Raw genomic sequence first — 46,348 nt, 5'->3', positions numbered from 1 at the left:
CCACCTGCCGATATGCCATCCCCAGATCCTCTTCAGATGTCTCTTAGAGAATCGCAGATTCGCGATTTACGCAAAGCCCTCGCTTGCGGGAGAGGTCGGCGCGTCCGGGCGATGCGAAGCATCGTCCCGCGCGCCGGGTGAGGGCTTTCTCCTCTTGGGGGTTCTCGGTTGCGGATGCACCCTCTCCCCAACCCTCCCCCGCAAGCGGGGGAGGGAGCGCACCTCTCCCTTCGGTGCGATAAACGCCGACGCTCCCTCAAGCGGGCAACTGCCCTGCCCGAGTCACCTCACCGCGCCGCGCCTTCCGTAAACGCCGTCTCGATCACCTCGCCGAACGGTTGCCAGGAGCGGCCGTCGAACTGAACCAGCCGCATCTGCCTGATCGGCAGGTAGCTGTTCGGCGAGGTGTTCATCCTGATGTTGGGCAGGGCGACCGAGGGCTGATAATTCTTCAGCGATGCCGCCTGACGCATGATGTTCTGGCGCGACAGGTCGTCGCCACACTGCTTCAGCACCTGCGTCAGCGCCTCGGCTGCGGCATAGCCATAAAGCGCCGCGCTGCTGTTGGTGCTTTCGTCGTGATGGTATTTGTCCATGAAGGCGAACCAGTCCTTCATGGCGGGATCGTCTTTCCACGCGGGATCGCTCGGGTCCTTCAGGAAAGCCGCCGAGATCACGCCGGAGGAATTTTCCAGGCCCGCGGGCGCCATCGCGTTGGCGATCGATGCCGAGGCGTCGTTGACGATAAAGACCGGGCGCCATTTCAGTGACGCCGCCAGCTTGATCACCTTCGACGCCGTCGACGGCACGCCGAGAAAGACGAAAATATCGGCGCCGGCCCGCTTGAGGATCGAGACGTGTCCGTCGAGATGCTCGTCATTGATGTCGAAGGCGATGTCGACGAGAACGAGACGGTTCAGATCGCCGAGACCTTCCTCCATGCCCTTGAGAAGCGCACGCCCGAACTGGTCGTTCTGCCAGAGCACCACGATCTTCTTCCTGGGATAATAGGCCTGGAGATAGTTGGCGTAGATGCGTCCCTCCGACCGGAACGACGGCTGCCAGCCCATGGTCCAGGGAAACGCCTGGGCCCGGCTCAGCTCCTCGTCGCCGGAGGCGACGAACAGCTGCGGAATCTTCTTCTCGTTCAGATACCAGCGCGCGGCGATATTGCCCGGCGTGCCGAACGAGCCGAACATCAAATGCACGTCGTCTTTCTCGACGAGATTGCGCGTCAGCTCCAGCGCGCTGTTCGGATCAGAATTGTCATCGCGGGTGATAAAGCGGATCTTGCGGCCGTTGATGCCGCCGCGCGCGTTGACCATGTCGAAATAGGCAGCTTCCGCCTGGCCGATAGCGCCGAACTCCGAGAGCGGTCCCGAATACGGCATGACATTGCCGATGCGGATTTCGTTGTCGGCGGTGGGTTGATCAGCGCGCTCCTGCGACATCGCCCCGAGCGAGGCCAAGGCGATCATCGAGATGAACAGCATCCTGCCGGTGACGCGCATGCTCGACACCTTGTCGTTGGCCCCCAACGAGGTCGGCTCACTCCGCAGCAAGACGAGTTGATCTACGTCAAGCGTTTGTCAAAGCTGTGGCTGGTTGGCGGGCTTCAGAGCCGCGCCTGCTAATTCCGAACGAAAGCGGCAGGCGTGCTGACGCGCCGACAATCGAGAGAGTCCCCGTGTGGCACCCCTCTCCCTAACCCTCCCCCACAAGGGGGGAGGGAACGCACCTTACTTGTGGCGAGGGCACTCTGACTCATTGGCTTCATAACGACGAGCGCACAAAGAAGCCACGCGCTCCACTGCGCTCCCTCCCCCCTTGTGGGGGAGGGCGGGGGAGAGGGGTAGCCCAGCAAATGGTGTGTGTCGTTAGCGTATCGCTGGCAAACCCCTACGGCAGCCCCCGCGCCTCGAGCTGATGCACCAGCAGCAGGGTCGGCTCGGCGAGGCTGTCGCCGGAGCCGTCGAGGCCGAAGGCGCTCGCGATGCCGTCGCGGCTGCGCAGCAGTGCGCTACGCGGACAATGGCCGGCGCCGCAGAGCGTCTTCTTCAGGGTCTCGCCCTGAGCCGTGATGCCGGCGGAATCATCCCCGGCCCAGGCCAGCACGATCGGGACATCGACATTGAGGATGCCAGGGAAGACCGAGCGCTTGTTGTATTGACTGGCGTCGCTGCCGAGATAGGCCTTCTCGCTGTCGCTCGCGTCCTTGCCGGCGCGGTAGACCCCGGACACCAGCACGACCGCCGCGACATCGGCGCGGTCGGTCTGGAGTTCGGGATGGGCCAGCAGGGTGGCGACATGGAAGGCGCCGGCGCCGTAGCCGACCGCGACGATCTCGCGGGCATCGCCGTTGAACAGGTCGATATTGCCGTGGACCCAGGACAGCGCCGCCGCCACGTCGGTCGCACCCGCCGGCCACGTCGCCGAGGGCGCCAGCCGATAGTTGACGCGCACGCCGATCATGTCGTTGCGGGCGGCAAAGCACATGGCCTGGTCCTGGATCTGACGCGACAACTCCGGCGCGGCGCGGTCGCCGGTGAAGGTGTCGCCGGTCACGAACAGCAGCACCGGCCGCGGCGTATCCGCCTTGGTCGTGGCGGTGGCGACATCGAGCACATTGGCTTCGCTCTCGCCGTAGCGCAGGCCGCGCGAGAAGGTGACCTGCTCGCACAGCCGCGCGGTGCCGCCCGCGGTGGTGTCGTTGTCGGTGAGGCCCACCCGGACGAGATCGGACGGCGCGGCCGGCCGCATCGGTAGGGGACCTTGTGCGGAGGCTGCCGTCACGCCCAGGATCAGAAAAAATGCGAGAAAATTCTTCATGTCGGTGTTGGCCCTGCGTGCCCGATATGGGCTCGCGCGTTTGGCCCGTCTTTTCAATTCGCCTTATTAGTTAGCTGGTCATGAGGCGATTTCACGGCACCCACGGTTCTCTCGGCTCGTCCTCCGCGCGTGGTTCAATTCCCCGGCTGAAACGTGCACTCCGCCCCGCTGCCGTCCTTCCGGCGGATTGCGTTGGGGTCGATCGTGCAGCTCAGCTTGGTCAGGCTCTCGAAATTCGATCCCGCGGCGCCGTCGGACGGAATGCCGGCCAGTGCTTCGGTGGCGAAGATCTCGCTGGCCGTGGAGCCGTTCACCGTCCTGGTCTTCTTGCCGAAGGTGACCTCGCAGTTCCGCACGGTGATGTCGACATTGCCGGCGCGACAGACGATTCGATCGGCGGTCACCACGATCGGCTTCTTGTAGGGAATGTCGCTGTTGGCGGCGAACAGCATCGCCATTGCCTTCTTCTCGGCGCCGGACAGGACCGACGACAGCGGCGCGATCACCCCCGCGAGCGCCAGCGCCGTCGAGCCCGAGACTTTTACGGGCGTCGCGTCGGAGGCATCGGCGACGCCGGAGGCGGTAGCGACAACGAGGGTGCAGGCGAGGATCAATCGACCGGGCTTCATCTTGCCTCCCTGGACCTGCTATCGCGGCTTCCCTCCCGGGCGGCGCGTGGAACCAGTTTAGCATGTAAACGCGAATTGGAAGGCAAGTTCGCCGGGCCTTGCGCCTTTGCGCGGTGCGGCTGTTTTGCCCGAGGTGTCAAACGGTTACGCCGCTGGGCCGAGCCTCGCGCCGACACGGCCGTTCTACTGTGCATGGGGTTGTTTTCGCGTTTTTTGTTTTGGTCGGCCGGTCAGGCCTGCTTCATCGTCCGGAAGGTGATGGAATAGCGGCGCGCTTCGACCGGCGGGATGCTGTGCTCCCATTGCGACCGCGCCTCGCCGTCCATCATGTAAAGCGAGCGCGGCAGGGCTTCGAGCGTGTGGCGCTCCCATTTGTCGCCGCTGCGGCGGCGGAAGCGGAATTTGCAGGACGAGCCCAGCGACAGGCCGAGGATTTTGTCGAAGTGCGGCTTGTCGCGGTGCCAGCCGATGCCGACGCCGGCGTCGTATTCGGTGCAGAGTACTTGCCGGACGCTGCCGCCGGCGAGGCCCGCCCATGCCTCGACCCGCCGCGCGATGGGGAGGACCCAATCCGGGATCGGCTCGGCCTCGGCCAGCCGCTGCAGCGAATAGTCATAGCGATAGCCGAAGGATGCCACCCGGCGGTTGCCCTCGAAGGCGCCGAACTGGAAGCGCTGGAGCGGCAATGCTGCGATGCGGCCGATGAGCGCCTGCTCGGCGGCGGCCTCGACGAAGTCATCGGTGTAGCGAAGGCCGGCAGGCCCTGCTTGCGGATCGGCGAACAAACCAAGCTGCGTCATTCCTCGCATTTCCGTGATGGAACCTAATGGTGGCTGATGCGACTTACATATGACGCGGAAAGTAACGTGCGAGGCTGTCATGGCAGAGAAGCATACCGCCGATCCGGCAGAGATCATGCGGGCGACCGGTCATCCTGAGCTGGAATACGCCGCCGGCTGGACCATCGCCGGTCTGGTCACCATCGGCACCATCGTCGCCGCCTGGGTGTTCGCGATCTAGCCCATTGGAAACTGGAGCTCGAATGCCGCGCCGTCCTCGGTCGGCTTGAGCCTGATCGAGCCGCCATGGCTCGCCATCACCGCGCGCGCGATCGCGAGCCCCATCCCGGTGCCGCCCTGGTCGCGGCGGGTGGTGAAGAACGCGTCGAAGATCCTGTCGCGGTTCGGCGCCGAGATCGGATCGCCGTCATTGCTCACGGTCAGACGCAGGGTCGTGCGCTCGTCGATCGCCTCCAGCCTGATTGTCCCGGCGTTGTGCCGCATCGCATTGTCCGCGAGGTGCGACAGCACGATCAGCGCCTTCTCAGCCGACATGCCGATCATCAGGTCAAGGCTGCCGCTGGCCTCGATTGAGCTCGCTGGAAACCGGCTCCTGAGGTCGGCAATCACGGGCGCCAATTCGGTGCGCTCGTTTTGCGGCAGGCTTTCGGCACGCGCGAGTTCGCGCAGCCGCTGCGCCATCGCTTCCAGCCGCTTTGTGTCGGACAGGATATTGGCGATGAACGTCTCCTGCTCGGTGGGCGTCAGGCTACCCGCTTTGCCCTGAACCGAATCCTGCAACAGCTCGGCGGCGCCCTTGATCGAGGTCAGCGGCGATTTTAGTTCGTGGGTGAGGTGGGCCGAGAAGGTCGCGATATAGTCCGAGCGCCTTGCGAGCTGCTCGGCCATGCCGAGAAAGCTGTGCGAGAGTTGCGCGAACTCGCGTGTGCCGTAATGTCGGAGCGGCCTGAACGCCTCGCGGTCGCCGCGGCCTATTCTGGTGGCGCGATCGATCAGCTCGCGCATCGGCAGCGTGATGGTGCGCGAGAATACGAGGCCGATCGCGATGGTGCCGAGAATCACGGCAAGCCCCGCCAGCACGAACTTGGCCCGCTCCTGGTAGAGATGGTCGAAGATGTTGCTTGGGGTCCGCGTCGTGTAGATCACCCCCGCGACGCGGTTGTTGACGATGACAGGCATCGCCGAAAACACGTGGACGCCGAGGCCGCGGCTGAAGGAATAGATCGACGGCGGCGGCTTGTCCGGCACGCGGTTGCGCAAGGTGGCGCGGTATTGGCCGTGCAGCGCGTCGGCGACCTCCTCGATATGGGCGAGCGATTGCCCGACCTCCTGCCGCCCGGCGATCACCACGCCTTGGGGATCGAGGATGCGAAAGCCCGCCAGCGTCACCTTCTGGGTCTCGCGGATGATCGGCGTCAGTTTTGCGCCGATCTCGACATAGGCGGGTTGCGCCGGCTGGGCCGCCGCCAGCGCCTCGGGTCGCCGCCGCAGCAGGTCGTTGCCGGTGAGATCGAGCGCGGGGCGGATCGGGGTGACCTGGTCGCCGGGGTCGGGCAGCACGTTCGGTGGCACCTCGGCGCCGAGCGTGAGGCCGCTGTCGAGCCGCGCCGTGACCTCCTGCGCATAGATCGTCGCGAGCACGCGGCTCTGCGCGATCAGCTCGGCCTGGGTCTGGCGGATCAGCTGGTTGTCGTAGAGACGGAAGAAGAACAGGCCGACCAGCGGCAGCACGCCGACGGTCGCCAGCACCGTGAAGATCACGAGGGTAAGCGACGGCCGCCATTTGTCTGGCGCCGCGCTCATGCGTCCTTCTCGCAGCGGCCGAGCTTGAAGCCGACGCCGTGGATGGTCTCGATGACATTGTCGCAGGCTAGCGCCGCGAGCTTGGCGCGGATGTTGCGAATGTGGCTGTCGATGGTGCGGTCGGAGACCTGGATGTTGAGCTGGTAGGCGGCCCGCATCAGCTGCTCGCGATTGAAGACCGAGGTCGGCCGGGTCAGGAACGCGCGCAAGATGCCGAATTCGATCGCGGTCAGCTTCAGCGGCGTGCCGGCGAAGGACGCGACATGCTGCTCGGGATCGACCAGGAGGCCGCCTTGCGCAAGTGCTGACGGCCCGGCCTTGGCCTCGCCATTGCGGGGGCTGAGGCGGCGCAGGATGACGTTGACCCGCGCCACCAGCTCGGGCGGACTGAAAGGCTTCGTCACGTAGTCGTCGCCGCCGATCTCGAGGCCGAGGATGCGGTCGATCTCCTCGTCGCGCGCCGACAGGAACAGGATCGGCACGTCGGAGCCTTTGCGCACCTCGCGGCAGACGTCGAGGCCGTCGAACTCGGGCATGCCGATGTCGAGTACGATCAGGTCGGGCTTGTCGGCGGCAAAGCGGCTCAGCGCCTCCTTGCCGTCGCGCGCCTCGATCACGTCCATGCCGGCTTTCTTCAAGGCAACGCGGATGACCTCGCGGATGTGACCCTCGTCGTCGACGATGAGAATGCGGTGCGCCAAGAATCTCTCCGCTGCCTCGTTAGCCCGTCGGCCGAGCTTTCGCCAGCGCGTCCAGCCTGCGCTGGAGTCGCCAATTCCGGAAGCCCCAGCTCCGCCAGGCCAGATCCTGAAGCTGGACTTCTACAAGCCGATCGCGCCGCGACACAAGGCAGTTGTCGTCCGACCGATGAGCGATGACCTTGTCGAGGGCAGGCAGCGCCTGCGGTCCAAGTGTGAAGAGGTAGTTGGCATCGATGTTCAAGCCCTTACCCGACATTTCGTTGCTGTGGCTCAGATTATAGTCGGCGATGAACGCATCGAAGTTCACCAGCGAGCAGCCATACAGCGTGATCGTTAACGCGATCAGATTGGCGCCGACGAGCCATTGGTTTGACCTGTCGAGCACGATGCGGGCGACGATCAGGATCAGTCCGAGCGCCACCAGCCCCATCCAGATGAAGGCCGCGATGCGCCAATAGGTCAGCATGTAGATGTCGACGTACAGATCGAGGCGAAGGATGGAGGAGGCGACGAGAAGAACGTTCTGCCCCACCCAGAGATAAACCAGCGGCCGCATGATCTTCGATTTCTCCGCCGGCCCGCCCGGACGCATCGCGACCAGCACAAAGGCGGCGGCAAGCAGCGCGGTGGCGATCAGCGGGTAGGCGCCGCGATGGGCGTAGGCCGCATAAGTCATGTTGGCCGGCAGCGCGACATGGCCCCAGAGGTAGATGCCGTCGAGAATGGACTGTGCCGCGAACAGCAGATTGAACAGGATCAGCGAGCGCAGAATGGTGGAGGGGCCCAGGAACTCAGCCGAGGCTTGGGACGGCAGCGGCGGCGGCACGGGGCCATCGCCAACGATCGTGGTGGCAATCGTCCTGCGCCGCCAGCGCACATGGATGAACGGCCAGACCAGCGCCAGCATCATGGTCCAGAACAGCACGCGCGGGATGCTGACATAGTCGAGGATGAGCTTTGGATTGAGCAGAGACACCCACTGCTCGATCAGCGGATTGGCTGCGGCGAACAATGCGGTGAAGACCGCGCCCAGCGCTGCAGGCAGAAGCCAGAGTGCGATGCTCCGAGTGAGTGCCGACATGTTGAAGATTTGAAGTGCATCGGGGAAGACCCTGAAGGGATTGATCAGGACAAAGTTTCGCAGCGCGCGGGTGCGGTCGGCGAGCCCGGTCGTCTCCGGATTGGTCGCGAGCAGGAGGGCGATGACCAGCGCTGCTACGAGGATTGGAAACGAGAGCGTGTTGAGCTCTTCCGCGGCCGGAACGAGACCAAGCGCAACGATCGCGCCGCCAATCGCAGCACGCCGATGATCCAGCGTCGCGTGGTTGGCGAGCAGCGAGGCGCAGGCGATCGCGATGGCCATGATCACCAGTGACAGCCCCAATCGCTGCCCGTAGAGCAGAAAGTCGGCGAGCGCGGCGAGCACCAATGCCAACGCGAGCTTTGCCGACAGCGCCGAAGGCCTGATCGGTTTGATTTCCGTCGTCGACGTCGAAGCCAGGCTCGTCATGTCCAGATGACCTTTCGTGAATGGTGGCATCACGAAGTCTGAACGTCGTTTGTGCAGAAGGCGGGATCGTCGTCTCATGGCTTCAGGAGTCTTTTGCAGATTTCGTGCAGGCGCGGTTTTGGTCCTCGCGCGGCGCAAATCGCTTTGATAGGTGCGATGCGTTCATCACTTTGGGCGTGACGCAATCATGCAGCTCCTCAATCGCATCGGTCTCATCCTGCTCTGGCTCGCCGCGCCTCTCGTCGCATTCATGGCCGCGAACAAGAATGATCCTTATCTGCTCGTGCTGCGGGGCGCCGGAAACATCGCGCTTGTCCTCACAAGCATCGTGATTGTGCTCATCCTGCTGCGTAGCGGGCGTTGGCGCACGATCGCCGGCCGGCTCCTTGTCATAGTCTGGTGCGTTCCGCCGCTCCTGATGTCGGCGGCGCACCTGAAATTCGAACTGCGCAAGCACGATGTTCTTGCCGCCAGTGCGGCCGAGGCGCGTCAGTTCGGACCTCACTTCGTGGTCGGTTATTCCTCCTTCCCGGAGATCGCGCGCCTTGCCGAGCAAGGATTGATCGGCGGCATCTACGTCACCCGGCACAACATCCGGGGTCGGACCGTGGAGGCGCTGCGTGCCGAGATCGCGGCGCTCCAGGACAAGCGGCGAGCCGCCGGCCTGCCGGCGCTGGTCGTCGCCGCGGACCAGGAGGGCGGCATCGTCGGGCATCTTGCGCCGCCGTTGACGAAGCTGCCGGCGCTGGCGACGCTTGCCGGGCTTGCCCCCGATGACCAGCAGGCCAAAGCGGCAGGGTTCGGCCGCATCCACGGACGTGAACTCGCCGGGTTCGGCGTCAACCTCAATCTTGCACCAGTGCTCGATCTCAAACCGCCGGTCCGGCGCAATCGCCTCGACTTTCACACACTCATCGGTCAGCGCGCGATTGCGACCGATCCGTCCGTCGTCGGCGCGATCGCGAGCGCTTATGTGCGTGGGCTGGAAGAATCCGGCGTCGGTGCCACGCTCAAGCATTTTCCCGGCATCGGCCGCGTTCGCACCGACACGCATCATTTCAGCGCCAATCTCGACACGCCGGTGAAGGAGTTGGAAGCAACCGACTGGCTTCCGTTCCGCGAGGTGCTGTCGCATTCGCGCAGCGCGCTCATGGTCGGGCACGTCACGCTCACGGCCGTCGATCCCGATCGCGCCGCCTCGCATTCGAAGCGCGTCGTCGAGGGGATCATTCGCGACAAATGGGGCTATCAGGGCGTCGTCATGACCGACGATCTCGTGATGGGGGCGATCTACCAGCACGACGTCTGCCGGGCCGTTGTCGAGGCTATCAACGCGGGCGTCGATCTGCTGCTGGTCGCCTATGACGGCGCGCAATTCTACCGGATTTTCGCTTGCGCCCTGGATGGATCACGGCAAGGCAAGCTCGATATGGCGATGCTGCGCGCGAGCCAAGCGCGGCTCGCGCGGGGTTTCCCGTCCGAGCAGGCGCGAGCCGCCTCACGCCCCGTGAGCGTCGCCCGCCAAAACTAGCCCTTCGCGAACTGACGGTAGTCCGGCTCGCGATGAAACCAGAACTCGTAACCGGTGATGGCCTTCTGCATGGCGACATCGTGGATCGGCTGGTTGAGCGGGACGACGGGAACATCGCGCATGCAGAGCGCGATGAAATCCTTCACGGCCTTGTCGTACTCGGCAGCATCCGTGGTGAACCGTGCCTTGTCGATCAGCGCGTCCATTTCCTTGTTCTGGTAGGAGGAGATGTTGAAGATCGAATTGTTGCCGTGGAAATTCCAGTAGAAGTAGTATTCGGGATAATCGAGCCAGCCGCTGAAGCGGTTGAGCGCCAGAGGCAGCTCTTTCTTGTTCAGCGTCGTGCGCCAGTTCGCGCCGGGGATCTTCTCGATCGCCGCCTTGATGCCGATCTTGGCGAGACTTTCCTGGATCAGGATCGCGGTCGGCTCGCCGACCGTGGCGGTGCCGGTGTCGAGCGACAACGTTGTCTCCAAGCCGCTTTCGAATCCCGCCTCCTTCATCAACGCTTTGGCCTTGTCGAGATCGGTGACGTAGGGAAACGCCTGCGGCCAGACCGGCTTTGAGACGTCTGCCGCTCCGCCATACATGGGAACGGCACGCCCGAAGAACGCGCTGTTCTGGATCTGCTCATACGGCATCGCCCAGGCGACGGCTTGGCGCAGCTTCACATTGTCGAACGGCGGCTTTGCCGTGTTGAGCGCGACGGACCAGAGCGCGTTCGGGATCGGCACGCCCGAAACCTTGACCTTACCCTCCTTGATGATCTGCTCGAAGTCACGCGGTGCAAAGCCGCTGGAAATGTCCGCATCACCCCGCTCCAGCATGGCGCGGCGGGTGCCGGCGGAAGGGACGTCGCGCGCGATCACGCGCCGGAGCTTCGGGAGAGGTCCGCTCTTCCAATCGTCGAAGCGCGCCAGCACGGTCTCGCTACCCGGCTTCCAGCTTTCGATCCTGTAAGCGCCGCTGCCGGCCTCGTTATTCCTGAGCCACGCCAGCGCCCAGGGGTCTTCCGCCGTCGCGTTCTTTTTCGCAAGCTCCGAGTTGATGATGAAGGGCACGACCACCGCGACGTTGAACAGCAGCATCTTGTCCTTGCGCACATAGTCGATGCGGAAGGTGTGATCGTCGACCACGACAAACTGCTCGGGTTTTTCCAGCGATCCCGCCGACATCTGGAAGGTCGGAAAGCCGCCGACCTTCACCGCGCGGTCGAACGACCATTTGACGTCTTTCGCGGTGACCGCCGTGCCGTCGTGGAATTTCGCGTCCTTTCGCAATTTGAAAGTGCAGGACATGCCGTCGGCCGCAACCTCGAAGCTCTCGGCGAGTTCAGGCGCGAGCGTTTCGCGGTCATAGGACAGCGTGCCGTCGGGGAGCGTCTTGGAGGCGTAGCTCAGCAGGCGATCGTAGCAATTCCAGGACAGCCCGTTCACGGTTTGGTTGGAGCCGACGCCCTGCATGTCGAGCGAGTTCGGCCCGAGTTCCTGCACCACCAGCAGCGTCTCGCTGCGCCCTTGCGCCGTGGCAAAGCGCGGAGCGAGGGCGGTCATTCCGGCGAGGCCGAGGCCGCCGAGCACGCCGCGACGGTTTAGTTCGAATGATGATGCGCTCATGGGTGCCCCACTCTTGAGAAATTTGCACCATAAAGAGGCAAGGCGCATGCCATCGGCCGCGCTTCACGGCGTCGCATCCCGTGCGGATCTCAGTCCTACGGCGTCACCGCTCCGCGGCGCACGGCGCGCGGGGCGGTCAGCTCTTTCCAAGTGGAATTGGCGACATGCACCGGCGAGAACGCCGGGCGCTCGACATAATGGCCGTCACCGGCCTCGGCGCGCAGATCGCCATCCTTCCAGACGATTCGGCCGCGCGACAGCGTCGCCGCCGGTCCGCCGGTGCAGGAAAAGCCCTCGAACACGTTGTAGTCGATCCGGCTCATCTGCCGCTTCGCGCTGATGGTCCTGCTCGCCTTGGGGTCCCAAACCACGACATCCGCGTCCGATCCGACGGCGACCGCGCCTTTGCGCGGATAGATGTTGAGGATGCGGGCGATGTTCGCCGAGGTCACCGCGACGAACTCTTCCTTGGTCAGCCGTCCTGTTGCAACGCCCGCTGTCCACAGCAGCGCAAGACGATCTTCGAGGCCGCCGGTGCCGTTCGGGATCTTTCTGAAATCGCCGAGCCCGAATCGTTTCTGCTCGGTAGTGAAGGCGCAGTGGTCGGTCGCGACCACTTGCAGCGAGCCGGCTTGGAGACCGGCCCAAAGACTATCCTGATGCGACCTGTCGCGGAACGGCGGCGACATCACGCGCTGCGCGGAATGATCCCAATCCTTGTTCTGATATTCACCGGCGTCCAGCAGCAAGTGCTGGATCAGCGGCTCGCCATAGACGCGCTTGCCAGCTGCGCGTGCCCGCGCGATCGCCTCATGCGCTTCGCGGCAGCTCGTGTGTACGATGTAGACTGGCGTCCCCGTCATGTCGGCGATCATGATGGCGCGGTTGGTGGCTTCGCCCTCGACCTCCGGTGGCCGTGAATACGCGTGTCCCTCGGGCCCGGTGACACCGCGCGCGATCAGCGCCTCCTGCATCAGGGCGACGACGTCGCCGTTCTCCGCATGCACCACCGGCATGGCGCCGAGATGGGCGCAGCGGGCGAACGAGTTGTAGAGCTCGTCGTCGTTCACCATCAGCGCGCCTTTGTAGGCCATGAAGTGCTTGAAGGTGTTGATGCCGTAGGTTTTGACCACGGTCTCCATCTCGTCATGGATCTGCTTCGACCAGGATGTTACGGCCATGTGGAAGCCGTAGTCGGAGGCCGCCTTCTCGGATTTGTGCCGCCACTCCTGATAGGCCGCGAGCATCGACTGGCCTGGATCGGGCAGGCAGAAATCCACCACCATGGTGGTGCCACCGGCCAGCGCCGCCTTGGTGCCCGATTCGAAATCGTCCGCAGTGACGGTGCCCATGAACGGCATTTCGAGATGGGTGTGCGGATCGATGCCGCCCGGGATGACGTAGGCGCCGCCGGCATCGATGATCTCGCTGCCGGTGGGCGCGTCGAGCGATTGCCCGACCGCGACGATGGTCTCGCCGTCGATCAGCACGTCCGCGCGGCGCGAATGATCATGATTAACGACGGTGCCGCCGCGGATGAGGAGGGGCATGGGAGGCTCCGGATAGAGAAGATGAACCTCGCGAAGCTAAGCGCGCTGCATGGGATGTGACAGGTGAAATTTTAGCCAGTCGCCGCCGACAGTTGAGCTGTGCGCTCTCGGCCTCTACGCCGCCCGCGCGATCAGCCCGTCGATCATCGCGCGCACCAAGCCCGCGATTTCCTTCCGGAGCGCCGGTAGCGGTACCGCGACCAGCTTCTGCTCCAGCCCCAGCGCCACCATGCCATGCACCGCCGAGAACAGGCTGCGCGCAGTGATGCCGAGTTCCTCCCGACCGCGTTTTGGAAACAGCGCGGCCAGCGGCTCGTGGACGTGGCGGAACAGCTGCATCTGGTCGTCGATGGACCAATCAGGGAGGGGCTTGTCGGCGTCCATGCGGTGCTCGAACAGAGCGCGCCACAGTTCGAGATTTTCCGCGGCGAAATCGCAATAGGCGAGGGCGATGCGGACCAGCCTCTCCTGCGGCGACGGCTCGCCCACGCTTTCCGCCGCGCTCAGGGCCTCGTCGAGCCGGTGCAACGTGCGCGAGCCGACTCGCAGGATCAGCTCGTCCACATCGGCGACGAGATTGTAGACCGCGCCGTTGGCGCAGCCGATCTCGCGGGCGAGATCGCGGGTTTTCAAGCCCGCCAATCCCCTCTCGGCGATCATTCGTTCCGCGGCCAGGATCAGATCGGATCGAAGTTTCTCTCTGCGTTTCAATGCCTTAGCCATTTGCAATCAAATTTCTGAGCGCTGCTCAAACACTTCTTGAACGAAGTTCAAGTTTCTTGCTACAAACCAACCGTGAGCAACGCTCATAACAGGGAGCCAACAATGTTCAAGACCTTAGTGACACTTTTCCGCGGCAGCGTGGCCGCCGCCGGCGAGGAGCTGGAAGACCGGACGGCCCTTCTGATCCTCGATCAACAGATGCGCGACGCGGCAGCCGCCCTCGAGCGTGGCAAACGGACCCTGGCGCTGGCGATCGCGCAGGACCAGCAAGAAGGTCGCAAGCTCGAGGCGACCGTCGCCCGCATCGCCGATCTCGAGACGCGGGCGGTCGCGGCGCTCGATGGCGGCCGTGAAGATCTCGCCAACGATGCCGCTGAAGCCATCGCGGGCCTGGAGGCCGATCGCGATGCCGCGCTGACGGCACGCGCCTTGTTCGCAACCGAGATCGCCCGGTTGAAGCGGCACGTCGCAAGCGCGCAAGCCCGCATCACCGAGCTCGATCGCGGCCGCCGCGTCGCCCGTGCCTCGGAAGCGGTGCGCTCGCTTCGCCGCAGCGGCATCGAGGCGGCACGCCCCTACGAATCCACGCTGCCGGAGGCGGAGAGCACTTTGAGGCGTCTTCGTGAGCGGCAGATGGAAGCCCAGGCCGCTGACGACGCGTTGGTCGAGCTCGACGCGGCCACCGGCCCGCGCGCCACTGCCGAAAAACTCGCCGAGCAGGGTTTTGGCCCCCGGCTCAAGACGACCGCGGACGATGTGCTGGCGCGGTTGAAGTCCAAGCGCACGCCGACTGTCTGATCCCGAACCCATCGTCATTCGAACCAACAGGAGACCATCATGAACCAGAATGGCCAGCCCCACAGCGGCGCCTGGGTGACCTTCACTTACGTGTCCTTCGCAGCCTCCGCCTTTCTCGTCGCCATCGGCATCTTCTTCCTGCCGATCGATTTCTGGATGAAGGGCTATCTCACCATGGGTGTTGTGATGCTGATCCAGACCTGCGTCACCCTGACCAAGACCATCCGCGACAATCACGAAAGCAGCCGGATGGTAAACCGCATCGAGGATGCCAAGGCGGAACGTCTGCTGATGGAAGTCTCCAAGGCTGCTTGACGGGCATAGACAATCCGCAAGGAAGCAGCGGAGCAATGCGCTCCGCTGCTTCGCGCCGGAACGCAGTTCGCGACACCTCATATCGCGCCTGCGAAATGCAACAGAGCCATGACGATCGCGCGGGCGTGCGCTCTTGCGCAACCGCACGGGCAGGGGCAGTCTTCACAGGCGGCGCACAAGAACGCCGCCAATAAGATGTGCTTACAAGATCTCGGCGAGGAACCTCATGGCAGCGACGCGGATCGACTGCGACATCCACCCGGCGGTTGGTGGCACGCGCACGACGCTACTGCCCTATCTCAGCGATCACTGGAAAGAGCAGGTCGTGAGCCGCGCCATCGACGGGCTCGATCTCACCTCCTATCCGCCCAGCATGCCGCTAAGCGGCCGCGCCGACTGGCGTCCGGCGAACGGCACAAAGCCCGGTTCCGATCTCGCGATGGTGCAGAAGGGCGCGTTCGAGCAGTTGGGTGCCAGTCACGCGATCATCAACGTGCTCTATGGCGCGCAGGCCGTGTTCGACCCCTACATGGCGGCCGACTTCTGCAAGGCGATCAACGACTGGATCGCCACTGAGTGGCTGTCGCGCGATCCGCGCTTGCGTGCGTCGATCGTGGTGCCGATGCAGGACCCGGATCTGGCGGTCGAGGAGATCGAGCGCCGCGCCGGCGATCACCGCTTCGTCTCTATCCTCGTGCTGGCGCAGGGTGAGACGCTCTTGGGACGGCGGCATTTCTGGCCGGTCTATCGGCTCGCGGAAAAGTACAAGCTGCCGCTCGCGATCCACGCCGGCACGCAATATCGGCAGGCGCCGAGCTCGGCCGGATGGCCGTCGCACCGCTACGAATATTACTTCGTCGAGGCGCAGGCGTTTCAGGCGCAGATCTTGAGCCTGATCTATGAGGGCGTGTTCGGCAAGTTTCCGAATCTCAAAGTCGTGCTGATGGAATCCGGCGTGAGCTGGCTGCCGGCCTTTATGTGGCGCGCCAATAAGACTTGGCGCGGGGTGCGCGTCGAAGTGCCATGGGTCGAGCGCGAGCCGGCCGCGATCATCCGCGACAATTTTCGCGTCACCATACAGCCGTTCGACGCGCCGGGCGACGCGAAAAGTGTGGAGGACATCATCGACCAGATCGGATCCGAAAAGATGTTCCTGTTCGCATCCGACTATCCGCATTGGCAGTTCGACGGTGACGATCCGATCCCGCCGAACCTGCCGAACAGCATCATCTCGAAGATGTGCGTGGACAACCCGCTGGAGACGTTTCCGCGGCTGTCGCTCGCTAACTGACCTTGGAGGTTTGCATGAGTGAGGTCATCGACCGCCCGCTGCGGGAAGACGAGAAGCCCGCCGCTTCGCGGCTGCGCATCGTCGATTGCGACGTCCATCCGAGCCTGCATTCGTTCGACGATCTCAACGAGTTCCTGCCAAAGCGCTGGCAGCAGCATCTGAAGGAATATGGCAGCCATTTGCGCACGCCCTATCTGTTCACCACGCCCTATCCGCGCTCTTCGCCGCTGATCGCGCGCCGCGATGCGTGGCCGCCGACGGGCGGGCCGCCCGGTTCGGATCTCGCCTTCATGCAGAAGCAGCATCTCGATCCGCTCGACGTCGAGTTCGGGATTTTGCAGGTGCTCGATCTCTTCATCTTCTCGCAGCAGAACCTCGAATTCGGCGCCGCAATCCAGCGTGCCATCAACGATTGGCAGCTGGCGTTCTGGTCGCATCGCGACCCGCGCCTGAAGGCTTCGATCCTGGTCGGGCAGGACGGTGTTGATCTCGCCATCGCCGAGATCGAACGCTGCGCGAAAATCGGCGAATACGTCCAGATCAACGTCTCGCCGCGCGCCAACGAGCCGCTGGGCCGCCGCCGCTACTGGCCGATCTACGAGCGTGCCCAAGAACTGGACCTGCCGCTCGGCATCCATGTCGGCGGCTATGGCGGGCACGCGCCGACCGGTGGCGGCTGGCCGTCCTATTATGTCGAGGAGCACCAGTCCAACGCGCACACGATTGCGGCGCAGCTTGCCAGCCTCGTGATCGAGGGCGTGCCGGAGCGCTTTCCAAAATTGAAGTTCGTCTTCATCGAGGGCGGCTTTGGCTGGATCCCATCCGCGGTGTGGCGGATGGACCAGCATTTCGAGCGCTTCCGCAGCGAGGTGCCGCATCTCAAGCGCAAGCCGTCGGAATATGTCCGCGAGCATTTCTGGTTCACGACGCAACCGATCGACGAACCTGACGAAGCCCGGCACCTGCGCTCGCTGATCGAATGGGTCGGCATCGATCGTCTCTTGTTCTCGGCGGACTATCCGCACTGGGATTTCGACGATCCGCGCTTCGCCTTCAAGACGCCGCTGACAGAAGCCGAGCGGACCAAGATCTTCAGCACCAATGCCCGCGCGGTCTACAAATTCTGAGAAGGTCTGCACGGTATGGCCCGTCACATCGTCGCGTCCACCTCGGAGATCCCACCCGGTGGCAACAAGGTGGTCGATGTCGCCGGCCGCGACATCGTCGTGTTCCACGTCAATGGCGAGTTCTTCGCGCTGCTGAACCGCTGCCCGCACGAAGGCGCGCCGCTGGAGAAAGCGGCGTGCGTGGCGCGGCTGACCTCGCCCGAGCCCGGCATCTATCAGCGCTCGCGCGTCGGCGAGATGCTGCGTTGTCCCTGGCATGGCTGGGAGTTCGACATGCGCAACGGCCAATCCTGGTTCGACCCGAAGCGCGTCAAGATAAGGTCATATCCGGTCGCTGTGGAGCGCGGCGAGGAACTCCAGAAAGGCCCGTATGTTGCCGAGACCTTTCCGGTGCATGTCGAGGACAGCTACGTGATTGTGGAGGTCTGAGCAGCCGGTTGGGATTGTGATTTTGCCGCAGGTGGGATAAGCCTCGCCCGCATTTATGGCGGAGACGAGCTTTGTCGAAACAATCCCTGCGTGAGGAGGCCGAGCGCCTGATCCGCGAATCGATGGAAAAGAAAACCGTCGTCGTCAAGCAGGGTGATACCCGCATCGAGGCCGTCTGCGGTAAATGCGGCGCCCCGAACCGTGTGCAGGCGCCAAAGGGCCAGACCCGCATCAAGTTCGCCTGCAAGAATTGCGGGCATCAGCAAGAGACGCTGTAGAGCGCCCCCTGTGTAAACCCTCATCCTGAGGAGCCCGCCGGAAGCGGGCGTCTCGAAGGATCGAGGCCCAACCGGGCCTGCATGGTTCGAGACGCGCGTTCCGCGCTCCTCACCATGAGGATCAAACAGCCTAATCCCCCTTCACGAATTTCGCGAATGCATCCGCATGGTCCGGATGCCAGCGTGACAGCGGCGGGCGGTTCTCCACGATGTCGCCGGCGGCCCACAGCATGCGCTTTTCGTCGAGCGCGCGCGGGACGTCGTTGTCGGGGCAGAGGATGTAGAAATCGCCGGCCTCCATCCGCGCCAACATGAAATCCACGGTCTGCTCGGCCGTCCAGGCGCCGGCCAGCTTCTCCGTCCGGCCTTTCGCGGTAAGGTTCGTGAAGACGAAGCCGGGAATCAGCAGATGCGCGGTGATGCGGCAACCCGCAGTGTTGCGCAGCTCGTGCTGGAGCGCTTCCGTAAAAGCCTTCACGCCGGCCTTGGAGACGTTGTAAGCGGGATCGCCGGGCGGGGTGGTGATGCCCTGCTTCGAGCCGGTGTTGATGATGAGCCCCGCCCTGCCGCGCGCGATCATGTTGGGCGCGAAGATGCGCGAGCCAGTGATGATGCCCCACATGTTGACGCCGATAATGCGCTGCCAATTGTCGGGTTCGCCGAACAACGTGCTGCCGGGCTGGATGCCCGCATTGTTCATGAGGATGTCGGTGCCGCCGAAGCGCTCGCGCACGGCGCGCTCGAGTTCCGCCACGCTCTCGGCCTTGCTGACGTCGATCGCGAAGGTCATCACATGTGTGGCGGACGTCAGCGATGAGAGCCTTGTTGCGGCATCCGCCAGCCGCGCCTGATCCACATCGGCGATACACACCTTCATGCCGTCGCGCGCGAACGCCAAAGCCGCGGCGAATCCGATCCCGGACGCGCCGCCGGTGATCACGGCAACATTGTCTTTGACGATGGCGGGATGCGGCATGGATCGGTGTCCGGGGGAGGGGCTCGGTCGTGCTATATCATGGCACTCGCGCGACCCTGCACAAGTCGGCATGGGAGGTCTTCGTTCCGCGCCGACTTTACGCCTCTCCTTTACGCCTGTCCGGCACCGCAGTATTCTATCGACCTAACGATCCCGCCCAGATCGAACCAATCAATCATTGACAGGGAGTTCAGCCATGGCTGTGTCGCAGGCTATTCCAATCACGCGCCACCCGTTCGCCAACGGGTCCTACAAGCAGATGCTGATCGACGGGAAGTGGGTCGATGCTGCCTCCGGCAAGCGCTTCGAGACCCATAACCCCGCGACCGGCGAACTGCTCGCAACCGTTGCCGAGGGCGACAAGGAAGATATCGACCGTGCGGTCGCTGCCGCTCGCCGCGCCTTCGAAGGGCCCTGGAGCAAGGTCAAGCCGTTCGAGCGGCAGAATCTGCTGCTGAAGCTTGCCGACCTCGTCGAGAAGAATTTCGACGAATTGTCGCAGCTCGACACGCTCGACATGGGCGCGCCGCTCAGCCGTACCCGCGCCTATCGTCTGCGCGCCGTCGGCATGTTGCGCTATTATGCCGGCCAGACCACAGCGATCCATGGCGAGACCATCGAGAACTCGCTGCCCGGCGAAATCTTCTCCTACACACTGAAGGAGCCGATCGGCGTCGTCGGCGCCATCATTCCCTGGAATGGTCCGCTGACCGCGACGATCTGGAAGATCGGCCCGGCGATCGCGACCGGCTGCACCGTCGTGCTCAAGCCCGCCGAAGAAGCGCCGCTGACGTCGCTGCGCATCGCCGAGCTCGCGATGGAAGCGGGCGTCCCGCCCGGCGTCATCAATGTCGTGCCTGGCTTCGGCGAGACCGCGGGCGCGGCGCTTGCCGCACATCACGACGTCGACAAGGTTGCCTTCACCGGCTCGCATGTCACGGGCCAGTCGATCATCCGCGCCTCGGCCGGCAACCTCAAGCGTGTCTCGCTCGAGCTCGGTGGCAAGTCGCCGGACATCGTGTTCGCGGACGCCGATCTCGATGCGGCCGTGCCGGGCGCCGCGATGGCGGTGTTCGCCAATTCGGGGCAAATCTGCAGCGCCGGCACCCGGCTGTTCGTCGAGCAGTCGATCTACGAGGAGTTCGTCGGCCGCGTCGCCGAGTTCGGCAAGAAGCTGCAAGTGGGCAACGGTCTCGACCCCAACACCCAGATCGGACCGCTGGTGTCCGAGCAGCAGCTCGAGCGCGTCACCAGCTATCTCGACATCGGCCAGAAGGAAGGCGCCAAGGCGCTCGCCGGCGGTGGCCGCGTCACCGAAGGCGCGCTTTCAAAAGGCTTCTTCGTCTCGCCGACGGTGTTCGCGGGCGTCCAGGACAATATGCGGATCGCGCAGGAGGAGATCTTTGGACCCGTCATCTCCGCGATCGCATTCAAGGACATGGACGAGCTGGTCAAGCGCGCCAACGCCACCACGTTCGGTCTCGGCTCGGGCCTGTGGACACGGGACGTCAGCAAGGCGCATGCGGTTGCGAAGCGCCTGCGCGCCGGCTCGGTGTGGGTGAATTGCTACCAGGCGATGGACCCTGCAGTCCCCTTCGGCGGCTACAAGATGAGCGGCTACGGCCGCGAATCCGGCAAGCAGCACGTCGAGGAATATCTCAACGTGAAGGCGGTGTGGATCAAGACGGCGTAAGACCTGTTCTCTCCAGCGTTCCGCGGCAGGGCATATCTGCTTTTGCAGGGGCGGCGCCTTTCCCGGTGGCCGCCCCCTCGCTATATGATGCGCATCCTTCCTTAGCCATTCTGGGGCCGGCATGAAATTCGAGGCGTTGTTTCAACCGTTGCAGATCGGTCCGTACAAGCTCGCGCATCGCGTCGCGATGGCGCCATTGACGCGCATGCGGGCCGAGCGCGAGAGCTTTTCGCCGCGGCCGCTCAACGCCGAATATTACGGTCAGCGCGCCACTCAAGGCGGCCTGATCATCGCCGAGGCCTCGCCCGTGCTCTCGCACGGCCGCGGCAATCCGGCGACGCCTGGCATCTATTCGGAGACGCAGATCGCGGGCTGGCGCAAGGTGGTCGACACCGTGCACGCCAAGGGCGGCATCATCTTTCTCCAGCTCTGGCATGTCGGCCGCGTCTCGCATTCCTCCTTCCACGGCGGGGAGCTGCCGGTCTCGGCCTCGGCGATCCCGATCAGGGCCGAAGGCATGAAGGCAATGACCGCCGACGGCAAGATCTCCGACTACGAGACGCCGCACGCGCTGGACACGGACGAGGTCAAGGGCATCGTCGAGGCGTTCAGGCAGGGCGCGAAGAACGCGTTGGCCGCCGGGTTCGACGGTGTCGAGATCCACGGCGCCAACGGCTATCTGCTCGAGCAATTCCTGCAATCACGCAGCAACCAGCGCACCGATCAATATGGCGGTTCGATCGAGAACCGCGCGCGGCTTCTGCTCGAAGTGACCGAGGCCGCGATCGGGGTCTGGGGCGCGGGCCGCGTCGGCGTGCGGCTGTCGCCCCACGGCATTGCCAATGATTCCGGCGAGCCCGATCCGATGCCGCTCTACACGCACGTGGTGAAGGCGCTCGACAAGCTCGGTCTAGCCTATCTGCATTTCATCGAACCGCGCTCCAGCGGCTCGGGGCGCGCAGAAGTCAATTGGCAGAACGTGCCCTCGGCGATGCTGCTGTTCCGCCCGCTCTACGGCGGCGTGCTGATGACCGCCGGCGGGTTTACCGGCGAGACGGCGAACGCCGCCATCGCCGACGGCCATGCCGACCTCATCGCCTTCGGCCGCATCTTCATCTCCAACCCCGATCTGCCGCGCCGCCTGCAGCACGATTACCCTCTCACGCCGTATAACCGTGCGACGTTCTACGGTGGCGAGGAGAAGGGCTATACGGACTATCCGGTGTATGACGAGCTGACGCCGGTCTGACACTGCTGTAGCCCGGATGAGCAAAGCGATATCCGGGGTCTTCACCCAAGCTCTGGTCTTCCCGGATGTCGCTTCGCTCATCCGGGCTACGGAGTTATTGTGTTGCCGCGACGGACACCACGAATTCCGTCATTGCGAGCGATGGGGGAAACATCATGGCTAAAGCCGCAGCCGCCGCAGGAGTTGCCCCCGGGCAATGCCTCTGCGGCAAGGTTACCTTCGAGATCGACGTGCCCGCACGCTGGGCCTGGCACGATCACTCCGCCGCCAGCCGTCGCGCCCACGGCGCCGCCTATGCAACCTATGTCGGAAGCTGGAAGAAGCGGTTTCGCATCACCGCAGGCAAGACGGCGCTGACCCGCTACGAGGACAAGGCAACGAAGACCGCGCGCAGCTTCTGCGCGCATTGCGGCACGCCGATCACGTACGAGCGCCCGCGCGGGCCGCATATGGTCAACATCCCCCGTGCGCTGTTCAGGGAACGCACCGGCCGCCAGCCGCTCTATCACATCGCGATCGAAGAGCTGCAGGAATGGGCCTATACCGGCGAGCCGCTGGTGCCGTTGAAAGGTTTTCCCGGTGTGGTCTGGCAGCGCTCGAAAAAGAAGAAGCGGGCGGGCGGGGAGGATCCGTTCGAGCTGGGGCGCGAGGAGATGTAGCGCCCGCCCACGCAACGCAGCCATGACTGCGCTTCCTTGCGCGCCTCCCGCGATTTCGGCCATCATGCGCCCGTCCTTGCGGCAACGTCCGCCTCTGGAGGAAGCATGAAGAACAAGATCACCGGCCGCTCCGCCTTTCTCGCGTTGCTCAAGGACGAGGGCATCACGCATCTGTTCGGCAATCCCGGCACCACCGAGCTACCGATCATGCATGCGCTGAAGGACCATCCTGATCTCACCTATGTGATGGCGATGCAGGAGAGTCTGGTGGTGGCGATCGCGGATGGCTACAGCCGCGCCTCCGGAAAGCTCGTCGCCTGCAACGTCCATGTTGCGCCCGGCCTCGGCAACGCGATGGGCTCGCTCTACAACGCCCAGTTCACGGGCACGCCGATGATCCTGACCGCGGGTCAGCAGGAGCAGGGCCACGGCCTGATGGAGCCGGTGCTCTACGGGCCGCTGGTGCGCATGGCGGAGCCGCTGGTGAAATGGGCGGTCGAGGTGACGCGCCTCGAGGATCTGCCGCGCATCGTGCGCCGCGCCGCAAAAGTCGCGACCACGCCGCCGACCGGGCCGGTGTTCATTTCGTTGCCCGGCGATATCCTCAACAGCGAGGCCGGGATCGATCTCGGCCGCTCCACCCGCATCGATGCCCGCACACGGCCATCGGATGAGGCGCTCAAGGCGTTCGCCGCGCTGCTACTCAAGGCCGAGCGCCCCGTGATCGTCACCATGGACGAGGTGGTGAAGAGCGATGCGCTCAAGGAGGCCGCCGAACTCGCCGAGGTGCTGGGTGCGGCTGCCTACCAATCCTCGACACCCTACGGCTCGCACTTCCTCTCGGAGAGCCCGAGCTTCGTCGGCACGTTGGCGCGTGTCCAGAAGGTCGCGCGCGACACGCTTGCGCCGTACGACCTCCTGATCGCGCTCGGCGGCGATCCTCTGCGGATGTCGGTCTACAGCGAGGTCGATGCGCTGCCGGAGGGCCTTGGCATCGTGCAGATCGGTCTCGGCGACTGGGAGATCGCCAAGAACTACGGTGCCGAGATCGCGCTGAAGGCGGATTTGAAGGAAACGCTGCGTGCGCTGATCCCGGTGCTGAAGGAGATGGGCGGCGCTGCCCTGGCGCAACGTGCGAAGCAACGTCTCGCCGAGCTTGCGCCGAAGAACTGGACCGCGCGGCGCACCGCGCTGGTCGAGCAGATCGGCAAGGCCGCGGACCGCAGCCCCATCGATCCGGACTGGCTGGTGCTGCAAATGGTCGAGGCCATGCCCGCCAATGCCATCCTCGTCGACGAAGGCCTCACCTCCAGCCGCCAGATCACGGCGCTCCGCGCGCACCGCGATCGCTTCGACTATCACGGCCTTGCTTCCGGCGGCATCGGCTGGGGCCTGCCGGCTTCCGTCGGTGCCAGTATCGCCAATCCCGATCGCCCCGTGGTCTGCTTCTCCGGCGACGGCAGCGCGATGTATTCGATCCAGTCGCTGTGGACGGCGGCGCATCACAAGCTGCCGCTCAATGTGGTCATTGCCAACAATGGCGGCTACCGCATCATCAAGCAGCGTCTGCTCGCCTTCCATGGCGACGACAATTACGTCGGCATGGATTTTGTCGATCCGCCGGTGGATTTCGCGGGTGTAGCGAAGGCGCTGGGATGCGAGGCGATCAAGGTCAGCGATCCCCGCGAGTTGAAGGCGACGCTGGCGTCGGCGTTTGGCCGGCCGGGGACGAAACTGATCGAGGTGATGGTGGACGGGAAGGTGTGAGGCAGCGTCACTTGCGGCGCTGATGCCCGCCACGTTCTCAGTCGTCATCACCCGCGAAGGCGGGTGATCCAGTATTCCAGAGGCGGCGGTGATTGAGTCGAGACGCTGCGGCGTACTGGATGCTCCGGTCAAGCCGGGGCATGACAGCGTACCTTAAGACGCTAGCCCTTCCTCCCGACCCTGAACCCCGCCGCCGGATGCGGCGCCCCCAGCCTTGCCCGCCCGTCACCGAACAGCTTCTCGCGCAGCGTGCCCTGCGCGTACTCCGCCTTGTACCGCCCACGGCGCGTCAGCTCCGGCACCAGCATATCGGCGATGTCCTCGAAATCGCCGGGTGAGATCGCGAAGGCGACGTTGAGACCGTCGACATCGGTCGCCTCGAACCACGCCTCGATCTTGTCCGCGACCATCTCCGGCGTGCCGACCACGACGGGGCCGGCGCCGCCGATGCCGACATGCTCGATGACGTCGCGCACGGTCCAGACGCGATCGGGATCGGCGCGGGTGACGTTATCGAGTGCGCTGCGACCGGCGTCGTTCTGGACATGACGCACCTGCTGGTCGAGCTCGTAGCCGGAGAAGTCGATTCCGGTCCATCCCGACATCAGCGCCAGCGCGCCCTCCGGGCTGATGCGGCGGCGATAGTCGGCATATTTTTCGTTCGCCTCGGCCTCCGTCCGCCCGAGGATGATCGTCATCATCGAGAACATCAGGATTTCCGCCGGATTGCGGCCGAACGCGGCGGCCTCCTGACGGATCGCCGACACGCGCGGCGCGATCACCTTGGCCGACGGTCCCGACATGAACACGCATTCGGCGTGCTGTGCTGCGAACTTCCGTCCGCGCGGCGAGGTGCCGGCCTGGTACAGCACCGGCGTGCGCTGCGGCGACGGTTCGCTGAGATGAATGGTGTTGTTGATGCGCCAGTTCGCGCCCTCGTGGTTGACGCGATGAACTTTTGAGGGATCGGTGAAGATGCCGCGCGTGCGGTCGCGCAGCACGGCGTCGTCTTCCCAGCTCCCTTCCCAGAGCTTGTAGACGACCTCCATATATTCGTCCGCGATCTCGTAGCGGTCGTCGTGCCCGATCTGCTTGTCCTTGCCGGCGCCGCGCGCGGCGCTGTCGAGATAGCCGGTGACGACATTCCAGCCGATACGTCCCTCGGTGAGATGATCGAGCGTCGACATCCGCCGCGCGAACGGATAGGGCGGCTCGAAGGAGAGATTGCTGGTGACGCCGAAGCCGAGATTCTGCGTGACCGCCGCCATTGCCGACAGCAGCAGCAGCGGATCGTTCGACGGCGACTGGGCTGCGTTGCGCAAGGCTGCGTCAGGGCTGTTGCCGTAGACGTCATACACGCCGAGCACGTCGGCCAGGAACAGTCCGTCGAAACGGCCGCGCTCCAGCGTTTTGGCAAGGTCGATCCAGTAGGGCAGGCGGTTATATTCGGCAGTGCGGTCGCGCGGATGGGTCCACAGGCCCGGTGATTGGTGCGCGACGCAATTCATCGCAAATGCATTGAGCCTGATCTGCTTGGCCATGATGGTCCCCCGGCGCCCTGTACCGGGCGCTCTTCGAATGATAGAGCTGCGCCCGAACTTGGCGAAGTTCTTGCATATAGCGCGACGTTGGCAAGGCCCAAATCAGCGGCGCTGCCGCGCTTGGCAAGCCAATCTCAAGAGAGCAAGAACGAAATCCCAAGACTATCGAAGTCCCCGCCACTTTCGGAGGCCTGCCCGTATCGGGTATGCTCCTTCGCCTCGCAACCTAAAAAAGAAAATAATGACCAGAGCCGATGCCATCGCCCGCGCCCGTGACGATTTCAAATCCGGCGCGTTCCTCGCTGAACTCGACCGCCGCGTCGCCTATCGGACCGAGAGCCAGAATCCGAACCGGAGCGTCGAGCTGCGCGCCTATCTGGAACAGGAGATGGTGCCCGCTTTCGCCGCGCTCGATTTCGAAAGCCGGATGATCGAATCTCCTAGTAGCGGCAAGGCGCCGTTCCTGTTCGCCGAACACCACGAGAGCGAGACGGCGCCGACCGTGCTGATCTACGGCCATGGCGACGTCGTCGACGGCATGGAAGGCGAGTGGCGCGACGGCCGCGATCCGTGGCGCACCACGGTTGCGGGCACGCGTCTCTACGGCCGCGGCACCGCCGACAACAAGGGCCAGCACAGCATCAACATGGCCGCACTCCGCGCGGTGCGCGAGGCCCGCGGCGGCAAGCTCGGCTTCAACGCCAAGTTCATCCTTGAGATGGGCGAGGAGATCGGCTCGCCGGATCTTGGCAAGGTCTGCGATCTCAATCGCGACGCGCTCAAGGCCGATCTGTTCATGGCCTCCGACGGGCCGCGCCTGTCCGCCGACCGTCCGACCCTGTTCCTCGGCTGCCGTGGCGGCATCCGCATTCATCTCGATGTAAACCTTCGCGACGGCGGCCATCACTCCGGCAATTGGGGCGGCGTGCTCGCCAACCCCGCGACCATTCTGGTCAACGCGATCTCGGCGCTGGTCGACGGCCGCGGCCGCCTTCAGCTGGACGCACTGAAGCCGCCGCGTCTGACCAACCAGATCCGCAGTTATCTTGCCGACGTGCAGGTGGTGCCGACCGAGGACGAGCCGGCGTTGGCCGAGAACTGGGGCGAGGAGGGTCTTTCGGCGGCCGAGCGGCTCTATGCCTGGAACACGCTCGAAGTGCTGGCGATGTCGTCGGGTAATATCGAGAAGCCGGCCAACGCCATTCCCGGCCACGCCAATGCCGTGCTGCAACTGCGTTTCGTGGTCGGCACCAAGATCGATGGGCTGATCGAGGCGGTTCGCGCGCATCTCGTCGCAAAGGGCTATCCGATGGTCGAGGTCCGGGCGGCGCAGAGCTTTGCCGCCTCGCGCACGGATTTCGACAGCCCTTGGATCACATGGGCGGCGGATTCGGTGCGCCAGACCACCGGCAAAGTGCCGGCGGTGCTGCCGAATTTCGGCGGCTCGTTGCCCAACGACGTGTTCTCCGAGATATTGGGCCTGCCGACGATCTGGGTGCCGCACTCCTATCCCGGCTGCTCCCAGCATGCGCCCAATGAGCACATCCTGCTGCCATTGACCGAAGAGGCCTTGACGGTGATGGCCGGCCTGTTCTGGGATCTCGGGGAATTGCCAGGCGCGCTAACAAGACCGCTAACGCGCCCGCCGGCCTGAGCCGTTAACCGGAGCCGCGATCCAGCCAAAAGTCACATTCTATTCCAACCCAATTTGTGCTTGCATCCCGCCGGCATCATCCTGAAAGGGGACCAAAAAGTGAAACATTTCCGTAGCATCGGCCTCGCGCTCGCCGCGACCTTCGCTGTCAGCCAGGCCGGGGCCGAGGAGCTCACCGGCACGCTCAAGAACATCAAGGACACCGGCGCCATTACGCTCGGCTTCCGCGACTCCTCGATCCCGTTCTCCTATCTCGACGACAACCAGAAGCCCATCGGGTTCGCGATGGACATCTGCTACAAGATCGTCGACGCCGTGAAGAAGGAGCTCAAGCTCGACAAGCTCGAGGTCAAGCTCAACCCGGTGACTTCGGCGACCCGTATTCCGCTGATGGCGAACGGCACCATCGACCTCGAATGCGGTTCGACCACCAACAACGCCGAGCGCCAGAAGCAGGTCGCCTTCACCAACACCCATTATTTGACCGCCAGCCGCTACGTCTTCAAGAAGTCGAGCGGCCTGAAGTCGATCGACGATCTCAAGGGCAAGACCGTGGTCTCGACCGCCGGCACCACCAACATCAAGCAGCTCACCGAAGCCAATGTTGCGAAAGGCCTCGGCGCCAACATCATCCCGGCCAAGGACCACGCCGAATCCTTCCTGATGGTCGAGACCGATCGTGCCGTCGCCTTCGTGATGGACGACATCCTGCTCGCGAGCCTCGTAGCCGGCTCGAAGTCGCCCGACGACTACGTCATCTCCAAGGACGCGTTCTCCAAGCCTGAGCCCTACGGCATCATGCTGCGCAAGGACGACGCGCCGTTCAAGAAGGTGGTCGATGCGGCGACCGCCGCGCTCTACACCTCTGGCGAAGGCCAGAAGATCTACGACAAGTGGTTTACCCAGAAGATCCCGCCGAAGGGTCTGAATCTCAACACCCCGATCTCGGCCGAGCTGAAGAACGAGTTCGCCAAGCCAACCGACTCGCCGAACCCGGACGATTATAAGTAAGCTATAACCGCGATCTTTCGATCCGGATCGTGTCCGGCCATCTTGACTCCAAGGTGGCCGGACATTTGCATAGGCGCCGGGACATCCATGACTGGCGCGTTCGCGCGGGGGACACGTGAACTACCACTGGAACTGGGGAATTTTCTTCGAGCCGAACCCGATGGGGACCGGCACCTATCTCGACATGCTGTTGTCGGGCCTGGTGCTGACCCTCAAGACGGGTGCGCTCGCATGGATCATCGCGCTGATCATGGGCTCGATCGTCGGCGTGATGCGCACGCTGCCGTCGAAGGGAGCGTACTGGTTCGGCTTTGCTTATGTCGAATTCTTCCGCAACATGCCGCTGCTGGTGCAGCTCTTCCTGTGGTTCTTCGTGCTGCCGGAACTGCTGCCGAGATCTGCCGGCCTCTGGCTGAAGCAGCTGCCCAATGCGCCGTTCTGGACGGCGGCGATCGGCATCGGCTTCTTCATGTCGGCGCGCGTCGCCGTGCAGTTGCAGGCCGGCATCGGATCGCTCCCGCGCGGCCAGAAGATGGCGGCGACCGCGCTCGGCCTGACGACCTTGCAGGCTTATCGCTACATTTTGCTGCCGATGGCGTTCCGCATCATCCTGCCGCCGCTGACGTCCGAGTTCCTCAACACCATCAAGAACACGGCTGTGGCCATCACCATCGGCTTGCTTGAGTTGACCGGGCAGGCGCGCTCCATGCAGGAATTCTCGTTCCAGGTATTCGAGGCCTTCACCGCCGCGACCCTTCTCTATCTCCTCGTCAACGCCGTCGTCGTGACCGCAATGCGCTTCCTCGAGCGCTACGTCGCGATCCCCGGCTACATCACGGGGAAATAGCATCATGTTCAGCAATTTCGATTTCGAGGTCATCCGTCGCGCACTGCCCTATCTGTTCTACGAGGGCATGACGTTCACGCTGATGCTCACGGGGCTTGCGGCGCTCGGCGGCCTGATCTTTGGCACGGCCATCGCGCTGATGCGGCTGTCTGGCTTCAAGATCCTGGGCCGCATCGCCGGGGTCTATGTCGACTTCATGCGATCGCTGCCGCTGGTGCTGGTGATCTTCTGGTTCTACTTCCTGGTGCCCTATATCGGGCAGTGGGTAACCGGCGCCTCGCGCCCGATCAGCGTCGGCGCGTTTGCATCCTCGCTCATCACCTTCATCATGTTTGAGGCCGCGTACTTCTCCGAGATCATGCGTGCCGGCATCCAGTCGATCTCGCGCGGCCAGCCGGCCGCAGCCAACGCCCTTGGCCTGACTTACGCCCAGACCATGCGCTACGTCGTGCTGCCGCAGGCCTTCCGTAACATGCTGCCGGTGCTGATCACGCAGACCATAGTGCTGTTCCAGGACACCTCCCTGGTCTACGTGCTGTCGATCACCGATTTCCTCGGTGCGGCAAGCAAGGTCGCGCAGCGCGACGGCCGTCTGGTCGAAATGTATCTGTTCGCAGCAATCGTCTACTTCACCATTTCCTGTGTTGCGTCCTTCGGCGTCCGCCGCCTGCAGGCGCGCATCGCCATCATTCGATAGAGTCTGTCATGATCGAGATCAGCCACGTCGACAAATGGTACAGCCCGAGCTTCCAGGTGCTGACCGACTGCACCACCAGCGTCACCAAGGGCGAGGTGGTCGTGGTCTGCGGCCCGTCGGGATCAGGTAAGTCGACGCTGATCAAATGCGTCAACGCGCTGGAGCCATTCCAGAAGGGCGACATCAGCGTCGATGGCACCAAGGTCAACGATCCCAAGACCAATCTGCCCAAGCTGCGCTCACGGGTCGGCATGGTGTTTCAGCATTTCGAGCTGTTCCCGCATCTGAAGATCATCGACAATCTCTGCCTCGCACAGCAGAAGGTGCTCGACCGGTCGCGCGACAAGGCGATGGCGAAAGGCATGCAGCTGCTGGAGCGCGTCGGCCTGAAGGAACAGGCGCAAAAGTATCCCGCGAACCTGTCCGGTGGCCAGCAGCAGCGGGTGGCGATCGCTCGCGCGCTCGCGATGGATCCCATTGTCATGCTGTTCGACGAGCCGACCTCGGCGCTCGACCCCGAAATGGTGAGCGAGGTGCTCGACGTCATGGTGGACCTCGCCCATGAGGGCATGACCATGATGGTCGTGACGCACGAGATGGGCTTTGCCCGCAAGGTTGCCAACCGCGTGATCTTCATGGATCGCGGCGAGATCGTCGAGGACGCCCCGAAGGACGATTTCTTCGGCAAGCCCCGCAGCGACCGCGCGCAGAAGTTCTTGTCGAAGATTCTCTCCCACTAACTCCGCCGTCATTCCGGGGCGCGACGTAGTCGCGAGCCCGGAATCCATCGGGCGGCATTGTACGAGGCGAAATGGATTCCGGGCTCATTCGCTGCGCGAATGCCCCGGAATGACGAATAGAGGGGTGATCGCCGCCCCCATTTCACGTATAAGCGCGCCAAATCCCTTCCTCCCCAGGAGACCTGCCTTGGATCCGATCGCCTATGTCAACGGCTCATTCGTCCCGCTCTCGGACGCCAAAATTTCGGTCCTCGATCGCGGCTTCCTGTTCGCCGACGGCATCTATGAGGTCTCGGCCGTGCTCGACGGCAAGCTGATCGACAATGCCTCGCATCTGGCGCGGCTGGAGCGCTCGGTCGGCGAGATCCAGCTGAAGCTGCCCGAGACGGTCGAGCGTATCACCGAGCTCCAGAAAGAGCTGATCGCGCGCAACCAGGTCGAGAACGGTCTCGTCTATCTCCAGGTCACCCGCGGCGCCGACAAGGGCCGCGATTTCGCCTTCCCCAAGGGCGACGTCAAGTCGAGCCTGGTGATGTTCACGTCGGAGAAGGACATCATCAACGCCGCCTCGGCCAAGACCGGCATCAACGTGATCACCGTGCCTGACATCCGCTGGGAGCGGCGCGACATCAAGAGCGTCGCGCTGCTGGCGCAGGTGCTGGCGAAGCAGGCCGCGGCCGAAGCCGGTGCGGGCGAGGCCTGGATGCTGGAAGACGGCTACGTCACCGAAGGCGGCTCGTCCTCGGCGTTCATCCTCACCCAGGACGACGTCATCGTAACTCGCAAGAACTCCAACGCGATCCTGCCGGGCTGCACCCGCAAGGCGGTGGTGGCGCTGGCGGAAGAGCGCCAGCTCCGCGTCGAGGAGCGTTCCTTCACGGTCGCCGAGGCGCTCGCCGCCAAGGAAGCCTTTGCCACCTCGGCGTCGCTGTTCGTCCAGCCGGTGGTTGCGATCGACGGCAAGAAGGTCGGCGACGGCAAGCCCGGCCCGCTTGCCGCGCGGCTGCGCGAGATCTACGTGGAGTTCGCCAAGGCGACGGCGGTTTAGTCACCCACCGCCGTCATCGCCCGGCTTGACCGGGCGATCCTGTACGCCGTGACGGGAGTGCTGGTCTCGAGAAGCCGCGGCGTACTGGATGCCCCGGTCAAGCCGGGGCAGGACAGTCGAATGTATTGAGGCAGTTTGGTCTCACGCGTCAGCACCTCACGCCACCGACGCCTTCACCTTCACCGGGTGCACCGCACGGAACGCGATTGCGATTCTGTTCCAGGTATTGATGGCGCCGATCAGCATGGTCAGGTTCACCGTCTCCGCATCGGAGAATTGCGCGCGGACCTGCTCGTAGACATCGTCCGGCGCGTGCGTCTCGGAGATCAGCGTCACTGATTCGGTCCAGGCCAGCGCGGCGCGCTCGCGGTCGGTGTAGAGCGGGGATTCACGCCAGGCATTGAGCAGATAGATGCGCTGCTCGGTCTCGCCGCGCTTGCGGGCGTCCTCGGTGTGCATGTTGATGCAGAAGGCGCAGCCGTTGATCTGCGACGCGCGGATCTTGACGAGCTCGATCAGCGATTTCTCCAGGCCGGTTGACTGGATCTGCTCTTCCAGTGCCATCAGCGCCTTCATCGTGTCGGGTGCGGCCTGGTAGAAATTCATGCGGGGTTTCATGGTCGTTCTCCTTGCTTGCTGGGTTGAGGTCAGTGGGCGCCGCCGGCCGAGGCATGGCCGGCCTTCTTCAGGAACAGGGTGGCGATCAGCGCGACGATCAGTGCCACGCCGAGCAGATAGAAAGTGTCGCTGAAGGCGAGGATATAGGCCTGCTTCTGCACGATGTGTCCGATCGCGACATAGGCGCGATGCGAGGCGTCCGCCCGGTCGAGAATGCCGTGATTGACGAAATATTGCGTGAGCTGTTCCAGTCGCGTCCGCGTCGCCTGCTCGAACAGCGAGACCGACTGCATCAGCACGTTGGAGTGATACTGCTCGCGCTTGGTCAGCAGGGTCTGCAACAACGCGATGCCGACGGCGCCGCCGAGATTGCGCATCATGTTGAACAGGCCGGAGGCCGAGCCCGCGTTCTCCGGTTCGATGCCCGAGGTCGCCACCGCAGACAGCGGCGCCATCACCAGCGCCTGGCCGATCGCACGAACCACATTGGGCCAGAGCAATTGATCGGCGGCATAGTTGCCGGTCATGTAGATGTTCATGAAGTTGGAGGCCGCGAACAGGACGAAGCCGATTCCGATGATGAGCCGCGCATCGAGCTTCTGCATCAGGCGCGGCACCAGCGGGATCAGCACGAGCTGCGGCAGGCCGGTCCATGCCAGCACCATGCCGATCTGCTCGGCATTGTAGCCCTGGATGCGGGCCAGGTATTGCGGCAGGATGAACACCGAGCCGTAGAGCGCGATTCCCAGCAGAAAGTTCGCGAGCATGCCGAAGCCGAAATTGCGGCGTACCAGCAGACGCAGGTTGAGGAGCGGCTTCTTCACGGTGAGCTCGATGATCAGGAAGGCGGTCAGCGCCACGGCCGCGATGACGGATAGCTTGACGATGAAGGGCGAGCCGAACCAGTCGTCCTTGTTGCCTTCCTCGAGCACGGTCTGCAACGCCGACAATCCGATCGCCATGGTGATGATGCCGGCCCAGTCGCCGTCGCGCAGCAACGACAGCTTCATGGGCTTTGCGTCCAGCGCGTACCAGAGCATGCCGACCATGATCGTGCCGGGGACAACGTTGACGTAGAAGATGTATTGCCAGCCAAAGTTCTCGGTGAGATAGCCGCCGATAGTCGGGCCGATCGCGGGCGCGAACGTCGCCGACAGCGCGAACAGCGCAAGGCCCACGGGTTGCTTGGCGCGCGGCAAGAGCGTGATAATCAGCGTGAACGCCATCGGAATCAGCACGCCGCCGGTAAAACCTTGCACTGCGCGCAGCACGATCATCTGCGGCAGGTCCTGCGCCAACGCACAGGCGGCCGACAGGACCAGGAACAGGATCGCGTTGGTGAGGAGATAGATACGGATCGAGAATACCTGCGCCAGCCAGCCCGAGAGCGGGATCACCACGATCTCCGCAATCAGATAGGAGGTCGAGATCCAGCCGCCGTCATCGATGCCGGCGCCGATCGCGCCCTGGATATCGGCGAGCGAGGCATTGACGATCTGGATGTTCAGCACCGCCATGAAGGCGCCGAGCGTCGCGCCGATCACGGCAATCCAGGTCTTGGTCGACACGGCAGGCGTTATGGGGGCCGCGACTGAAGCGGGGATATTGGCGGCGGAGGCGGCGTTGACGGTCATTTGGAGCGTGCTCATCGAAGCCTCGTCTCGGTTACGGAGACAGGATGGATCAGGCAGTTGGTTTCGATAATCGGAGAAGCGCAGGACGGATCATCCGGCAGGATTTGAAAATCCCACGGGACCCTCCCGGCTTCAGCCGCCGTTAGGATGGGCCGCGTTGTCGGCGAGATGCTTTGCCGTCTCGCGCTCGGCCATGACGGCCTGTTTGGTGTCGACGGTCGGCACTGCGGACATGCCTGGGCGCAGCAGGCCGGTCAGGCCGTGGTCGTCGAGCACGATCTTCACGGGCACCCGTTGCACGATCTTGGTGAAATTGCCGGTGGCGTTGTCGGGCGGCAGCAGTGCGAATTCAAGGCCGCTCGCAGGCGACAGGCTGTCGACATGGCCGCGCAGGGTTTGGTTGCGGAAGCTGTCGACGTGCAGCTCGACCGGCTGGCCGGCGCGGACATGGGTGAGCTGCGTCTCCTTGAAATTCGCCACGACATAGACCGCATCGAGCGGCACCACTGCCATCAATTGCGTGCCAGCCTGCACGAACTGTCCCACGCGCAATGAGCGGGCGCCGACCGTGCCGTCGACCGGCGCGGTAATCTCGGTGTATGAGAGATTCAGCGTCGCCTGCTCCGCGACCGCGCGCGCATGTTCGAGTTGGGCCGTAGCCTGCGCGCGCTGGGTGGTGAGCACGTCGACCTTGCGTTGCGCGGCCACGAGGCCCGACCTGGCATGTTGCAGCTGTGCATTGCTGGCGCGCAACGCAGCGTCAGTCTGTTGTGCGCGCTGAATCGTGCCGGAGCCCGACTTCATCAAATCGTCGTAGCGGGCGCGCTCCTCCTGCGCAAATTTCAGATTCGCGTCCGCAGCAGCGACATCGGCCGTGCTCTGCTCGATGATCGGCTGCTGGAGTTCGAGCTGGGCGTCGAGGTTGCGCACCGATGCTTCCGCCGCAGCGACATCAGCGCGGGCCTGGTCGAGCGCCGCCTTGAAGTCGCGGTCGTCGATCTTCGCCAGCACCTGGCCCGCTTTGACCTTTTCGTTGTCGCTGACCAGCACCTTGGCGATGTAGCCCGAGACTTTTGGCGCGACGATCGTGGAGTCGGCCTTCACATAGGCGTCGTCGGTTGTCTCGAGATAACGGCCGTTGACCCAGTAGTCGTGTCCGTAATGGACAATCGCTGCTGTGCCCGCGAGGAACGCGAGCGCCAACGCCGCCCGCCGGACCATATTCCGGGTCGGACCACGCACCGGCACCGTGAGGGAAGCTTGAGTTATCTCAGTCGCTTGCTGGAAGTTTTCGGTGCGGGGCATCTCGGACATGGCAGTCTCCTGTCTGGTGGCTGAGACTATCGGTCTTCTTCGCTCGATCGATAATCGGCGAAATACCGGAAGGATTATCCGCTGAGAGTGGATAGTCCGGCCATCTCGCCTTGGCACGTACGGTCTACCGAACCAGAGGTGCGACTGCCCCAGAGCGATTGCCGCCTCTGTCGAGCGATTGCGGCTAACCCATCCGCCATCCGCGCGCGAGACGATCTGATGGATAATCGGACAGAATTCCTTGCGATTATCGACCAAGAGCGGATAATCAGTCGGTATGGACCGATTGACAAGTCTCGAAGTCTTCAGCCGGGTGGTCGAGGCCGGCGGCTTCTCTGCAGCAGCCCGCAAGCTCAACATGTCGACCACCATGGTGAGCAATCACGTCCAGGCGCTGGAAGACCGCCTCGGGGTGAGGCTGCTTCAGCGCACTACGCGCAAGGTCAGCCTCACCGACATCGGCAAGGCCTATTACGACCGCTGCATCCAGATACTCGCCGAAATCAAACAGGCCGACGACATCGCGAGCGAATTGCAGTCGGTGCCGCGCGGCACGCTACGGATCCACGTCGCCACGCACATGGTGCCGTTCGTCGCGCCCGTGGTGGCGAGGCTCCTGTCGACCTATCCGGAGCTCAAGATCGATCTGCGCATGGGCGAGGCCGACATCGACCTCATCGAAGAAGGCTATGACGTTGCCCTGCGCATGACCTCGCCGCCGGATTCGAGCCTGATCGTCCGCAGCCTGGCCACCTGGCGTCACGTGCTGTGCTGCTCGCACGACTATCTCGACAAGCACGGTCGCGTGCAGAAGCTCGATGAGCTCACCGCGCACAATTGCGGGCGCCATTTGAATTATCCCTTCGGCGACGATTGGCGCTTTTTCGATCGCAAGGGCACGCCGGCATCGGTGCGCATCTCCGGCAGCTTCATCACCAACAGCGGTGAGGCCTTGCGGAAGGTGGCGCTGGAAGGCGCTGCCGTCTGCCTGATGGCCGGATTTCTGATCCGCGACGATCTCGAGGCCGGTCGGCTCGTGCGCCTCTTGCCCGAATATCGTCCAGTCGAGATGTCGATGAATGCCGTCTATCCACACCGCCATCATCTGTCGGCAAAGGTCAGGACCTTCATCGACATGCTCGTGCATCATAGCGCCGAGCAGCAGAAGCTGATCAATCCCTATTCATGATCGGGACGGCGCCGGCAGCCGTCCGAACACTTTTTCAAGTGCCATCCCGACCGCAAGTAGGCGGCGATCGCTTCCGGACGGGCCATCCAGCTCGAGCCCGATCGGGAGCTTGCTGACCGGGCCGAGCGCAATCGGGATCTGGATTCCGGGAATTCCGGCATTGCTGCCGGGATCGGTGTTCTGGATGAACAGGCCGAAATTTTCGAGGCTGCTGGAATCGGGATTGGAGGCAATGGCGACGTGCGGCGTGGTCGGGAAGGCGATGGCGTCGAGCCGGTTGTCGGCGAAAGTCCTGCTGTAGAGCGCCTGAAGCGCGGGGCGCGCTGTGTTGATCGCGGCGTCGTAGATCGGCTTGGCGTCAATCAGCGTGCCATCGGGGGCGGGCAGTTTGCGCGGGATCACCAGCCCATCATAGGTACCCTTGACGTCTGCGCTGGATATCTCCGCTGCCAGCGCCGCGATGCTGAGGCCGGTACCGGTGTGTCTGAGATACGCGACCATGTCGTCATAGGCCTCATACAGCACGACGGGAAAGCTCACTTGGCCGTTGAGTTCGGCGAGCAGCGGCATCTCGATTTCGATGACGGTGACGCCCTGCGCCTTCATTTTCGTGACGGCCGCCTCGAATGCGGCGTCGGTGTCGGCGTCGAGATTGCTCAGCATCGCCTTTACGATGCCGATCCGCACCAGCTTCAGATCGGCCGGCGCGATGGCATCGCCGCCTGCAATGACGCGGTCGAGCAGCGCGACATCCGCCATGGTCGCGGCCATGGGACCCGCGGTGTCGCGGGTGTGCGAGAGCGGCGCAATTCCAGCTTGCGGATAGCGTCCGATGGTCGGGCGCAGCGAGGCGCATCCATTCAGCGCAGCCGGCACCCGGACCGATCCGCCGGTGTCGGTGCCGAGCCCGCCTGCCACGATGCGCGCGCCGATCGCGGTACCGGTCCCGGAGGAAGAGCCGCCGGCGATCAGGGCGCGGTCATAGGCGTTGCGCACGCCGAACTCGGCAGCGGTCTTGAATGCGGTGTTGTAGCCGGAGATGCCGAAGGCGAGCTCGTGCATGCTGGTCTTGCCGATGATGACCGCGCCTGCGGCCCGCAGTTTTGCCGCAACTGGCGCGTCGGCCGTGGGAACGTAATCCTTCAGGGCCGGCGTGCCCGCGCTACAGGGCAGCCCGGCAACCTCGATGTTGTCCTTGATCACGATGGGCACGCCGCCAAGCGGTTTTGTCCGGTCGCCCGTCGCGTCGAATGCGGCAGCAACCTTCAGGGCGCCGGCCTGGTCCAGGGTGACGAAGGCATTGAGGTCGGCATTGGCTTTGGCGCGGGCAAGCGCTTCCGTCGTGAGTGCTGTGCTCGTCACCTTGCCGGCGCGGAGGTCGGCGGCGGCCTGGGTCAGGGTCAACTGATCGAAATCCATGATGCGTCACCCGCTTGCCCGGCTCCATCATGGAGCCCTCGAATTCGGGAGGCTGAAGCCTCGCCGGCATCACGTCAACCGTGGGCGCGCAACTTTGCCTGCGACGCTGCGGTCACATCGGCGAGAAGCCGTTCGACCGCCGGCTTCACCTTCGCGATCGCGATGTCCTTCACCGGCCCGTAACCGCGGATCTCCATCGGCGCCTTGGCGATCACGACGAGATCGGGCAGGCGCGCCGCATCGAGTTCGCCGAGCATCCGTTCGATCACGCCCTCATACCAGGCGATCAGGTTTCGCTCGGTGCGGCGTTCGACGGTGTAGCCGAACGGATCGAATACTGTCCCGCGCAACCCTTTCAGTCGCGCGAGCGCGGCGAGCGGCAGCTGGATCCACTGGCCGAAGGCGCGCTTGCGCGGCCGGCCGCGGGCGTCGCGCTCGGACGGCAGGAAGGGCGGAGCGAGATGGTATTTGACGCTGAAGCCGTCCTCGAACTCGCGCTTCAGCTCGTCGAGGAAGCCGCTCTGCATGTGCAGGCGCGCCACCTCGTACTCATCCTTGTAGGCCATCAGCTTGAACAGGGCGCGCGCAACCGCCTCGGTCAACTTCTCGCTATTCAGGTTGGCTTCCGCATTGCGAACGTTTGCAACGCGTGCTCGATAGCGCGCTGCATAGGCATCGTTCTGATAAGCCGCGAGGAAGTCGGCGCGGCGGTCGATCAGCTGGTCGAGCGTCTCGGCCTTGGGCGCTTCGTCCACCTTCGGCAAGAAGTCAGGGTCGGCCGCTGCAATCCGGCCCCAGGCGAAAGCCTGCTTGTTGCTTTCGACCGCGACGCCGTTGAGCTCGATCGCGCGCAACAGCGCCGACAGCGAGACCGGCAACAGCCCGCGCTGCCAGGCAAAGCCCAGCATGACGATGTTGGCATAGACGGCATCGCCGAGCAGACGCTCCGCCAGTGCGTTGGCGTTGATGGTGTCGAGATTGCCGTCGCCGATCACCTGGCCGATCGCGCGCAGGCGGGCGGGTGAGGCGAGATCCGCGTCGCGGAAGCGGACGACGTCGCCGGTCGGCATCTCCGCGGTGTTGACCGCGGCTCGCGTGCCTTTCCGATAGGTGCCGGACGCCTTCGGCGAGGAGCTGACGACGAGGTCGCAACCGATGAGCGCATCGGCCGCGCCCTGGTCGATACGGACCTGATGCAATGCGTCGGGGGACGCGGCCAACCGGATGTAGCTCAGCACCGGCCCGAATTTCTGCGCAAAGCCGGTAAAATCCAGCACCGAGACGCCGTTTCGTTCGAGATGCGCCGCCATGCCGATCAGCGCGCCGACCGTGATCACGCCGGTGCCGCCGACGCCGGTGACGAGCAGATCATAGGGACGGTCGAGCGTTGCGAGAGTGGGCAGGGGAAGTGTGGCCGCGTGGCCGACCGCGTCGGTCCGGCTTGCGCCCTTCTTCCGGCGCGTCGCGTCCTCAACGGTGACGAAGCTCGGGCAAAACCCGTTGAGGCAGGAAAAGTCCTTGTTGCAGGACGAGAGATTGATCCGCCGCTTCCGGCCGAAGGGTGTCTCCTTGGGCTCGACGCTGAGGCAGTTGGATTCGACCGAGCAGTCGCCGCAGCCTTCGCAGACGAGATCGCTGATATAGGCGAAGCGTTTGGGATCGATCATCTGCCCACGCTTGCGACGACGCCGCTTCTCTGTCGCGCAGGTCTGCTGATAGATCAGAACCGAGACGCCGGGAATCTCGCGCAGCTCGCGCTGTACATCGTCCATCTCTTCGCGCGGATGGATGGACACGCCGACCGGCAGGTCGCCTGGCGAAAATTGCGCTGGATCGTCCGACACCAACGCGATGCGCGCAACGCCCTCGGCGCGGACGCTGTGCGCGATGGCGTGGACGCTGATCGGGCCGTCGACGGGTTGGCCGCCGGTCATGGCGACGGCATCGTTGAACAGGATCTTGTAGGTGATGTTGGCTTTGGCCGCGATCGCCTGCCGGATCGCCATCGAGCCCGAATGATAATAGGTGCCTTCGCCGAGATTCTGGAACACGTGCTTGTTGCCGGTGAAGCGTGACGAGGCGGCCCAGTTCACGCCTTCGCCGCCCATCTGGATCAGGGACGATGTCTCGCGGTCCATCCAGCTCGCCATGAAATGACAGCCGATGCCGGCCAGCGCCTTCGACCCCTCCGGCACTTTTGTCGATGTGTTGTGCGGGCATCCGGAGCAGAAATACGGCGTGCGCGTCGCACCGCTGACGTTGATCGTGCGCGCAGCCTCAGGCATCAAGCCGGCTGCGCGCGCGGCGAGATTAAGGCTTGGGAACATCGGATCGAGACGGCGTGCAAGCACCCCAGCGAGCGCGCGCGGCGACAATTCGCCGATCCAGGAGATCAGCCGCGCGCCGGTTTCGTCGTGCTTACCGACCATGCGCTCGGGTTTTTCGCCCGGATAATCGTAAAAATATTCCTTGAACTGGCTTTCGATGATACCGCGCTTCTCCTCGACCACGAGGATCTCGCGCTTGCCCTTCACGAAGGCCATCGCGTCATGCAGCGCCAGCGGCCAGACCATGCCAACCTTGTAGATGTCGATGCCGATGCTGCGGCAGGCCGCTTCGTCGAGATCCATCAACCGCAACGCTTCCATCAGATCGAGATGGGCCTTGCCTGTGGTGACGATGCCGTAGGTAGCGCCCGGGATATCGTAGATGTGACGATCGATCGGATTGGCCTTTGCGAAGGCGTAGACCGCGTGCTTCTTCGCCTCCAGCCGCTCCTCGATCTGCGGCCCCGGCAGATCGGGCCAGCGATAGTGCAAGCCGCCGGGTGGCGGCGTGACGTCCGGAGTGTGGAAGGCGCGCGGCGGGCGCAGCGCGACGGAGGCGCCGGATTCCACGATCTCCGAGATCGCCTTGAAGCCGACCCACATGCCGGTGAAGCGGCTCAGCGCATAGCCATATTCACCGAATTCGAGATACTCGCTGACGCTTGCGGGGTGGAGCGTCGGCATGAACCAGCTCATGAAAGCGACGTCGGACTGGTGCGGCATCGAGGACGAGACGCAGCCATGGTCGTCGCCAGCGACCACCAGAACGCCGCCATGCGGTGAGGAGCCGTAGGCATTGCCGTGTTTCAGCGCATCGCCGGAGCGATCGACGCCGGGACCCTTGCCGTACCAGAGCCCGAACACACCATCGACCTCGCGGTCAGCTTGCGTCTCGACCTGCTGCGACCCGAGCACCGCCGTCGCGGCAAGGTCTTCGTTCACCGCGGGGAGGAATTCGATGCGGTCCCGCTTCAGCCGCTCCTGGATGCGCCACAGTTCGAGATCGATGCCGCCGAGCGGCGAGCCGCGATAGCCCGAGATGAAGCCCGCCGTGTTCAGCCCGGCGGCACGGTCGCGCCGCACCTGGTCGAGCGCGATGCGGACGATGGCCTGCGTGCCGGTGAGGAAGACGCGGCCTTCTTCGCGATCGTAGCGGTCGGAAAGCTGGTAGGCGTCGAGTGAGGAAATGGCGTCCATACGGACCTCCCGCGGCATCCTTGCCGGATGGGAGAAGGGTAGGCCTCGGCAACTGGTAGGTCCTACCTATTTTCCCGAATAGGATATCCATTGTGGTAGAATTGTCCGTTATAATCTACAAAGCGGTAGAGTAATCCATTTTGGTGCTTTCCATGATCGAAGACCAAGACGCGCGGATTCTCGCCTATCTCCAGAAGGACGGCCGCGCCACCAACCAGCAGCTCGCCGACGCGGTCGGCATGTCCACCTCGGCCTGCTGGCGCCGGGTGCGCGCGCTGGAGGAGAGCGGTGCCATCCAGGGCTATGCGGCCCTGGTCGCGCGCGAGCAGGCCGGCTTCGCGATGTCCGCGATCCTCCACGTCTCGCTGGAACGGCACGACGCAAAATTCGTCGACGAGTTCGTCGCGCGGGTGACCACGCGGCGTGAGGTGCTGGAGTGCTTTGCGACCACGGGCGATGCCGATTACCATTTGCGCGTCGTCGTGCAGGACATGACGGCCTACAACAAATTTCTCGACGAGTTCATGTTCCGCATTCCCGGCATTCGCTATGTCAGAAGCAATGTGGTGCTGAAGGAGATCAAGACCAGCGTGACCCTACCGTTTTGAGAGGCAGCGCTTCGTCGTCCCGGCGAAGGCCGGGACCCATAACCACGAATGCCAATTGCCTTGCGAAGCCGTAACGACGAGTCCTAATCAAAACATCTGCTGCGGCGCATGGGTCCCGGCTTTCGCCGGGACGACACTGTTGGTGCAACGTGGGCTACCGCTCCTCCCGCACGAATCTATTCCGCAACGTGCCGATGCCGGTGATGTCGATCTCCACGACATCGCCGTGCTTGATGTCGGGCGACGCACCGTCGGTGCCCATCCAGATCATGTCGCCGGGCCATAACGTAAAGTATTTGGATAGCTCGACAAGGAACGGCACCACGCCGAAGATCATGTCGTTGGTGCGGAAGCGGTTGGTTTCCTCGCCGTTGACGCGAACGATGGTCTCCATACGGGCGAGGTCGACTTCGGTCTCGATCCACGGGCCCATCGGCTTGAACGTGTCGGCGTTCTTCGACCGCCACAGGCTGCGGTCGGCTTTCTGCCAGCTTCGTTCGCTGACGTCGTTGCCGATGGTGTAGCCGAACACGCAATCCATCGCATTCTGCTTCGTGAGATGCTTGACCTTCTTGCCGATGATGACGACGAGTTCGCCTTCGTAGTGGATCTTGTCCGTCGCAAAGGACGGGATCACGACGTCCTCGTCATGTGCGATCAGCGCATTCTGAGCGCGATAGCCGATCTCTGGTCTGTCCGGCACTGCCGGCACTTCGCCCCGCTTGTCGGCGGCCTCTTTCAGGTGCTTCAGATAGTTCAGGCCGACGCAGTAGAAGGTGCGCGGAATCAGCGGAAGCTCGATTCTGACCTGCGACAGCGGATGCGTGCGCGAGGTCCGCTGCCATTCGCCGAAGGGATCGCCGTCGACCGCAATCACTTGGTCACCCTCGACGAGTCCCCAGGACGTCTTGTCCGCGGCCGTGAATGTCAGCCAGCGCATGCCGTGTCTCCGTTGTTATTCCGCGGCATCGCGCGGCTGCACTTTCCAGTCGCCGGCCGCCGGCCGCTTCAGCCCGAGATTTTCCCGCAGCGTCTTGCCGCGATATTCCTTCTGGAACAATCCGCGCCGCTGCAATTCCGGGACGATATATTGCACGAAATCGGCATAGGAGCCGGGCACAAAGGTCGCGGCGATGACAAAACCGTCGCAGCCGCGCTCGACGAACATTTCTTCGAGCTTGTCCGCGATCTCCTTGGGGCCGCCAACCATCGCATCCTGGACCTGACCGCGGCCGGAGAAGGTGACGAAGTCGCGCGCGCTCGGATTGCTTTTACCGGAGTTCTTGAGCACGCCGTCCCGGATGCCCAGAATGCCCTGCATGCTCTTCAACTCCTCAGTCGTCAGCGGCTCGTCGAGATCCTTGGAGGCGAAGTCGTAGTTGAGTGCTTCGGCCAGCAGCGACAGCGCATCGATCTGCAGCGGCAGCTTGTTGATCAGCGCCATCTTATCTTCGGCCTCGGCTTTGGTCGCGGCGCAAACCGGCGTCGTCAGGTTGCAGAGGAACATCGCCTCCGGATCGCGGCCGACTTTCGCGGCCTCGTTACGCACCGCCGCATAGCCGTCCTTGGCGGCGGAGAGGTTACGTGCAGCGGTAAAGATTACTTCGCCCCATCGTCCTGCAAAGCGCTGCCCGCGTCCGGACGCGCCGGCCTGGATGATCACGGGATGGCCCTGATCCGAGCGCGGCACGGTGAAGGGACCGCGCGACTTGTAGAATGGGCCCTTGTGATCGAGCCGCTTCACCTTGGCTGGATCGGCGAAGCGGCCGCTCGTCTTGTCCATGATGAGCGCGCCGTCCTCCCAAGTGTCCCAATGGCCGAGCACGACCTCCATGAATTCGTCGGCCTTGTCGTAGCGGGAATCATGTTCGGGATGAGAGTCGCGCCCCATGTTGTGTGCCTCGCCGTCGTTGAGCGAGGTGACGACGTTCCACCCGGCGCGTCCGCCGGACATCAGGTCGAGCGTTGCGAAGCGGCGGGCGATGTCGAAAGGTTCGAAATAAGTCGTCGAGCCGGTCGCCCCCAACCCGAGCTTCTCCGTAACCATGCCCATCGTGGTCAGCACGATCAGCGGATCCATCTTCACGCAGCGGATGCCGTATTCGACGGTGTGGGCGTGATCGTTGCCGTAGCGGTCCGGCATCGCCAACCGGTCGTCGAAGAACGCCATGTGGAACTTGCCGGCTTCGAGGATTTTGGCGATCTCCTGATAATAGTCCGCCGACATCGAATCGTCGCGCGAGTCCGGATGCCGCCACGAGCTAGGCAAATTCGTGCAGTTCTGGGCCTGAAGGAAGCCGACCAGTACCATCTGCCGCGTCATGCTGCTGTTCTCCGAATTGCGTCAGGCCGAAATCCGTCAGGCTAGGTCGAGGATCGTATCGAGCCTGTACCCGCGCGCCAGCGCGCGCCGCAGAGGTCGCCATGTCCAGGTAGAACGGCGCATCGAGGTCGGACGGCACCGCAATCGAGATCGGATGGTGCCGAGCCGTGCCTCCTTGCCGCCGAAGGGCGCCACGTGCTTCCGCGAGCGGCCGGAATCCGCCGTCGCGATCCCGATCATGCCTTCGCGCATCGCCATCAGCGGGAACGGCGATCACGCCGTGGGAATCGTGGCCGGCGAGATTGGCGTTGACGCAGCCGCATGCGATCGCGTCGGCCTCTTCCTCGGAAGCTCCGGCGGCACGAAGCAGCGTGGCGCTGATGCGCGTGAGGCGGTCGGCCTGGACGATCGGCATGGCGTTTCCTCAGGTCTCGCCCTTGGCGGGCTGTGCCTGTTGGAAGCCATCGTCTCAAAGCACCGGTGCGATATCAATCTCCCGTAAACCAATACAGGGCTGCAAATTCGTAAAGGGAGCGCGTCTGTGGCTGAAACCGGCATTCAGTATAGCGATTTTGACAGGTTCGCGACAGCTGTTTGCAGCTCGTTCACTTTGATCGACGGTTTGCGGGAACCAATAACCACCACTTAGGCCATCGCCCTCATAAGCTACCCGGGAGAAAATGGCAGAAATGCCGGGGAGTTGAGATCGTGCAGACGACCCTCGCGCGCACACTTGCAGCGTTGAGCGACATCAACGAAGCCATCCTTTACGCGAAGTCGCCGGACGAGCTGTACCAGAAGGTCTGCGACGCCGGGTTTTCGAGTGGGGACTTCATGGCCGTCGCCGTGTTCCTGGCGGAGCCGGATGGCCAGCGGCTCCGATTTGCGGCCGGCTGCGGCGACGACGTTGCGCGGCTGCGTGCGATCACGATCACCACGGAGGCCGGCACGCCGGAGGGGTCGGGCGTCGGCGGCGAAGCCTTTCGCAGCCAGGGGATTTGCATCAGTAACGATTATCTGAACGATCCGCGCTCGCTCGCGTGGCGCGAAGGCGCTGCCGGAGCGGGTGTCGGGGCAGCCGCGGCGCTTCCCCTGATCTGTGGCGGTCGCAGCATCGGCGTGTTGTATGTGACGCGCTCGGGGGCAGGCACGCTCGACGAGGCGATGGTCTCGCTCTTCGAGCGGATGTCGAGCAATATCTCACATGCGCTGGAGAATTTCGCGCGCGAGACAGCGCGCCTGGATGGCGAGCGGGCAGTGCGGCGGCTCAACCGCATGTTCGGCGCGCTCACTGCGACCAACGAAGCAATCCTTCACGCCAGCACTGAGCAGGATCTATACCAGCGGGTCTGCGACGCCGCTGTGCATAGCGGCAAATCGCTTGCCACTTTCGTTCTGCTGCGCGAGCCGGATTCCGAATGGCTGACGCCGGTGGCAGCGACCGGACAAAATCTGGATCTGATCAGACGCACGCGCTACTCGATCGATGCGGAGAGTCCCTATGGCAAGGGCATCTCCGGCCAGGTGTTCCGGACTCAGAAAGCGATCGTCGAGGACGACCTCCTCAATCGTACCAAGGGGACGACCTGGGAGCAAACCAACGTCGATGCCGGCGCCGTCGCCTGCGTGGCTGCTCCCTTGATCAAGCGTGGCACCAGCATCGGCGTGCTGTTTTTCTTTGTGAGCAAAGCCTGGGCAAAAGACGAAGGCATCGTCGCACTGTTGCTGCGCATGACCGAAACCGTATGCTTTGCGCTCGAGAACTTTGACCGCGACAAGGAGAAGGCCCAGATCGCGCTGGAGGAGGAACGGCTGGCGCGCATGTACGCGGCGCTAAGCGCGACCAACGAGGCCATTCTGCGGGCAAGATCCCGCAGCGAACTGTTTGACCTGGTTTGCGAAGCCAC

The 46,348-nt window shown here is 63.8% G+C and carries 41 protein-coding genes (1 of these 41 only partly in view); 21 read left to right on the top strand and 20 right to left on the bottom strand.

Annotated elements, in window-relative coordinates; translation table 11 throughout:
- Window positions 1-287: 287 nt before the first annotated feature.
- The 4 genes from ABIB91_RS26990 to ABIB91_RS26975 all read right to left on the bottom strand — a co-directional run bounded on the left by ABIB91_RS26990 (window position 288) and on the right by ABIB91_RS26975 (window position 4,258).
- Window positions 288-1,511: an ABC transporter substrate-binding protein gene (locus ABIB91_RS26990; RefSeq protein ID WP_354168749.1), complete on the bottom strand. Its 1,224-nt coding sequence runs from the start codon at window positions 1,509-1,511 to the stop codon at window positions 288-290.
- 388 nt (window positions 1,512-1,899) lie between these two features.
- Window positions 1,900-2,829 (bottom strand): alpha/beta hydrolase, encoded by a 930-nt coding sequence (locus ABIB91_RS26985; RefSeq protein WP_354168743.1) that lies wholly within the window; start codon window positions 2,827-2,829, stop codon window positions 1,900-1,902.
- A 134-nt stretch (window positions 2,830-2,963) separates the two neighbouring features.
- Window positions 2,964-3,458 (bottom strand): hypothetical protein, encoded by a 495-nt coding sequence (locus ABIB91_RS26980; RefSeq protein WP_354168741.1) that lies wholly within the window; start codon window positions 3,456-3,458, stop codon window positions 2,964-2,966.
- Window positions 3,459-3,688: 230 nt separating this feature from the next.
- Entirely contained in the window at window positions 3,689-4,258 is a 570-nt protein-coding gene (locus tag ABIB91_RS26975) for an alpha-ketoglutarate-dependent dioxygenase AlkB (protein ID WP_354168739.1), read from the bottom strand.
- A gap of 79 nt (window positions 4,259-4,337) precedes the next feature.
- Between ABIB91_RS26975 and ABIB91_RS26970 the strand changes: the two genes are divergently transcribed.
- A complete protein-coding gene (locus ABIB91_RS26970) occupies window positions 4,338-4,478 on the top strand; it encodes a hypothetical protein (RefSeq protein WP_007597071.1) in 141 nt (46 codons plus the stop codon).
- Here ABIB91_RS26970 and ABIB91_RS26965 read toward each other — a convergent pair.
- Genes ABIB91_RS26965 through ABIB91_RS26955 form a run of 3 tightly spaced genes read right to left on the bottom strand, consistent with a single transcriptional unit; the run spans window position 4,475 to window position 8,272 of the window.
- Window positions 4,475-6,061, bottom strand: a complete 1,587-nt coding sequence (locus ABIB91_RS26965; RefSeq protein ID WP_354168737.1) for an ATP-binding protein — start codon at window positions 6,059-6,061, stop codon at window positions 4,475-4,477. The two genes, ABIB91_RS26970 and ABIB91_RS26965, sit on opposite strands and share 4 nt — an antisense overlap.
- The gene (locus ABIB91_RS26960) at window positions 6,058-6,762 is read right to left on the bottom strand and encodes a response regulator transcription factor (protein ID WP_354168735.1); all 705 of its coding nucleotides are present in this window, start codon (window positions 6,760-6,762) and stop codon (window positions 6,058-6,060) included. Before ABIB91_RS26960 ends, ABIB91_RS26965 begins: the two co-directional genes overlap by 4 nt.
- 19 nt (window positions 6,763-6,781) lie before the next feature.
- The gene (locus ABIB91_RS26955; RefSeq protein WP_354168733.1) at window positions 6,782-8,272 is read right to left on the bottom strand and encodes a DUF4153 domain-containing protein; all 1,491 of its coding nucleotides are present in this window, start codon (window positions 8,270-8,272) and stop codon (window positions 6,782-6,784) included.
- A gap of 187 nt (window positions 8,273-8,459) precedes the next feature.
- Here ABIB91_RS26955 and ABIB91_RS26950 point away from each other — a divergent pair, with 187 nt between their 5' ends.
- Window positions 8,460-9,803, top strand: coding sequence for a glycoside hydrolase family 3 N-terminal domain-containing protein (locus tag ABIB91_RS26950; RefSeq protein WP_354168731.1), 1,344 nt, complete (start codon window positions 8,460-8,462; stop codon window positions 9,801-9,803).
- Here the strand turns inward: ABIB91_RS26950 and ABIB91_RS26945 are convergent.
- The 3 genes from ABIB91_RS26945 to ABIB91_RS26935 form a co-directional block, all read right to left on the bottom strand.
- On the bottom strand, window positions 9,800-11,419 hold the full coding sequence (locus ABIB91_RS26945) for an ABC transporter substrate-binding protein (RefSeq protein WP_354168729.1): 1,620 nt from the start codon (window positions 11,417-11,419) through the stop codon (window positions 9,800-9,802). The genes ABIB91_RS26950 and ABIB91_RS26945 overlap by 4 nt on opposite strands.
- 95 nt (window positions 11,420-11,514) lie before the next feature.
- Window positions 11,515-12,969 carry a dihydropyrimidinase gene (gene hydA, locus ABIB91_RS26940; protein ID WP_354168727.1) on the bottom strand — a complete coding sequence of 485 codons (1,455 nt, stop codon included), beginning with the start codon at window positions 12,967-12,969 and terminating at the stop codon, window positions 11,515-11,517.
- A 114-nt stretch (window positions 12,970-13,083) separates the two neighbouring features.
- Complete coding sequence (locus tag ABIB91_RS26935; RefSeq protein ID WP_354168726.1) at window positions 13,084-13,692, bottom strand: TetR/AcrR family transcriptional regulator; 609 nt, start codon at window positions 13,690-13,692, stop codon at window positions 13,084-13,086.
- 102 nt (window positions 13,693-13,794) lie between these two features.
- On the opposite strand from ABIB91_RS26935, the gene ABIB91_RS26930 reads away from it, so the two are divergent.
- From ABIB91_RS26930 to ABIB91_RS26905, 6 genes are all read left to right on the top strand, one after another.
- On the top strand, window positions 13,795-14,490 hold the full coding sequence (locus ABIB91_RS26930) for a PspA/IM30 family protein (RefSeq protein WP_354168724.1): 696 nt from the start codon (window positions 13,795-13,797) through the stop codon (window positions 14,488-14,490).
- 39 nt (window positions 14,491-14,529) lie between these two features.
- Window positions 14,530-14,805 carry a YiaA/YiaB family inner membrane protein gene (locus ABIB91_RS26925; RefSeq protein ID WP_007597050.1) on the top strand — a complete coding sequence of 92 codons (276 nt, stop codon included), beginning with the start codon at window positions 14,530-14,532 and terminating at the stop codon, window positions 14,803-14,805.
- Between the two features lie 226 nt (window positions 14,806-15,031).
- Entirely contained in the window at window positions 15,032-16,096 is a 1,065-nt protein-coding gene (locus tag ABIB91_RS26920; protein ID WP_354168722.1) for an amidohydrolase family protein, read from the top strand.
- Between the two features lie 14 nt (window positions 16,097-16,110).
- A complete protein-coding gene (locus ABIB91_RS26915; RefSeq protein ID WP_354168720.1) occupies window positions 16,111-17,223 on the top strand; it encodes an amidohydrolase family protein in 1,113 nt (370 codons plus the stop codon).
- Between the two features lie 15 nt (window positions 17,224-17,238).
- The gene (locus ABIB91_RS26910; RefSeq protein WP_027565497.1) at window positions 17,239-17,652 is read left to right on the top strand and encodes a Rieske (2Fe-2S) protein; all 414 of its coding nucleotides are present in this window, start codon (window positions 17,239-17,241) and stop codon (window positions 17,650-17,652) included.
- Window positions 17,653-17,723: 71 nt separating this feature from the next.
- Window positions 17,724-17,930, top strand: a complete 207-nt coding sequence (locus tag ABIB91_RS26905) for a hypothetical protein (protein WP_007615092.1) — start codon at window positions 17,724-17,726, stop codon at window positions 17,928-17,930.
- Window positions 17,931-18,060: 130 nt separating this feature from the next.
- Here ABIB91_RS26905 and ABIB91_RS26900 read toward each other — a convergent pair whose 3' ends face one another.
- Window positions 18,061-18,906, bottom strand: a complete 846-nt coding sequence (locus ABIB91_RS26900) for an SDR family NAD(P)-dependent oxidoreductase (protein WP_354168717.1) — start codon at window positions 18,904-18,906, stop codon at window positions 18,061-18,063.
- 196 nt (window positions 18,907-19,102) lie between these two features.
- On the opposite strand from ABIB91_RS26900, the gene ABIB91_RS26895 reads away from it, so the two are divergent.
- The 4 genes from ABIB91_RS26895 (at window position 19,103) to ABIB91_RS26880 (ending at window position 24,274) form a co-directional block, all read left to right on the top strand.
- Window positions 19,103-20,599, top strand: a complete 1,497-nt coding sequence (locus ABIB91_RS26895; protein WP_354168715.1) for an aldehyde dehydrogenase family protein — start codon at window positions 19,103-19,105, stop codon at window positions 20,597-20,599.
- 121 nt (window positions 20,600-20,720) lie between these two features.
- Window positions 20,721-21,848: an alkene reductase gene (locus ABIB91_RS26890; protein WP_354168713.1), complete on the top strand. Its 1,128-nt coding sequence runs from the start codon at window positions 20,721-20,723 to the stop codon at window positions 21,846-21,848.
- 155 nt (window positions 21,849-22,003) lie between these two features.
- Window positions 22,004-22,507, top strand: a complete 504-nt coding sequence (locus ABIB91_RS26885; RefSeq protein ID WP_354168711.1) for a GFA family protein — start codon at window positions 22,004-22,006, stop codon at window positions 22,505-22,507.
- 105 nt (window positions 22,508-22,612) lie between these two features.
- Complete coding sequence (locus ABIB91_RS26880) at window positions 22,613-24,274, top strand: thiamine pyrophosphate-binding protein (protein ID WP_354168709.1); 1,662 nt, start codon at window positions 22,613-22,615, stop codon at window positions 24,272-24,274.
- Window positions 24,275-24,435: 161 nt separating this feature from the next.
- Here ABIB91_RS26880 and ABIB91_RS26875 read toward each other — a convergent pair whose 3' ends face one another.
- Entirely contained in the window at window positions 24,436-25,815 is a 1,380-nt protein-coding gene (locus tag ABIB91_RS26875; protein ID WP_354168707.1) for an LLM class flavin-dependent oxidoreductase, read from the bottom strand.
- Between the two features lie 241 nt (window positions 25,816-26,056).
- Between ABIB91_RS26875 and ABIB91_RS26870 the strand changes: the two genes are divergently transcribed.
- The 6 genes from ABIB91_RS26870 (at window position 26,057) to ABIB91_RS26845 (ending at window position 31,812) form a co-directional block, all read left to right on the top strand.
- The gene (locus ABIB91_RS26870; protein WP_354168705.1) at window positions 26,057-27,469 is read left to right on the top strand and encodes a M20 family metallopeptidase; all 1,413 of its coding nucleotides are present in this window, start codon (window positions 26,057-26,059) and stop codon (window positions 27,467-27,469) included.
- Window positions 27,470-27,568: 99 nt separating this feature from the next.
- Window positions 27,569-28,480 (top strand): amino acid ABC transporter substrate-binding protein, encoded by a 912-nt coding sequence (locus ABIB91_RS26865; protein WP_035995282.1) that lies wholly within the window; start codon window positions 27,569-27,571, stop codon window positions 28,478-28,480.
- Window positions 28,481-28,595: 115 nt separating this feature from the next.
- Entirely contained in the window at window positions 28,596-29,327 is a 732-nt protein-coding gene (locus tag ABIB91_RS26860) for an amino acid ABC transporter permease (RefSeq protein ID WP_007597031.1), read from the top strand.
- A 4-nt stretch (window positions 29,328-29,331) separates the two neighbouring features.
- A complete protein-coding gene (locus ABIB91_RS26855; protein WP_007597029.1) occupies window positions 29,332-30,024 on the top strand; it encodes an amino acid ABC transporter permease in 693 nt (230 codons plus the stop codon).
- Between the two features lie 8 nt (window positions 30,025-30,032).
- Window positions 30,033-30,764, top strand: a complete 732-nt coding sequence (locus tag ABIB91_RS26850; RefSeq protein ID WP_007597027.1) for an amino acid ABC transporter ATP-binding protein — start codon at window positions 30,033-30,035, stop codon at window positions 30,762-30,764.
- Window positions 30,765-30,951: 187 nt separating this feature from the next.
- Window positions 30,952-31,812: a D-amino-acid transaminase gene (locus ABIB91_RS26845; RefSeq protein WP_007597025.1), complete on the top strand. Its 861-nt coding sequence runs from the start codon at window positions 30,952-30,954 to the stop codon at window positions 31,810-31,812.
- Between the two features lie 156 nt (window positions 31,813-31,968).
- On the opposite strand, the gene ABIB91_RS26840 is transcribed toward ABIB91_RS26845, so the two are convergent.
- The 3 genes from ABIB91_RS26840 to ABIB91_RS26830 all read right to left on the bottom strand — a co-directional run bounded on the left by ABIB91_RS26840 (window position 31,969) and on the right by ABIB91_RS26830 (window position 35,378).
- Window positions 31,969-32,430, bottom strand: a complete 462-nt coding sequence (locus ABIB91_RS26840; protein WP_354168701.1) for a carboxymuconolactone decarboxylase family protein — start codon at window positions 32,428-32,430, stop codon at window positions 31,969-31,971.
- A gap of 29 nt (window positions 32,431-32,459) precedes the next feature.
- Entirely contained in the window at window positions 32,460-34,079 is a 1,620-nt protein-coding gene (locus ABIB91_RS26835; protein WP_354168699.1) for an MDR family MFS transporter, read from the bottom strand.
- A gap of 117 nt (window positions 34,080-34,196) precedes the next feature.
- Window positions 34,197-35,378 (bottom strand): HlyD family secretion protein, encoded by a 1,182-nt coding sequence (locus ABIB91_RS26830; RefSeq protein ID WP_354168697.1) that lies wholly within the window; start codon window positions 35,376-35,378, stop codon window positions 34,197-34,199.
- 277 nt (window positions 35,379-35,655) lie between these two features.
- Between ABIB91_RS26830 and ABIB91_RS26825 the strand changes: the two genes are divergently transcribed.
- Window positions 35,656-36,567: a LysR family transcriptional regulator gene (locus tag ABIB91_RS26825; RefSeq protein WP_354168695.1), complete on the top strand. Its 912-nt coding sequence runs from the start codon at window positions 35,656-35,658 to the stop codon at window positions 36,565-36,567.
- On the opposite strand, the gene iaaH is transcribed toward ABIB91_RS26825, so the two are convergent.
- Both iaaH and ABIB91_RS26815 read right to left on the bottom strand, forming a co-directional pair.
- Window positions 36,562-37,986 (bottom strand): indoleacetamide hydrolase, encoded by a 1,425-nt coding sequence (iaaH, locus tag ABIB91_RS26820; RefSeq protein ID WP_354168693.1) that lies wholly within the window; start codon window positions 37,984-37,986, stop codon window positions 36,562-36,564. The two genes, ABIB91_RS26825 and iaaH, sit on opposite strands and share 6 nt — an antisense overlap.
- Before the next feature lie 74 nt (window positions 37,987-38,060).
- On the bottom strand, window positions 38,061-41,510 hold the full coding sequence (locus tag ABIB91_RS26815; protein ID WP_354168691.1) for an indolepyruvate ferredoxin oxidoreductase family protein: 3,450 nt from the start codon (window positions 41,508-41,510) through the stop codon (window positions 38,061-38,063).
- A gap of 152 nt (window positions 41,511-41,662) precedes the next feature.
- Here ABIB91_RS26815 and ABIB91_RS26810 point away from each other — a divergent pair, with 152 nt between their 5' ends.
- Window positions 41,663-42,118, top strand: coding sequence for an Lrp/AsnC family transcriptional regulator (locus tag ABIB91_RS26810; protein WP_219680713.1), 456 nt, complete (start codon window positions 41,663-41,665; stop codon window positions 42,116-42,118).
- 154 nt (window positions 42,119-42,272) lie between these two features.
- Here ABIB91_RS26810 and ABIB91_RS26805 read toward each other — a convergent pair whose 3' ends face one another.
- From ABIB91_RS26805 to ABIB91_RS26795, 3 genes are read right to left on the bottom strand one after another with little or no spacing between them, the layout of a single operon-like run.
- Window positions 42,273-43,058, bottom strand: coding sequence for a fumarylacetoacetate hydrolase family protein (locus ABIB91_RS26805; protein ID WP_354168688.1), 786 nt, complete (start codon window positions 43,056-43,058; stop codon window positions 42,273-42,275).
- A 15-nt stretch (window positions 43,059-43,073) separates the two neighbouring features.
- Window positions 43,074-44,441, bottom strand: coding sequence for an LLM class flavin-dependent oxidoreductase (locus ABIB91_RS26800; RefSeq protein ID WP_354168686.1), 1,368 nt, complete (start codon window positions 44,439-44,441; stop codon window positions 43,074-43,076).
- Window positions 44,380-44,856, bottom strand: a complete 477-nt coding sequence (locus tag ABIB91_RS26795; protein ID WP_502917019.1) for a hypothetical protein — start codon at window positions 44,854-44,856, stop codon at window positions 44,380-44,382. The genes ABIB91_RS26800 and ABIB91_RS26795 overlap by 62 nt, the downstream gene beginning before the upstream one ends.
- Window positions 44,857-45,149: 293 nt before the next feature.
- On the opposite strand from ABIB91_RS26795, the gene ABIB91_RS26790 reads away from it, so the two are divergent.
- Window positions 45,150-46,348: the 5' portion of a GAF domain-containing protein gene (locus tag ABIB91_RS26790; protein WP_354168684.1), read on the top strand. It continues 2,917 nt past the right edge of the window; only the first 1,199 of its 4,116 coding nucleotides appear in the window; it begins with the start codon at window positions 45,150-45,152; its stop codon lies off the right edge, out of view.

It is taken from the genome of Bradyrhizobium sp. JR4.3 (genome assembly GCF_040547695.1).
Taxonomy (GTDB): domain Bacteria; phylum Pseudomonadota; class Alphaproteobacteria; order Rhizobiales; family Xanthobacteraceae; genus Bradyrhizobium; species Bradyrhizobium canariense.
The sequence above is the reverse complement of the archived record's forward strand: the minus strand, read 5'-3'. Positions and strand labels throughout refer to the sequence as shown.

What these genes read in the sequence shown, in the direction of transcription:
- ABIB91_RS26990 (WP_354168749.1), bottom strand. Translation starts at nt 1,511, where the DNA reads ATGCGCGTCACCGGCAGGATGCTGTTCATCTCGATGATCGCCTTGGCC.
- ABIB91_RS26985 (WP_354168743.1), bottom strand. Translation starts at nt 2,829, where the DNA reads ATGAAGAATTTTCTCGCATTTTTTCTGATCCTGGGCGTGACGGCAGCC.
- ABIB91_RS26980 (WP_354168741.1), bottom strand. Translation starts at nt 3,458, where the DNA reads ATGAAGCCCGGTCGATTGATCCTCGCCTGCACCCTCGTTGTCGCTACC.
- ABIB91_RS26975 (WP_354168739.1), bottom strand. Translation starts at nt 4,258, where the DNA reads ATGACGCAGCTTGGTTTGTTCGCCGATCCGCAAGCAGGGCCTGCCGGC.
- ABIB91_RS26970 (WP_007597071.1), top strand. Translation starts at nt 4,338, where the DNA reads ATGGCAGAGAAGCATACCGCCGATCCGGCAGAGATCATGCGGGCGACC.
- ABIB91_RS26965 (WP_354168737.1), bottom strand. Translation starts at nt 6,061, where the DNA reads ATGAGCGCGGCGCCAGACAAATGGCGGCCGTCGCTTACCCTCGTGATC.
- ABIB91_RS26955 (WP_354168733.1), bottom strand. Translation starts at nt 8,272, where the DNA reads ATGACGAGCCTGGCTTCGACGTCGACGACGGAAATCAAACCGATCAGG.
- ABIB91_RS26950 (WP_354168731.1), top strand. Translation starts at nt 8,460, where the DNA reads ATGCAGCTCCTCAATCGCATCGGTCTCATCCTGCTCTGGCTCGCCGCG.
- ABIB91_RS26945 (WP_354168729.1), bottom strand. Translation starts at nt 11,419, where the DNA reads ATGAGCGCATCATCATTCGAACTAAACCGTCGCGGCGTGCTCGGCGGC.
- hydA (WP_354168727.1), bottom strand. Translation starts at nt 12,969, where the DNA reads ATGCCCCTCCTCATCCGCGGCGGCACCGTCGTTAATCATGATCATTCG.
- ABIB91_RS26935 (WP_354168726.1), bottom strand. Translation starts at nt 13,692, where the DNA reads ATGGCTAAGGCATTGAAACGCAGAGAGAAACTTCGATCCGATCTGATC.
- ABIB91_RS26930 (WP_354168724.1), top strand. Translation starts at nt 13,795, where the DNA reads ATGTTCAAGACCTTAGTGACACTTTTCCGCGGCAGCGTGGCCGCCGCC.
- ABIB91_RS26925 (WP_007597050.1), top strand. Translation starts at nt 14,530, where the DNA reads ATGAACCAGAATGGCCAGCCCCACAGCGGCGCCTGGGTGACCTTCACT.
- ABIB91_RS26920 (WP_354168722.1), top strand. Translation starts at nt 15,032, where the DNA reads ATGGCAGCGACGCGGATCGACTGCGACATCCACCCGGCGGTTGGTGGC.
- ABIB91_RS26915 (WP_354168720.1), top strand. Translation starts at nt 16,111, where the DNA reads ATGAGTGAGGTCATCGACCGCCCGCTGCGGGAAGACGAGAAGCCCGCC.
- ABIB91_RS26910 (WP_027565497.1), top strand. Translation starts at nt 17,239, where the DNA reads ATGGCCCGTCACATCGTCGCGTCCACCTCGGAGATCCCACCCGGTGGC.
- ABIB91_RS26900 (WP_354168717.1), bottom strand. Translation starts at nt 18,906, where the DNA reads ATGCCGCATCCCGCCATCGTCAAAGACAATGTTGCCGTGATCACCGGC.
- ABIB91_RS26895 (WP_354168715.1), top strand. Translation starts at nt 19,103, where the DNA reads ATGGCTGTGTCGCAGGCTATTCCAATCACGCGCCACCCGTTCGCCAAC.
- ABIB91_RS26890 (WP_354168713.1), top strand. Translation starts at nt 20,721, where the DNA reads ATGAAATTCGAGGCGTTGTTTCAACCGTTGCAGATCGGTCCGTACAAG.
- ABIB91_RS26885 (WP_354168711.1), top strand. Translation starts at nt 22,004, where the DNA reads ATGGCTAAAGCCGCAGCCGCCGCAGGAGTTGCCCCCGGGCAATGCCTC.
- ABIB91_RS26880 (WP_354168709.1), top strand. Translation starts at nt 22,613, where the DNA reads ATGAAGAACAAGATCACCGGCCGCTCCGCCTTTCTCGCGTTGCTCAAG.
- ABIB91_RS26875 (WP_354168707.1), bottom strand. Translation starts at nt 25,815, where the DNA reads ATGGCCAAGCAGATCAGGCTCAATGCATTTGCGATGAATTGCGTCGCG.
- ABIB91_RS26870 (WP_354168705.1), top strand. Translation starts at nt 26,057, where the DNA reads ATGACCAGAGCCGATGCCATCGCCCGCGCCCGTGACGATTTCAAATCC.
- ABIB91_RS26855 (WP_007597029.1), top strand. Translation starts at nt 29,332, where the DNA reads ATGTTCAGCAATTTCGATTTCGAGGTCATCCGTCGCGCACTGCCCTAT.
- ABIB91_RS26850 (WP_007597027.1), top strand. Translation starts at nt 30,033, where the DNA reads ATGATCGAGATCAGCCACGTCGACAAATGGTACAGCCCGAGCTTCCAG.
- ABIB91_RS26840 (WP_354168701.1), bottom strand. Translation starts at nt 32,430, where the DNA reads ATGAAACCCCGCATGAATTTCTACCAGGCCGCACCCGACACGATGAAG.
- ABIB91_RS26835 (WP_354168699.1), bottom strand. Translation starts at nt 34,079, where the DNA reads ATGAGCACGCTCCAAATGACCGTCAACGCCGCCTCCGCCGCCAATATC.
- ABIB91_RS26830 (WP_354168697.1), bottom strand. Translation starts at nt 35,378, where the DNA reads ATGTCCGAGATGCCCCGCACCGAAAACTTCCAGCAAGCGACTGAGATA.
- ABIB91_RS26825 (WP_354168695.1), top strand. Translation starts at nt 35,656, where the DNA reads ATGGACCGATTGACAAGTCTCGAAGTCTTCAGCCGGGTGGTCGAGGCC.
- iaaH (WP_354168693.1), bottom strand. Translation starts at nt 37,986, where the DNA reads ATGGATTTCGATCAGTTGACCCTGACCCAGGCCGCCGCCGACCTCCGC.
- ABIB91_RS26815 (WP_354168691.1), bottom strand. Translation starts at nt 41,510, where the DNA reads ATGGACGCCATTTCCTCACTCGACGCCTACCAGCTTTCCGACCGCTAC.
- ABIB91_RS26810 (WP_219680713.1), top strand. Translation starts at nt 41,663, where the DNA reads ATGATCGAAGACCAAGACGCGCGGATTCTCGCCTATCTCCAGAAGGAC.
- ABIB91_RS26805 (WP_354168688.1), bottom strand. Translation starts at nt 43,058, where the DNA reads ATGCGCTGGCTGACATTCACGGCCGCGGACAAGACGTCCTGGGGACTC.
- ABIB91_RS26800 (WP_354168686.1), bottom strand. Translation starts at nt 44,441, where the DNA reads ATGACGCGGCAGATGGTACTGGTCGGCTTCCTTCAGGCCCAGAACTGC.
- ABIB91_RS26795 (WP_502917019.1), bottom strand. Translation starts at nt 44,856, where the DNA reads ATGCCGATCGTCCAGGCCGACCGCCTCACGCGCATCAGCGCCACGCTG.